At 43.4% G+C, this 51,938-nt stretch carries 47 protein-coding genes; 23 read left to right on the forward strand and 24 right to left on the reverse strand.

Annotated features, from left to right (window positions below; genetic code table 11):
* Positions 1-317 precede the first annotated feature (317 nt).
* From HMPREF1154_RS09870 to gltX, 3 genes are read right to left on the reverse strand one after another with little or no spacing between them, the layout of a single operon-like run.
* Positions 318-3,548: a UvrD-helicase domain-containing protein gene (locus tag HMPREF1154_RS09870; RefSeq protein ID WP_009642447.1), complete on the reverse strand. Its 3,231-nt coding sequence runs from the start codon at positions 3,546-3,548 to the stop codon at positions 318-320.
* A 7-nt stretch (positions 3,549-3,555) separates the two neighbouring features.
* On the reverse strand, positions 3,556-4,122 hold the full coding sequence (gene pth, locus HMPREF1154_RS13390) for an aminoacyl-tRNA hydrolase (RefSeq protein WP_009642484.1): 567 nt from the start codon (positions 4,120-4,122) through the stop codon (positions 3,556-3,558).
* A gap of 6 nt (positions 4,123-4,128) precedes the next feature.
* Complete coding sequence (gltX, locus tag HMPREF1154_RS09880; RefSeq protein ID WP_009642455.1) at positions 4,129-5,655, reverse strand: glutamate--tRNA ligase; 1,527 nt, start codon at positions 5,653-5,655, stop codon at positions 4,129-4,131.
* Between the two features lie 103 nt (positions 5,656-5,758).
* Between gltX and HMPREF1154_RS09885 the strand changes: the two genes are divergently transcribed.
* From HMPREF1154_RS09885 to HMPREF1154_RS09895, 3 genes are read left to right on the forward strand one after another with little or no spacing between them, the layout of a single operon-like run.
* The gene (locus HMPREF1154_RS09885; RefSeq protein ID WP_009642446.1) at positions 5,759-6,184 is read left to right on the forward strand and encodes a hypothetical protein; all 426 of its coding nucleotides are present in this window, start codon (positions 5,759-5,761) and stop codon (positions 6,182-6,184) included.
* Positions 6,165-6,497 (forward strand): type II toxin-antitoxin system PemK/MazF family toxin, encoded by a 333-nt coding sequence (locus tag HMPREF1154_RS09890; protein ID WP_009642462.1) that lies wholly within the window; start codon positions 6,165-6,167, stop codon positions 6,495-6,497. The genes HMPREF1154_RS09885 and HMPREF1154_RS09890 overlap by 20 nt, the downstream gene beginning before the upstream one ends.
* A 30-nt stretch (positions 6,498-6,527) precedes the next feature.
* Positions 6,528-7,061: a tyrosine-protein phosphatase gene (locus HMPREF1154_RS09895; RefSeq protein ID WP_009642456.1), complete on the forward strand. Its 534-nt coding sequence runs from the start codon at positions 6,528-6,530 to the stop codon at positions 7,059-7,061.
* A 101-nt stretch (positions 7,062-7,162) separates the two neighbouring features.
* Here the strand turns inward: HMPREF1154_RS09895 and HMPREF1154_RS09900 are convergent, their stop codons facing one another.
* The 6 genes from HMPREF1154_RS09900 to obgE all read right to left on the reverse strand — a co-directional run bounded on the left by HMPREF1154_RS09900 (position 7,163) and on the right by obgE (position 12,402).
* Positions 7,163-7,612 (reverse strand): PIN domain-containing protein, encoded by a 450-nt coding sequence (locus HMPREF1154_RS09900; RefSeq protein WP_009642459.1) that lies wholly within the window; start codon positions 7,610-7,612, stop codon positions 7,163-7,165.
* Between the two features lie 12 nt (positions 7,613-7,624).
* Positions 7,625-7,897, reverse strand: coding sequence for a hypothetical protein (locus HMPREF1154_RS09905; protein ID WP_009642466.1), 273 nt, complete (start codon positions 7,895-7,897; stop codon positions 7,625-7,627).
* Positions 7,898-8,072: 175 nt separating this feature from the next.
* Positions 8,073-10,289: a polyribonucleotide nucleotidyltransferase gene (locus HMPREF1154_RS09910; RefSeq protein WP_009642483.1), complete on the reverse strand. Its 2,217-nt coding sequence runs from the start codon at positions 10,287-10,289 to the stop codon at positions 8,073-8,075.
* Positions 10,290-10,420: 131 nt separating this feature from the next.
* A complete protein-coding gene (gene rpsO / locus HMPREF1154_RS09915; RefSeq protein WP_009642492.1) occupies positions 10,421-10,690 on the reverse strand; it encodes a 30S ribosomal protein S15 in 270 nt (89 codons plus the stop codon).
* A 92-nt stretch (positions 10,691-10,782) separates the two neighbouring features.
* A complete protein-coding gene (locus HMPREF1154_RS09920) occupies positions 10,783-11,250 on the reverse strand; it encodes a hypothetical protein (protein WP_009642453.1) in 468 nt (155 codons plus the stop codon).
* 153 nt (positions 11,251-11,403) lie between these two features.
* On the reverse strand, positions 11,404-12,402 hold the full coding sequence (gene obgE / locus HMPREF1154_RS09925; RefSeq protein ID WP_009642472.1) for a GTPase ObgE: 999 nt from the start codon (positions 12,400-12,402) through the stop codon (positions 11,404-11,406).
* Between the two features lie 249 nt (positions 12,403-12,651).
* Here obgE and purE point away from each other — a divergent pair, with 249 nt between their 5' ends.
* Complete coding sequence (gene purE / locus HMPREF1154_RS09930) at positions 12,652-13,143, forward strand: 5-(carboxyamino)imidazole ribonucleotide mutase (RefSeq protein WP_009642449.1); 492 nt, start codon at positions 12,652-12,654, stop codon at positions 13,141-13,143.
* 3 nt (positions 13,144-13,146) lie between these two features.
* Here purE and HMPREF1154_RS09935 read toward each other — a convergent pair whose 3' ends face one another.
* From HMPREF1154_RS09935 to HMPREF1154_RS09955, 5 genes are all read right to left on the reverse strand, one after another.
* Positions 13,147-13,506, reverse strand: coding sequence for a diacylglycerol kinase (locus HMPREF1154_RS09935; RefSeq protein WP_009642463.1), 360 nt, complete (start codon positions 13,504-13,506; stop codon positions 13,147-13,149).
* Between the two features lie 20 nt (positions 13,507-13,526).
* Positions 13,527-13,847, reverse strand: coding sequence for a translation initiation factor (locus tag HMPREF1154_RS09940; RefSeq protein WP_009642488.1), 321 nt, complete (start codon positions 13,845-13,847; stop codon positions 13,527-13,529).
* A gap of 1 nt (position 13,848) precedes the next feature.
* On the reverse strand, positions 13,849-14,802 hold the full coding sequence (locus tag HMPREF1154_RS09945; protein WP_009642465.1) for a transketolase family protein: 954 nt from the start codon (positions 14,800-14,802) through the stop codon (positions 13,849-13,851).
* Between the two features lie 6 nt (positions 14,803-14,808).
* Positions 14,809-15,630 (reverse strand): hypothetical protein, encoded by an 822-nt coding sequence (locus HMPREF1154_RS09950; protein WP_034567309.1) that lies wholly within the window; start codon positions 15,628-15,630, stop codon positions 14,809-14,811.
* A gap of 110 nt (positions 15,631-15,740) precedes the next feature.
* Complete coding sequence (locus HMPREF1154_RS09955; protein ID WP_009642493.1) at positions 15,741-18,278, reverse strand: TonB-dependent receptor; 2,538 nt, start codon at positions 18,276-18,278, stop codon at positions 15,741-15,743.
* 303 nt (positions 18,279-18,581) lie between these two features.
* On the opposite strand from HMPREF1154_RS09955, the gene HMPREF1154_RS09960 reads away from it, so the two are divergent.
* Entirely contained in the window at positions 18,582-19,832 is a 1,251-nt protein-coding gene (locus HMPREF1154_RS09960; RefSeq protein ID WP_034567321.1) for a dihydroorotase, read from the forward strand.
* Between the two features lie 139 nt (positions 19,833-19,971).
* Entirely contained in the window at positions 19,972-20,625 is a 654-nt protein-coding gene (locus tag HMPREF1154_RS09965; RefSeq protein WP_034567312.1) for an alpha/beta hydrolase, read from the forward strand.
* 4 nt (positions 20,626-20,629) lie between these two features.
* Here HMPREF1154_RS09965 and HMPREF1154_RS09970 read toward each other — a convergent pair whose 3' ends face one another.
* Entirely contained in the window at positions 20,630-21,334 is a 705-nt protein-coding gene (locus tag HMPREF1154_RS09970; RefSeq protein WP_009642481.1) for a phosphoadenylyl-sulfate reductase, read from the reverse strand.
* Positions 21,335-21,587: 253 nt separating this feature from the next.
* Between HMPREF1154_RS09970 and HMPREF1154_RS09975 the strand changes: the two genes are divergently transcribed.
* From HMPREF1154_RS09975 to HMPREF1154_RS10060, 17 genes are all read left to right on the forward strand, one after another.
* Positions 21,588-21,863 carry a Sec-independent protein translocase subunit TatA/TatB gene (locus HMPREF1154_RS09975; RefSeq protein WP_009642460.1) on the forward strand — a complete coding sequence of 92 codons (276 nt, stop codon included), beginning with the start codon at positions 21,588-21,590 and terminating at the stop codon, positions 21,861-21,863.
* 3 nt (positions 21,864-21,866) lie between these two features.
* Positions 21,867-24,464, forward strand: a complete 2,598-nt coding sequence (gene mutS / locus HMPREF1154_RS09980) for a DNA mismatch repair protein MutS (RefSeq protein WP_034567313.1) — start codon at positions 21,867-21,869, stop codon at positions 24,462-24,464.
* A gap of 209 nt (positions 24,465-24,673) precedes the next feature.
* Positions 24,674-25,483: an enoyl-ACP reductase FabI gene (locus tag HMPREF1154_RS09985; protein WP_009642454.1), complete on the forward strand. Its 810-nt coding sequence runs from the start codon at positions 24,674-24,676 to the stop codon at positions 25,481-25,483.
* Between the two features lie 106 nt (positions 25,484-25,589).
* Complete coding sequence (locus tag HMPREF1154_RS09990; protein WP_009642491.1) at positions 25,590-29,579, forward strand: AAA domain-containing protein; 3,990 nt, start codon at positions 25,590-25,592, stop codon at positions 29,577-29,579.
* Entirely contained in the window at positions 29,576-30,238 is a 663-nt protein-coding gene (mnmD, locus tag HMPREF1154_RS09995; protein WP_009642477.1) for a tRNA (5-methylaminomethyl-2-thiouridine)(34)-methyltransferase MnmD, read from the forward strand. The genes HMPREF1154_RS09990 and mnmD overlap by 4 nt, the downstream gene beginning before the upstream one ends.
* A gap of 133 nt (positions 30,239-30,371) precedes the next feature.
* Complete coding sequence (gene rimP, locus HMPREF1154_RS10000; protein ID WP_009642479.1) at positions 30,372-30,836, forward strand: ribosome assembly cofactor RimP; 465 nt, start codon at positions 30,372-30,374, stop codon at positions 30,834-30,836.
* 8 nt (positions 30,837-30,844) lie between these two features.
* The gene (gene nusA, locus HMPREF1154_RS10005) at positions 30,845-32,080 is read left to right on the forward strand and encodes a transcription termination factor NusA (RefSeq protein ID WP_016419785.1); all 1,236 of its coding nucleotides are present in this window, start codon (positions 30,845-30,847) and stop codon (positions 32,078-32,080) included.
* Between the two features lie 68 nt (positions 32,081-32,148).
* The gene (gene infB / locus HMPREF1154_RS10010) at positions 32,149-35,022 is read left to right on the forward strand and encodes a translation initiation factor IF-2 (RefSeq protein ID WP_009642475.1); all 2,874 of its coding nucleotides are present in this window, start codon (positions 32,149-32,151) and stop codon (positions 35,020-35,022) included.
* 5 nt (positions 35,023-35,027) lie between these two features.
* A complete protein-coding gene (pyrE, locus tag HMPREF1154_RS10015; RefSeq protein ID WP_009642473.1) occupies positions 35,028-35,666 on the forward strand; it encodes an orotate phosphoribosyltransferase in 639 nt (212 codons plus the stop codon).
* A gap of 11 nt (positions 35,667-35,677) precedes the next feature.
* Positions 35,678-36,073, forward strand: coding sequence for an orotate phosphoribosyltransferase (locus HMPREF1154_RS10020; RefSeq protein ID WP_009642467.1), 396 nt, complete (start codon positions 35,678-35,680; stop codon positions 36,071-36,073).
* Positions 36,070-36,576, forward strand: a complete 507-nt coding sequence (locus tag HMPREF1154_RS10025) for a DUF4199 domain-containing protein (protein ID WP_009642478.1) — start codon at positions 36,070-36,072, stop codon at positions 36,574-36,576. The genes HMPREF1154_RS10020 and HMPREF1154_RS10025 overlap by 4 nt, the downstream gene beginning before the upstream one ends.
* A gap of 9 nt (positions 36,577-36,585) precedes the next feature.
* Entirely contained in the window at positions 36,586-37,530 is a 945-nt protein-coding gene (locus HMPREF1154_RS10030) for a glycosyltransferase family 2 protein (protein WP_009642490.1), read from the forward strand.
* Between the two features lie 16 nt (positions 37,531-37,546).
* Entirely contained in the window at positions 37,547-37,966 is a 420-nt protein-coding gene (locus HMPREF1154_RS10035) for a copper resistance protein NlpE N-terminal domain-containing protein (protein WP_009642480.1), read from the forward strand.
* Between the two features lie 2 nt (positions 37,967-37,968).
* Positions 37,969-38,619, forward strand: coding sequence for an alpha/beta fold hydrolase (locus tag HMPREF1154_RS10040; protein WP_009642464.1), 651 nt, complete (start codon positions 37,969-37,971; stop codon positions 38,617-38,619).
* Positions 38,620-38,733: 114 nt separating this feature from the next.
* On the forward strand, positions 38,734-38,961 hold the full coding sequence (gene ccoS / locus HMPREF1154_RS10045) for a cbb3-type cytochrome oxidase assembly protein CcoS (protein ID WP_009642468.1): 228 nt from the start codon (positions 38,734-38,736) through the stop codon (positions 38,959-38,961).
* Positions 38,962-38,982: 21 nt separating this feature from the next.
* Positions 38,983-41,178, forward strand: coding sequence for a cytochrome-c oxidase, cbb3-type subunit I (ccoN, locus tag HMPREF1154_RS10050; protein ID WP_009642450.1), 2,196 nt, complete (start codon positions 38,983-38,985; stop codon positions 41,176-41,178).
* Positions 41,179-41,372: 194 nt separating this feature from the next.
* Positions 41,373-42,236: a cbb3-type cytochrome c oxidase N-terminal domain-containing protein gene (locus HMPREF1154_RS10060; RefSeq protein ID WP_009642482.1), complete on the forward strand. Its 864-nt coding sequence runs from the start codon at positions 41,373-41,375 to the stop codon at positions 42,234-42,236.
* Positions 42,237-42,332: 96 nt separating this feature from the next.
* Here HMPREF1154_RS10060 and HMPREF1154_RS10065 read toward each other — a convergent pair whose 3' ends face one another.
* The 9 genes from HMPREF1154_RS10065 to trpC all read right to left on the reverse strand — a co-directional run bounded on the left by HMPREF1154_RS10065 (position 42,333) and on the right by trpC (position 51,819).
* Positions 42,333-42,923, reverse strand: coding sequence for a Uma2 family endonuclease (locus HMPREF1154_RS10065; protein WP_009642448.1), 591 nt, complete (start codon positions 42,921-42,923; stop codon positions 42,333-42,335).
* Between the two features lie 72 nt (positions 42,924-42,995).
* Positions 42,996-44,357, reverse strand: a complete 1,362-nt coding sequence (locus HMPREF1154_RS10070; protein ID WP_009642487.1) for an ATP-binding protein — start codon at positions 44,355-44,357, stop codon at positions 42,996-42,998.
* 131 nt (positions 44,358-44,488) lie between these two features.
* Positions 44,489-44,863, reverse strand: coding sequence for a fluoride efflux transporter CrcB (gene crcB, locus HMPREF1154_RS10075; RefSeq protein ID WP_009642476.1), 375 nt, complete (start codon positions 44,861-44,863; stop codon positions 44,489-44,491).
* A 114-nt stretch (positions 44,864-44,977) separates the two neighbouring features.
* The gene (locus HMPREF1154_RS10080; RefSeq protein ID WP_009642452.1) at positions 44,978-45,424 is read right to left on the reverse strand and encodes a hypothetical protein; all 447 of its coding nucleotides are present in this window, start codon (positions 45,422-45,424) and stop codon (positions 44,978-44,980) included.
* 10 nt (positions 45,425-45,434) lie between these two features.
* Complete coding sequence (locus HMPREF1154_RS10085; RefSeq protein ID WP_009642486.1) at positions 45,435-48,341, reverse strand: glycoside hydrolase family 3 N-terminal domain-containing protein; 2,907 nt, start codon at positions 48,339-48,341, stop codon at positions 45,435-45,437.
* 175 nt (positions 48,342-48,516) lie between these two features.
* Positions 48,517-49,278, reverse strand: a complete 762-nt coding sequence (gene trpA / locus HMPREF1154_RS10090) for a tryptophan synthase subunit alpha (RefSeq protein WP_009642461.1) — start codon at positions 49,276-49,278, stop codon at positions 48,517-48,519.
* Complete coding sequence (gene trpB, locus HMPREF1154_RS10095) at positions 49,271-50,458, reverse strand: tryptophan synthase subunit beta (RefSeq protein WP_009642474.1); 1,188 nt, start codon at positions 50,456-50,458, stop codon at positions 49,271-49,273. The genes trpA and trpB overlap by 8 nt, the downstream gene beginning before the upstream one ends.
* Before the next feature lie 9 nt (positions 50,459-50,467).
* On the reverse strand, positions 50,468-51,091 hold the full coding sequence (locus HMPREF1154_RS10100) for a phosphoribosylanthranilate isomerase (RefSeq protein WP_034567320.1): 624 nt from the start codon (positions 51,089-51,091) through the stop codon (positions 50,468-50,470).
* Entirely contained in the window at positions 51,091-51,819 is a 729-nt protein-coding gene (gene trpC / locus HMPREF1154_RS10105) for an indole-3-glycerol phosphate synthase TrpC (RefSeq protein ID WP_009642451.1), read from the reverse strand. The genes HMPREF1154_RS10100 and trpC overlap by 1 nt, the downstream gene beginning before the upstream one ends.
* Positions 51,820-51,938: the final 119 nt, after the last annotated feature.

Below are 51,938 nucleotides of genomic sequence, written 5' to 3' on the forward strand. Positions count from 1 at the left end.
ATTATACAGATATTTTTAACTATTGATTCGCATTAAAAGTTCTCTTTTATTGTGGGCACGAGCTAAAAGCTCACACCAGCGGAGTTCTCTTTCAAGGGCTAATTGCCATTAGCCCCTACACCTGCTCATGCTAATTTTTCGTAAACCATTTCTGTTTGACTATAAGAGCTAAAAGCTCTCTTTTATTGTAGGCACGAGCTAAAAGCTCGCGCCAGCGGAGGGGTTTCAAGGGCTAATTACCATTAGCCCCTACACCTGCCCATGCTAATTTTTCGTGAACCATTTCTGATTGACTATAAAAAAAGCTCCCACGGATTTTACGGATTTTTATGTAATAATTTCTTCACCGTAATCTGCTGATTGATAAACACTAAGAATGATTGTGTTACCTTCCAGCCTGTTTGCTCAAGGGTTTGGGCATAGCGCTTGAGTTGGGTTTCGTACTGAGGGTGATCGTCCCCTGTCTTGTAATCAATAATTACAGCCGTCCCCCCTTTAGAGTCATAGACTACACGGTCAGGGCGGAGGTACTCTCCTGAGACATCTAACCATTCACGTTCGTTATAAACCACATATCCCCCTGTATAATAATCTTTTAGCAAAGGGTGTGAGGTAAGCTGCTGTAGTTGCTGCTCAAGGATTGGGCGTTGCTGCTCAGTGATACGCCCCTCTGTAAAGAACTGTTGTAACACTTGGGGTATATCGGCCTGTGTGGTAAGCTGCCCCAATAGCTCATGTAGGAGTGTCCCTCGTGCTATAGCATCCTCCCTATGGGTATTCCACATAGACCCTGCACGGGTTACAATGGTATAAGAAGGTGCCAATACCGCTCTTTGTTTGAATGGGATATAATCCGCCGCTTTAAGAGGTTGTTCCTTGATAGGAGCTAAGTTTCCAAAAGTATAACGCGATTGCCCTTCATTCCATAGCCTTTTTTCCTCCAAATAAATCTTTACAATCTCGGACAAGGTACTGATTTTATCCTCTTTCTCTCCTTTGGGAGGATCGCAGAGTATATAAAGCAAGTCTTTGGGGCGTGTCATGGCCACATACATGGTATTGATGGTATCCAAAAGCTCCATTTGGCTCTGCTGGAGTACAATATCGGCGTCTATCTTTTCCAGACCACTATAATCATCTATCAACAGATGTTCGAAGCCATGATATTGTTCTTTAGGGACACGTATCCACAATGTGTCTTTAGCCGAACGCAACTTGTCATTGACTTTTGTATAGATGACCACAGGAAATTCTAAGCCTTTACTCTTATGAATGGTCATGATAGAAATCGCATTGACCCCTTCGGGAGCACTTATGGCCAACTTATCCTTCTTTTCTTCCCAGTAAGTAAGGAAATCAGTAATGTTGCCTCCGCGTACGCTCTTATATTCGTATATGACATTGAGGAATTGTGCTAAATACGCATCGGAAGGCTTGGCTAAACCAAATACCTTTATCGCATAGCCTATGCCTTCATAAAAAGAATACAAATGGAAGTGCGATAAAGAGAATCCCATAGCTGCGAAGAATGTATCCACAGGCTTATGGGCATATTGGCTCATAAAATCATGTATCTCGGTAATATGCTTGACCTTGGTATAAGAAAAGAGTAATTCTATCTTCTCCTTTTCATTATTTTGATAGAGCGAAATGGAGATTAGATGTATGAGAAATTGTATTTCAGGTATATTTTTAAGCAATAAGGCCTCTGAGGAAATCACATTATACCCCTTTTCAGACAATTTTTCAGCTATTTCAATACAGTCTGCGTTCCTGCGAGAGAGTATACAAATATCTTTGTCCAAATAACCGTTATTTTTAGCCTCTTCTATATACCCTTCGATAGTTTCTATATAAATATCTTCGTCTTTTAGTACATTTTCATCATCTATAGCTTCCTCATCGGAGATTTGCTGAACTTCATTATCTTTTGCTTGTACAAATTCTATACTTACAAAGCCTTTTTCCTTTTCTTTATCGGGAATATTTTGCTTAGCATTGCGATATAGTTCATCGTACCTATACTTTCCACTATTGTTAAATAGCAAAGGGTGTCCAGCTACAAAGAGAAAGAAATCATTATTGAAGTCAATCACCCCCCTACGGCTACGGAAGTTATAAGCGAGGTTCTCTACTTGTTGTTCTATGTGGAAGGGAATTTTTTCCTTGTTATACAACTCCATAAACTGTTCTGCCCTACCTCCCCGCCAGCGGTAAATGGATTGCTTGGCATCACCCACTATAAGCAAAGACCCTTGTTGCTTGCTGAGGTTCTCACTATGTACCGCATCAGCGATTAAGGGCAACATATTCTCCCATTGCAAAGTGGAAGTATCCTGAAATTCGTCAATAAAATAATGCTGGTAGCGAGTGCCTATTTTCTCGTAGATAAAGGGCGAAGGTTCCTCCATAATCGTTTGGTGAATAATGCTATTAAACTCAGAAATTGGCAATATATTCTCCTCTTCCTTAATAGCCACAATCTCCTCTTGCAAGCTCTTTAGCACCGCCAAGAGGGTAACATTCTTTATCAAATGTCTGTAAAACTGTTCCCACCAATAGCTTTTCTCTATAGAATGAAGCAAATCGGCTATCCACGCCTGTTTCTCGTCCAATAATTGTGCCATGGCAGGCTCACTCTTAAGGAGTGTCTTGGGGTACAGCGGTTTATTGTCCACATCTACAAACCAATTGCGAGTAAAAGCTGCTTTATCTACGGCAGCCATTCCTGTATTTCTGATTTTCTCAAAGAAATTGTACAAAGAACCCCGCGTGAAGTGAGCAGAGGTGAGTGCCTCCTTTTGGGTAAAGGTAAAGAAATCCTTTACGGCGGCTCCCACAGCTGTATATAAGTCCTTACGTTGTTGCTTTAGGTCGTCTTTAAGAAGTTGAAAATCTGTTAGTTGCTTTCCTTCTAACTCTCGTATATAGGCATAATGATTCTCATTGGTCAGTAGTTTAGAAATTTCAAAGAGTTCAGCCTCAATATCCCAATCCTTGTCCTCTTCTATCTTATCGCGGGAAAACTCCAAGAGGAGCTTGGTTAGTAGCTGGTCTTCATTGGTTTTCTTGAACAAGTTCTCTATGGCCAAACGCAGCAGGTCATCGGTCTCCAAAAACACCTCAAAGTTAGGATTGAGCTTTAGATCAAAGGCAAAGGAGCGTATCAGTCGCTGGTTGAACCCATCAATAGTTGTTATGGTAAAGCCTGCATAGTTATGCAATATATGCTTAAGCACTTTCTGCGAGCGCTCTTGTAACTCCTTGTGTGTAAGGTGTAACTGCTCGGCCAACTGGAGAAACATCGCATCATCGGACGCCTTTTTCTCGCCTTGTTTCACCTGACTATCGGGCGTGGCGAAAAGGAGCAACTGGCCTATGACCCGCTCCTTCATCTCGTTGACCGCCTTGTTGGTAAAGGTAATTGCCAAGAGCGTTTTGTAAGCCTCCACGTTCTTGGTCGCCAAAATAAGCTGTAGAAAAGACTTTACCAAAGTAAAGGTCTTCCCACTACCTGCCGACGCATTATAGATTTGAACATTGGCCATAGACTTTTTACTTATTGTTATACAAATTCATGGTAGTATCGGCGCCCGCTAAACCAAAAGAGAGGATCGCCTCACTTATTTTCTCCAATCGCTCAGGGAGCAAGGCCACTTCTTCCTCGCTCCAGCGGCCTAAGACATAGTCTATTTGGGCACCCTTGGCATAGTTGGCACTGATACCAAAGCGCAAGCGAGCGTAAGAGGTCGTTTGGAGTTCCTCTTGGATATTTTTAAAGCCATTATGTCCCCCATCGGAACCTTTTTTCTTGATTCGGATACTCCCAAAAGGCAAATTCAGGTCATCGGCAATCACCAAGAGGTTTTCTATAGGCACTTTTTCCTTATCCAACCAATACTTAATTGCCTTTCCACTTAGATTCATAAAGGTAGAAGGCTTCAAGAGGATAAAGGTACGCCCTTTGTGAGAGAAAGTAGCCATATCACCCAAGCGTACCGTGGTAAATTCTACCTGCTTTTGCTCGGCCAAATGCTCTACCGCTAAAAAACCAATGTTATGGCGGGTATAGCGGTATTCCTCTCCTATATTTCCCAGACCTACGATAAGGTATTTTTTCATAACATACTATGCTTTAGGGTATTGTGCCAAATGTAACAAGCGACGTGCGGTCTCTTCACGCCCTAAGATAGCGATGATAGAAAACACATCAGGCCCCTTCATCTCCCCTACCAAGGCAAGGCGAATGAGTGGCATCACTTGGCCAAGACCTAAGTTCTGTTGGCCAATGAAATCCTTGATCTGTGCCTCTATATGATGAGCAGTAAGGTCGGTTAGGTTTTCTATTACAGTGATTAGCTGAGTTACTATCTCGGCTGAGTTGTCTTTCCACTGTTTTTTAAGCGCTTTGGCGTCGTACTGAGTAGGCGCTTCAAAGAAGAAATGTGCCAAGTCCCAAAGGTCAGTTAGGAATGTGGCTCGTTCGCGGATAAGAGAAACTATCTCAGTGAGTTTGTCCTTGGATATTTTAACACCTTTTTCAGCCACTATAGGAGCGAAATCCTCCACAAGGGTAGCTACAGGTATTTTTTGCAAATATTGGTGATTGAACCACTTGATTTTTTCTATATCAAAGTGAGCACCCGCCTTATTGACCTTTTCTAAGTCAAAGAGCGCAATCAGCTCCTCTACTGAGAAGAGTTCTTGCTCTACCCCTGGGTTCCAGCCCAATAGCGCGAGGAAGTTCACCAAGGCTTCAGGCAAGTAGCCGCCTTCTCGGTAGCCCTTAGAGATATTTTTGGTTATAGGATCCACCCATTCCAAAGGGAATACAGGGAAGCCCATCTTGTCACCGTCACGCTTGCTGAGCTTGCCATTGCCCATACCCGCAGGCTTAAGGATCAATGGCAAATGGGCAAACTGAGGAGCCTGCCAGCCAAAAGCCCTATACATAAGCACATGCAGCGCCATGGAAGGTAGCCACTCCTCCCCACGGATCACATGGGTAATCTCCATAAGGTGATCATCTACGATATTGGCCAAGTGATAAGTAGGCATACCATCGGACTTGAAGAGCACCTTGTCGTCCAAGAGCTTGGTATCCACCACTACCTCTCCACGAATCAGGTCATGCAGGGTAAGGGTTTCCTGTGGCATCTTAAAGCGTACTACATAAGGCATGCCTTCTGCTATACGTTTTTTCACTTCTTCGGGGGAAAGAGAAAAGGAGTTATTGAGCTTTTCGCGGTTATGCCAATTGTAGATAAAGGTCTCCCCGCGTGCTTCATAGTCTTTGCGCTGCGCATCCAATTCTTCCGCTGTATCAAAGGCATAGTACGCCTCACCCTTGTCCAAAAGCAGCTGGGCATACTCGGCATATATTGCCTTGCGTTCGCTCTGGCGATAAGGGGCATGAGGGCCACCCTCCTTGCCCACGCCTTCGTCATAGGTGATGCCGCACCACTGAAGGGCTTCCATGATATAGGCTTCCGCCCCCTCTACATAACGCACTTGGTCAGTATCCTCAATGCGCAAGAGGAAATCCCCACCATGTTTTTTAGCAAATAAATAGTTAAAGAGGGCAGTACGTAGCCCTCCTATATGTAACGGTCCTGTAGGACTGGGTGCAAAGCGCACCCGTACGTTCTTAGTCATAATGATGTTTGTTTATCTGCGTGCAAAAATACGAATTAATTAGCAATTTTGCTAATTTGTCAATTAGCAAATTAATTCGTACTTTTGCAGGAAAATAGATACTATGACAGCTACAGCCCTACAAAACAGTTTGTACCCCTCTTTTGGTGTGATTAACTCTTTCTCTATATACGAGTATAAGGACACTGAATATGAGGAGTATGCCCTCTCTGTACTTCGCCTTGCCAACGATAATCTCAGCCAAAGTATTGCTCATTTTTGGAAACTTCCTTTTACTGAAAAAGAGATCAATTATCACCTTTTGAGTAAGTTAGAACCTTTGCTAAAGGTATTACAGAAGATTACCTTAGAGGAAGAAGTCTCTCAAGAGATACAGAGAGAAGCCTTGTTGTTTATAGACAATGCCTTAACCTACAAGGACTTACTGACAGACTATTTTGAGGAAAGAGAACTCCTATTGAGCAATTCCAAACGAATGATTACTCCTATTCTAATTAAAAATTTAGATGATGAAATACAGACAAGGTGATATCATTGAGATTAATTTTCATTTCCCTGATGTAGGATTTAAGCCTCATTTTGCTATTATTGTTTCTAATGATGAGCTTCAAGAATTAGAAGGCTATTTGTATGTAGTGCTTATTTCTTCTAAAAAACAGAATCCAGAATATGCTTACACATTAACTCCTGAAATGGTTTCCTATTCCTTTGACAAACAGAGTTATGTAAAGTGTCATATATTAGAACTAAGTACTAATAGAGATATCATACGAAAAGTAGGTACAATCAAACGCACTTATTTGTTAGAAATACAAGAAAAAATCAAGGAAGCAATCTTCTGAAACAGAATTACATTCTATAAAAACTAACCTTTGAGAACATTCCTATTACTTTTTTTACCTTTATTACCCTTATGGGGGCAGACCCCTGCTACTGTCGTGCATTCTCAGGCAAATCTATATCAAGTGGATAGTTTGCTGTATCGCAGCGAACAGTTGGTTAAGGCTGACAAGGAAGTCATTAAGCGTACACCTATCAAGACCATTATCAACCTGCGATATTTCACTCGTTCCAAGGACAGAAAGGTATTCCTCCCCACCGATGGGATTACCCTTATTAACCACCCATTACTTACTTGGCGTATCACCCCCAAGGATATCGCCCAAGTGCTCCAACGTATTCGTAAGGCACAACAACAAGGGGCGGTACTTATCCATTGCTACCATGGTGCTGATCGCACGGGGATTATGGTTGCTATGTACCGTATTATCTACCACGGCTGGAGTATCGCCGCAGCTAAAAAGGAAATGCTCCAAGGCCCCTATGGCTATCATAGTATTTGGAAAAACTTGGAAGCCCTATTTACTGAAGAAACAGTAAGGGAAGTAAGGGAACTTTTAAAGTGAAAAGTGAAGAATGAAAAGTGAAAAACTCTAATCCTTTAAGACGCAATAAATTGCGTCTCTACCCTAACGCTGGCTAAGATAATTTCTAACAAGACTGATTTTTAACATCTCTTTTTGTAAAGGTGTTTTCTTACTTCATCGGTAGAAATAAAGAAATGTCCGTAACCTTTTTCCGTGAGACCCTTTATAAGTGCTTCATCTCTTGACCAAATTTTGTGCTTAAATTGCAAATGTACAGCAACAAAGGCATAATCATCTTTATCTACATCTTTTACAATTTCAAAGGCATCTTGTAGATTCTTTTTAGTAATTTCATCTAAAGGAATTATTGTGATTTTTTCTAACAGCTGTTTTAGCTCGGCTAATATTTTCTTTTCTGCTTTATCTTTTCTCCGACCTGCTTTTATAACATCCAAATGTTCCTTTACCTCCTCTATTATGAAATCGGGAGCTATGAACTGCATATTTCTATCTTTTAAAATGGTTGCTATTTCGCCATTAGGAGCTATTAGCGCACTATAGAAAATATTACTATCTGCTATGACGATCATTTTTATTAGCTCTTAAAGAGGAAGATTTAAGTTTTTTATTTTGTTTATTTTATGAGCAATGGCTCTATTCGTTTCTTTAGAAAGTGCCATTATCATTTCGTATTGCTCTTGAGTTTCTTCCTCAAAAATAGGCTCCGCAGGGGCAGGTGTTACCTTTGCTTTGGTAGCTGTCTTTTTCTTTGTTTCCTTGGTTTTTGTAACCTTTACAAAATCAAGGGTTTCAGCCTCCTTTACATAGGCTAAGGCCTGAGGGCTGTCATTGAGTACGGTAATTATATATGGCATAAGTGTTAGTTTTGAGTTTTGAGTACAAAGGTACAAATTATTTTTTATTAGTAAGTGCAAAAATTATACTAGATTAGTAGTTAGTTATTAGTGGTTAGTAGTTAGAATAATGAAAAAGTGAAGAATCACGCGGGGTAATTCTTCACTTTTCACTATTAATTATTCACTTAAAAGGCTATTTTTTGTCTTTTTTGAAGTGGGGTTTGTCCTTTCTTTCCTTGTCGGAAGATTTTTCTTTATCGCGAGATTTTTCCTTGTCATGAGGTCTTTCACGTTTTTCAAGGTTTTCAGGACGTGGAAGGAGTGCCTTGCGAGAGACACGGGTCTTCTTGGTCTTAGGGTCTATACCGAGGTATTTTACCTCTATTATATCCCCTTCCTTGAGTACATCGGCAGGGTTCTCTACGCGTTCCCATGCGATTTCTGAAACGTGTAGGAGAGAGTCCTTGCCTGGGACAAACTCTACAAAAGCACCGAAATCCACCAAGCGGGCTACACGTACCTTGTATATCTCGCCCTCTACAGGTTCAAAAGATACATGATATACGGCATCTACCGCTTCTTGGATACCATCGGCATCGGTACCGAGGATTTCTACAATACCTAATTCGCCTACTTCTTCTACCACAATGGTAGTCTTGGTTCGGGCTTGTAGGTCTTGGATATTCTTACCACCTGTACCAATGAAAGCACCGATGTATTCCTTAGGCATTTCAAGACGTACAATCTTAGGCGCATGCGGCTTCACGGTTGGGTTTGGTACGGCTATAGTCTCAGTTATTTTTCCAAGGATATGCATACGACCTTCGCGGGCTTGCTCCAAGGCTTTTTCAAGGATTTCATAGGTAAGTCCTTTGATCTTGATATCCATTTGGCAAGCAGTAATACCGTCCTTAGTACCTGTTACCTTAAAGTCCATATCACCCAAGTGGTCTTCGTCGCCCAAGATGTCGGAGAGTACGGCATACTTATCTCCGTCGGTGATGAGTCCCATGGCAATTCCTGAAACAGGCTTTTTCATCTGGATACCTGCATCCATAAGGGCTAAGGTACCTGCACATACAGTGGCCATAGATGAGGAACCGTTGGACTCCAATATCTCAGACACCACACGTACTGTATAAGGGCAATCCTCTGGAATCATGCGCTTGAGGGCACGCTGAGCGAGGTTTCCATGTCCTACCTCACGGCGAGAAGTCCCTCTAAGCGGACGTGCTTCGCCAGTGGAGAAAGGAGGGAAGTTATAATGTAGGTAGAAGCGTTCTTCTCCTTGCTCGGAAGGAATATCTATCACATTGGCCTCACGAGAAGTACCCAAGGTAACGGTAGTGAGAGATTGTGTTTCTCCACGGGTGAAGATAGCCGACCCATGAGGAGAAGGCAAATAGCCTACTTCGCACCATATAGGGCGTATTTGTTTGGTATTTCTACCATCCAAACGGAGGTCTTCGTTGAGAATCAAGTTGCGTACTGCTTCTTTTTGAGCTTTTGAGAAGTACTTGCTTACCAAAGGCTCATATTCCTCTAATTCCTCTTCGGTAAAGAGCGCTTTGCAGGCCTCTTTTACAGCGTCAAACTTATCACTACGCTCATGTTTGGTCGTATTTTCCTTAGCTATTTCATAGCATTTGTCATAGCAGAAGTCATATATTTTCTTAGCGACTTCTTCGTTTTCTTGAGGCACTTCGTAGGCGCGTATGGTTTTGCCTACCTGAGCGCGGAGACGTTCTTGGGCTTCTATCTGTACCTTGATCGCTTCATGGGCAAAGTGGATAGCGTCGGCCATATCCTTTTCAGAGACTTCGTCCATCTCCCCTTCTACCATAGCCACAAACTCCTTAGAAGCTCCTACCATGATATCCATATCGGACTCTGCCAATTGCTGTGCACTAGGGTTGATGATGAACGCTCCGTTGATACGTCCTACACGCACCTCAGAAATAGGCCCATCAAAAGGAATATCCGATACTGCCAAACAAGCCGAAGCAGCCAATCCAGCCAAGGCATCGGGCATTACATTCTCATCATGAGACATCAGCTGAATCATCACCTGTACCTCACAATAATATTCCTTAGGGAAGAGCGGACGCAATACCCTATCTACCAAACGCATAGTGAGGATTTCCTGATCACTTGGGCGTGCTTCACGCTTGAAGAAGCCACCGGGGAAGCGTCCAGCAGCGGCAAATTTTTCACGGTAATCCACTGTTAGAGGAAGGAAATCCACGCCTTCGCCTGCTTCTTTGTTGGCCACGACGGTAGCCAGGAGCATAGCGTTGCCCATTTGTACCACCACAGCACCATCTGCCTGCTTGGCGAGTTTGCCCGTTTCTATGGAAATAGTACGTCCATCACCAAGAGCAATAATTTCTTTTTTTACTTCTGGAATCATAAAAGTTTTTTATTAAAAATGAAACAAATAGTGTTGTGTGTTTTGTGTTTATTTCCAATGAAAAACTACTATCTTATGGCCTTTTATATAGAAGAAAAGGGGCATAAAGCCCCTTTTGTTTGATAACAAAATTATTTTCGGATGCCTAATTCCTTAATAATAGCACGGTATCTCTCAATATCTTTTTCTTTGAGATAGTCCAGTAGGCTTCTGCGCTTACCTACGAGTCTTACAAGAGAGCGCTCTGTATTGTAATCTTTTCGATTAGCACGCAAGTGCTCTGTTAAGTGATTGATACGAAAGGTGAAAAGGGCTATTTGTCCCTCAGCTGAGCCAGTATTTTTCTCGCTGCCACCGTGTTGTTTAAAAATTTCTGCTTTGGTTTCTTTTGTTAGATACATTCCAATATTATTTAATGATTATTATGTATTTTAAAATCGGGGGCAAAGATACTATAAATATTTTTCACACACAACTTTTTTTAAAAAAATATTTAATCTTCGTCCTCATCGTCATCATCCTCGTCTTCGTCTTCATCATCTTCATCCTCGTTATCATCCTCGTCCTCATCGTCATCATCATAATCATCATCCTCGTCATCCTCATAATCATCGTCGTCATCTTCTTCTACGCGAGAAGAAGTCTTGGAAATATCCTTTTTGCGCTTAAGGGCGAGTTCGTCCTCTTTGGTCATTTCCAAGGTGTCTGCCTGTATACCCTCTCCATAGTAATAGTCATCATCATCTTCGTCATAACGTTCCATGGTAGAGGCCAAACGGGTACTTACCTTCACCAAGTAAATAGTGTCTTCAGTACGCACCTCAAGGGCTTCTACTGTCTCGTTTTTAGCATTCTTGAATCGGATAACATCTCGATCCTGATAGCCCTCTGGATACTTCTCTACCAGCAGGGCTAAGATGTCTTTAGTTAGTTTTTTGTAGTCAACTATGGCTCGTTTCATTTAGCCTATTATATTTAAGATTTAAGTGGTGCAAAATTAAAGGAAAAAAATAAGTTGGCTATATTTTAACACGTTAATTAAATGTTATTTTTATTTTTATATTTAAGTATTTATATAGAATAAACGATTATTTTATAATATAATTTATATTAATTATTGGAGTGCTTGCCATAATCTATCTTTGAGAGCGGAAATTCCTTGTTCTGCGACGGAGGAAATAAAGCAATAAGGCAGGTGTAAATTGGCTGTTTTAAGCTCGGTGTCGATCATCTCTTTGAGTTCTTCATCTAGGAGGTCTGTCTTGGAAATGGCTAGGATTCGTTGCTTATCCAATAGCTCAGGGTTATAGCGTTCCAACTCTCGCAGAAGGACGTGGTATTCCTCCACTATATTAGGACTATCGGCAGGAACGAGGAAGAGGAGCACTGAATTGCGCTCTATATGGCGTAAGAAATAGTGGCCTAGGCCTTTCCCCTCGGAGGCACCCTCTATAATCCCTGGAATATCAGCTATAACAAAAGACTGGAAATCACGATATTGAACGATACCTAAGTTAGGTTTTAGGGTCGTAAAAGGATAGTCAGCTATTTTGGGTTTGGCCGAGGTAAGCACAGAAAGCAGGGTAGACTTGCCCGCATTGGGGAAGCCTACAAGCCCCACATCGGCCAAGACTTTCAGTTCTAAGAGCAGTTCTCTCTCCTCCCCTTGTATACCAGGTTGGGCATAGCGAGGGGTCTGGTTGGTTGCTGTACGGAAGTGCCAGTTCCCCAGTCCGCCCTTGCCCCCCTTGAGAGCTACTTTTTCCTCTTTGTCCTGAGTAATTTCAAAAAGTACTTCATCGGTGAGGGCATCCTTGACGATAGTTCCTAAGGGCACTTCCAAGTAGACACTCTTTCCGTCCGCCCCTGTACTGCGATTGGCACCGCCATCGCCCCCATGCTCGGCACGGAAGTGCTGCTGGAACTTAAAGTTGATGAGTGTCCATAGGTTTTTATTACCACGGATAATAATGTCGCCTCCGCGACCTCCATCGCCCCCATCAGGGCCGCCCTTCTCTACGAATTTTTCCCTATGTAAGTGAGTGGAGCCTTTGCCCCCATTACCTGAACGGACATATACTTTTACGTAATCGGTGAAATTTCCTTCTGTCATAAATTTAATTGATTTAAGTTTCGCAAGTTGTTTTTAGGTTGTTATTCTAATTGCAAGTGACTGATAAACAATTATTTGTACCTACCTCCAAAGGATAGCCAGCGAGTGCCCACAGCTGGGTATGTGAGGGGATGTTTTGAAAGTCAATAAGTTACAGAGCTTACGAAACTTGAGTTAATTAATCATTAATCATTATCTTATTAATCATTAATTTTGTATCTTTGCTTTCTGTTTTAATTCTTCATAGTAATGAAAGTAGCTGTAGTTATGGGAAGTCAGAGCGACCTTCCCGTTATGCAAGAAGCCATAGACTTCTTAAAAGAGATGCAAATCCCTGTGTTAGTGGATATAGTCTCAGCCCATCGCACCCCTGAGAAGCTGATTTCCTTTGGAAAAAATGCTCATTTGCAGGGGATAGATGTGATTATTGCAGGAGCAGGAGGCGCAGCACACCTCCCTGGTATGCTTGCGGCTGTAAGTCCGCTGCCTGTGATTGGGGTACCTATCAAGAGCCGCAACTCCATAGATGGTTGGGATTCTGTGCTTTCTATCCTACAGATGCCTGCGGGAGTACCTGTGGCTACTGTTGCCCTGAACGGGGCTAAGAATGCAGGGATTCTCGCCGCCCAGATCTTGGGGGTTGCTCACAAAGAGATACAAGAGGGAATCTCCCAATACAAAAAATCATTGGAAGCAGCCGTACTAGTGACTAGTGACAAATTACAAGTGACTAATCATTAATCATTATATCAGGTATGGTATATAAATAAACGCTAATACTGCTGCCACAGCGAGGAATATCATGGTAACGGCTCCTGCGGCTATGTCCTTAATCTCGCCTATTTTTTTATGGAAGTCGGGATGGACAAAGTCGCAGAGCTTTTCTAGGCCTGTATTAAGCCCTTCTACAGCCAAGAGCGTTCCAAAAGCTAAGAGCTGGAACATCCATTGGTCGGGGGTAATCTGAAAATACAGTCCCAATCCTGCAAATAACAAACAACCTATACTATGGGTAATAATGGCGTCTTCGGTGCGAATGAGCAGCCAAAACCCTTGTAGGGCATAGCCCATACTCTTGAGCCTGCCAATTACAAATTTCTTCATTCTTATCTATTTTTGAGACTTTACCCCCCTACTCTTTTTACCTTAAACCCTTTTTCCTTGAGAAATTCCATAATCTTATCACGGTAATCCCCTTGGATGATGATCTTTTCCTCTTTCACGGTTCCTCCTACCCCTAAGCGGGTTTTGAGTTCCTTGGCCAATACTTTGAAGTCCGTATCGGCACCTGTATAGCCCTCTATCAGGGTGATAGGCTTACCATTGCGTTTTTCATATTTGCACAAGAGAGGTTCGTCCTGTAGCCAAATATTAGAAGTAGGTTCTTCGGGGAGTACTTCCTCCTTATGGTCAGGAAAGAGTTTTTGGAGTTGTTCTCTGAGCATCTTATTTTCTTTTAAGCACCTTTTCTACTGCTTTAAGTATACCGTCCTTGTCTAGCCCGTACTTCTGCATGAGCTGGGCTGGGGTACCACTTTCTCCGAAGGTATCATCAACCGCTACGAACTCTTGTGGTACAGGGTAGTGCTGTGCCAATACACGTGCTACGCTCTCACCTAAGCCGCCGTAATAGTTATGTTCCTCACAGGTTACCACTGCTTTGGTCTTGCGAGCAGAAGCAAGTATCATCTCTTCGTCCAAAGGCTTAATCGTGTGAATATCAATCACCTCGGCCGAGATACCTCTTTGTTCTAAGACCTCGCAAGCTAGGAGGGCTTCCCATACAAGGTGACCTGTGGCGATGAGGGTCACATCGGTACCTTCGTTGAGCAAAATCCCTTTACCTATCTCAAAGGTTTGGTTTTCTGGAGTAAAATTAGGCACCGCAGGGCGGCCAAAACGCAAGTACACAGGCCCTACATAGTCAGCTATGGCAAGGGTAGCTGCCTTGGTTTGGTTATAATCACAAGGGTTGATGACCACCATATTGGGCAACATCTTCATCAGCCCTATGTCCTCTAATATTTGGTGAGTAGCACCATCCTCACCAAGGGTCAATCCCGCGTGGGAGGCACACACCTTTACATTCTTATTGGAATACGCGATAGACTGGCGTATTTGGTCATATACACGTCCTGTGGAGAAAGCGGCAAAAGTACCTGTAAAAGGAATCTTTCCCCCTATGGTAAGGCCAGCGGCGATACCCATCATATTGGCTTCGGCGATGCCCACTTGGAAAAAGCGGGTAGGGTTTTCCTCTTGGAATTTCTCCATTTTGAGTGAGCCAATGAGGTCGGCACAAAGCGCCACTACATTAGGATTCTTACGTCCCAGTTCGGCAAGTCCTGCACCGAAACCACTTCGGGTGTCCTTTTTGCCTGTATCGGTATATTTTTTCATCAGATGTTATTTTTTAACGTTTTTACTTTTAAATCTATCTTTGAGTTCCACAAAAAAAAGACTCAATAACATAAAAGGAACGATGATCACCCTAAGCAGTGGGCAAATGATTTTCCCTATAAAAGTCTCTTTTACTTTAAACTCTCCACGGTACAACTCCCCTCGCCTGTAATAGGCAGCAAATCGCCTTGTCTTAAGCAATTCTGCTATCAAAGGTTTGGCTGGCTCATACTGATGGGTAATGCCTAACACATCTATAGCATAAGCTATCACTGACATATCTTCTTTAAGAGCAAATTCTTTTTGTATGAAGGGCAATAAAGCATCTAACTGGGAAGGCGGGGTGAGACAAATGGCCATGATTTGTATCGTCTCCTTTTGTACATCGGAGGTAAAATCATTGGCTTTTATATGCTGCCAACAGTCCTGCCATATAGCTGGCTCCGCCTGCTTTTCCTCTGTTATAGGATAGTCATAGTCATATACTTCTATATCCTCCCAATCGTAGAAGTCGGCCTGCATAGCTGCCTTTTCGTAAGCCTTTAGGAACGAGTCCAAACTCCTAAACTGAGGTGCAAATACTGCCTCATCGTGCCTTACAATTACCACTTTACCCTTTAGAAAGCCCGTAGTATAGATAGCCACACAATCACTCTCTTGGTTGGAGAACAAGGGCAGTAGCTCAAAGCCAAGGTTACATTGTGTTATCCACTCAAGGATTACCTCACGCTCGTTGTAGTCCATGAGAATAACGCCCCCATGAGGTTTGAAATCCTGTAGAGGCTGCGGGTCTATCCCTTTTGTTTCCAACAGAGTAGTCAGTTTCATAATGCTTACTATCGGCGTGCAAAGATACTATTTTTAATTCTATTAGACAAAAAAACTTTGCCAGCGTTTTTGCGCTGACAAAGTTCTATGAAAGATGTGAAAAAGAACCACTACCAAGTAAAGGAGAGACCGCCTATGATGTTTCTTCCTACCCCAGGGATAAAGTTGGTTTTATCATCGGGAGTAGCCGCAGGGTTAAGGCGCATAGGTGGTGCGGTAACTTCTGCTTGTACCAAATAGCTGGAGGCATACACCTTATCAGCTAAGTTGTTGCCTTGCAAGAAGAAAGTCCATTGTCCTTTTTTGTAACCCAAGCGTGCCCCTACAAGGCTGTAAGGGTCTTGGTATAGCGTATTTTTATGGTCAATAGGGGTCTTTACTGGAAGTGATTCGAGGTTTACTTCAGCAAAGATTCCTATAGGGTGCTTATAGGTGAGGGCTGTAAAGAGGTAATGGGTAGGAATACCCGCAATTTGGTTGCCCTTAAGCTCTCCTCCATCAAAGTAAAAGTCACTATAATTATAATTAACAGAAAGGGTGAAAGTATCTTCCTTGGCAGAGAATATATGAGTAAGGAAAGTAGATTGCAAACCAGCCTCCAACCCTCTGTGGATAGTCGCATAAGGCGTATTGACGGTATTACCTCCTACCCCTACACTACCGTCGGCTATGGTGAAGATTTCATCTTTTACCCAAGAGTGGTAAGCACTTACATTCCATACAAAAGCCCGTCCTAAATTTCCTTTGGTACCGAGCTCCACAGTGGAGGCCTGTTGAGCCTTAAGGTCGGAGATGGTAATGGTGGTAGGCCCTGAATTGACATTGGAGCTATTGCTATAGACAATGGGCGGTACTGGAGGGCGATTAGAGTTAGGTGTAGCACTTCCTGTTAGACGTACAATTTCTAAGAAAGTAGGTGGTTCATAGCTACGAGAGAAGTTGGCAAAAACTTGTGCTCGGTCAGTAAACTTATAGATCACCCCTACTTTAGGATTGATTGCATTGTAAGAGAAATCACCTGTTACAGGAGTAGCTGCATTGGGGTTAGGCAAGGCACGAGCTTGCAAGCCATTAGGTGTCACAAAGAGGAATGGACGCTTAGCCCCAGTGAACTTGTCCTCTACCTTACGGGTATCGTAGCTACCTTGTACGCTTACATTGGCCAAGAGAGAAGGGGTAATCTTGTATGTATCAGATACATAAGCTATGGCATGGTTGGCTGTAAGATCTTGTTTGGCAAAGAGGGCACCGAAATTACCGCGATCGTTGTGGAAACGGGATTGGTGCATAAGGCCTTGGCTGTATTGTAAGCCAAGAGTAAAATCGTTTTTCTCGGTTGTATTGGTATAAGAGAGGCGTACCCCATAGTCATTATTGAAGTCCTGACGTACCCCGTTGGCGATAGGATAGGTAAAGGCATCATCGGCATATTGGTAATAAAGGGTAGCTAAGATAAGGTTATTGGCATTGATCTGATAAGCCAACTTGGTACCAAAGCGAGCGATTTTACTGCTTCGGTTAGGCTTGTCGCGTACCACATTAGGGCCAAAGGCATAGGGGAAAGTTGTCTTAGGTGCTTTGTTGATTTGCTTGCGATCACTCTCCATTTGGTAGCGGGTAAGAGGGCCTGGGATATCAAAATAAAGGTCAGTGAAGGACGCATAGAGACGTGCCTCGAACTTATCGGTAAACTTGCGCCCTACGTTAAGCAAAGCATTGAAGCGCTTAGAGCTATTATAGGTACGGTAGCCATCGCTATGGTTATAGGACGAAGCTACAAAGAGATCATTGCGACCAGCGGAGAAGCCAGAGGAAATCGTACTATTGAAGTAGTTAAAGCTACCAGCTTCCATTTTCACACTTAGGGGAGAAGCGTTATAGCCATTCTTGGTAACAAAGTTCATAGCCCCACCGAGGGTAGCGCCTCCATGTTCGAGCGCATTGGCACCACGATAGATTTCCACGAGGTTGCTCACTTGGGGTTCTAATACACCTATTATATAAGAACCATCGGCAAAGTTGATCGGAATACCATCTTGGGAGAGCGCTACCCCACGTGATTGTGGATTACTTTGGATACCTGAACCGCGGATATTAAGGCGTGGTTGGTCATTACCCCCGAAGAAATCTTGGATAATAATCCCAGGTTCGCGCTGAAGGGCGTCCTTGAGGGTTTGGGAACGCTGTATGTTTAGGTTTCTTAGGTCGGCCAAGTTGGTACCTCCTGCCACTTTGTCAAGTTTTACCTTAGCCAATCCCACCGAGTTGGCTACAAGACTTGGGTTGTCTGAGATCACCACAGGCTGTAACTCTACAACCCCCGCGAGTGTCTCTTCCGCATTGCGACGAAGGGTTGTCTCCACATAGGTAACCCTATTTTCATTGTCCTGTAAGACTACAGGGAACTCCAAAAGCGCGTAGCCCTCCTTGCTTACTTGCAGTGAAGGATGCTCATCGGAGGTGGTAAGAGTGTAGTTTCCCTTGTCATCGGTAAGGGTGCTTTCCCCTGTAGCTACCGATTTGACAGTCGCTTGGGTGATAGGTAACTTGTTTTCATCAAGGATCTTACCCTTGATCTTATATTGTGCCTGAAGGCTCACGCTCAACAAAAGCACAATAAATAGTAAGAGATTTTTGTGTAAAATCATTTGTTAAATACTTTTTATTTAGACTGGGACAAAATTACGAGTTTTTTCCGATATAACAAATAGTTGCGAAATAAATTTATTTTTAACTATTTTACTTTATTTCTAATAAATAAAATCAATTATAGCATCTATCTACAAGATATTTTAACATTCCTATCTAATAATTAATATTAATAAAAAAGACTCATTTCTCCTATAAGATAGCTTTCTCGTTACTTCTGAAACTTTAACACAAAAAAAACGGGAAAAATGTTTGCTATTTAAAATTTAATGATTATCTTTGTGGTGAAGATGAAGGGAATTATGAAAACTTTGTTAAGACATGTAACTATCATAGACACGGACAGTTCCTACCATGGACAAACCCAGGATGTCTTGATAGAAGATGGAAACATCAAACAAATTAGCTCTGAAATCACTTGCCAAGATGCCAATGAAGTGTTAGAGAATTGTTACATTTCACAAGGATGGGCTGATAGCAGTGTAAGTTTTGGAGAACCAGGGTACGAGGAGCGAGAGACTTTAGCCCATGGCGCAAAGGTAGCTTGTGAGAGTGGCTTTACGCAGGTGATGCTCAATCCCAACACACACCCTATTACAGAGAGCCGAAGCCAAGTAGGCTTTCTAAAACGTGCTACCCAAGGAGCCATTACAGAGATTTTCCCTATAGGTGCTCTCACCACTGAGAGCAAGGGAGAATACCTAGCCGAGTTGTACGATATGCAAAGTGCAGGGGCAGTGGCTTTTGGAGATTATAAGCGGTATATTCCGCAGGCCAATCTGCTAAAGATTGCCTTGCAATACACAGCGCCTTTTAGTGGTATGGTGATTTCTTTTCCTTGCGACCGCTCTATCATGGGCAAGGGAGTAGTGAATGAACATATAGCTTCTACCCGATTGGGACTAAAGGGAATACCCGCACTTGCTGAAGAAATTATTGTGGAGAGAGACCTCTCCATCCTCGAATATGCTGGTGGACGATTACACATTCCGACAATCTCTACTGAAAAATCTGTCGCTCTGATAGCCGCAGCCAAAGCTAAAGGCCTAGATGTGAGCTGTAGTGTGGCAGTGAGTAATCTACACCTTACAGATGAAGTCTTAGGCAACTTCAATACTGACTACAAATTACTTCCCCCATTGCGTGATACGCGGCATGTAGAAGCCCTTCGCAAAGGAGTGGAAAGCGGGGTTATAGATATGGTAACTTCTGACCATTGCCCCCTTGATATAGAATGCAAAGCTAAGGAGTTCGACCTTGCAGAGTTCGGAAGCATAGGTCTTGAGGCTACCTTAGGAATCATGCTAAGACACTTCTCAGTGGAAAAAACTGTGGAGATGCTTACCGCTGCTAAAAAACGTTTCTCCCTACCTGTATCGCCTATTGCAGTAGGCCAGAAAGCAGATATAACCCTCTTTACCGACAAGGGAGAGCGGGTATTTGACAAAGATTCGATCAAATCTTCTTCTAAAAATTGTGCCTTTGTCTCAGAGACAGTCAAAGGAAAAGTCTTGGGGGTGATCTCCCCTAGGGGTCACTGGTTCTCAAGATAAGCTACTCCAACTTCTACAAAAAGTATATATATATTATTGTTTAACTTCAGGAAAAAAAACTCTAACAAAAATTAGAAACACTTCCCTATATGCTCCAAACATATAGGTGCACCAACATTTTACCATTTTCTACCAAAAGATGAAAGGTTTTTCTTTAAACTATTTGGTAAGACCTGCTATTATAGAGCAGGAGAATGGCAAGTCTCCCGCCATTTTCATGCTACATGGTTATGGACAAAACAAAGAAGAATTCTTCTCCATAGCCAATGAACTCCCTCAGGAGTATATTGTAATCTCCCTACAAGCTCCCTACAAGCTATCAGATATTGAGTTTTTTTGGTATGCTATAGAGTTTGGGGCCTCCAAATGGTGCGATATAGTGCAAGCACAAGCCGCACAGCACAAACTCCTAACTTTTTTAGGACAGGCTTGTGATCGGTTCAATATTGACACAGAACAGATCACCCTTATAGGATTTGACCAAGGAGGTATTCTTAGCCTTTCCTTAGCGCTTTCCTATCCTGAGAAAATCCAAAGAGTTGTGGCTATCAATAGTTACATAGACAAAAAATTATTGAGCTTTAACTATCAAAAGAACAATTTTGAGAACTTGAAAATCTGTCTATTACACGGATATTCTAATGAAATTGTCTCCTTGGATTGGGCAGAAGAAACCATAGAGTTATTCAAGAAGCTACACATCGATTATTCTTATCAGACGTTTGCTTCGGGACATGTGTTCTCAGCCGAGATGTTCTACGCCATGAAGAATTGGATTGAGCAGCAAAAATAAGCGGCTACTGATGTACATGCAACCCACATTCCTTATTGGTCTTGTGCTCCCACCACCAGCGGCCTGCACGGAAGTCTTCGCCTTCCTTGACAGCACGTGTACAGGGGGCACAGCCAATACTGGGGTAACCCTTGTCATGCAATGGGTTATAGGGGATACCATGGCTACGAAGGAAGGATAACACTTGCTCTGTTTTCCAGTGTAGGAGCAAATGCACTTTAATAATTTGGTTACTTTCGTCCCATTCCACCATGGGCATCTGCTCCCGATGGGGTGATTGTTCGGCACGGAGTCCTGTGATCCATACTTTATTCCCCTGCAAAGCACGCTTGAGCGGTTCTACCTTGCGGATATGACAACACGCATGTCGCAAGGGAACGGACTGGTAAAAGGCATTGATACCATTGTCCTGTACATACTCCTCTATCGCTTTTGCATCGGGATAGTAAGGGGTAATCTTGGTATGGTAATACTCATTGGTAAGCTCCCAAGTGGTATAAGTCTCATAGAAAAGGCGCCCTGTATCTAGAGTAAAGATCTTGATAGGGAAGTGTCCTTTCATGATAAAATCGGTAATGACCTGATCCTCCATACCAAAGCTAGTGGAGAAAACCACCTTATCGGGATAGCGCTCGGTAAGGAGGGCGAGTATTTCTGTCTCTGTAAGAGAGGCCGTTGCTGTGAGCAACGAATCTATATCGGGATGCATTATTTTTAGGTTTGGAAATGCAAAAATACGAAAAATAATGATTAATGGTTAATGATTAATGATTAATTACTCAAAGAGCTTTTATATATGGTTTTAGATTATATCCAAATAAGTGTAATAGATTGATACTGTGTAGTATATAGATGCTGACTAAGATGATTCTTGATTAGTGTTTATATTTACAAACTCCTTTGATGTATTTTTTGTTGTTTAGTACATTTTTTGTACATTTGCAGAAAATTTTCATGGCTCAATGATACCTTTATTTATAAGTACTCCTGAACTATTATTTGTACTCTTTGTGGCGGTGCTGCTCTTTGGCACCAACAAAATTCCTGAAATCGCTCGTACCTTGGGCAAAGGCATGCGACAACTCAGGGATGCCACCTCAGAGATTAAGGAGGAAATCAACAAAAGCGTAGAGAAATCAGGTATAGATACCTCCCTGATTGATGAAGTAAAACAAGAGGTAGAGAAAGCCAAAGAAGGCTTAGAAGACCCACTGGGAAGTATCAAACGAAACCGATAACACATGGCAAAGACGAGCAAAGAAACCCCCTTGATGAAACAATATAACCAGATTAAGGCAAAGTATCCCGATGCCTTATTGCTCTTCAGGGTAGGCGATTTCTATGAGACATTCAAGGAGGACGCCGTCAAGACCTCACAAGTGTTGGGTATAGTACTGACTTCTCGCAATAATGGCAGTGAGGATACTTCCTTAGCTGGCTTTCCTTATCATGCTCTGAACAATTATCTACCGAAGCTCGTCAAGGCTGGTTACCGCGTGGCTATCTGCGACCAATTAGAAGATCCAAAGCTTACCAAAACCATCGTCAAGCGTGGTGTTACGGAGCTAGTAACCCCTGGGGTTGCCCTCAGTGACGACATACTACAGACGCGTAAGAACAATTTCTTAGCCTCTGTTTGGCTACATACCCCCTTGTGTGGGGTATCTTTCTTGGACATCTCCACTGGTGAGTACTACTTAGCTGAAGGGGATATCCCTTGTATAGACAAGCTCCTACAGAATTTTCAGCCCAATGAGGTACTCATTGCCAAAAAACAGCGCAAGGAGATAGAAGACGCCTTTGGAAATGGCTGGCACTACTTCGGTTTGGAAGACTGGGTCTATAAAGAAGATTTTGCCTATGAGGCACTAACCAAGCAGTTCCAGACCAATTCTCTAAAGGGCTTTGCCGTAGAACAGCTGCGCCAAGGCTGGATCAGTGCAGGGGCTATACTACACTACCTATCCGAGACACAGCACCACCAGCTACAGCATATCACCAGTATTCGCCCTATCATAAACGACGAATATGTATGGATGGACAAGTTCACCATACGAAACTTGGAACTATATGGCGGAGGACAATCAGGCAGTGTAGGCCTCTTGGAAGTCATTGATAAGACCCTGACCCCTATGGGTAGCCGTATGCTTAGGCGTTGGCTTGCCCTACCACTAACAAACCTTAGTCAGATACAAGAGCGCCACCAAGTGGTACAAGCCTTAGTCGCCCACACCGAACTTAGAGAACAAGTAAGGGATCACCTGCACAAGGTGAGCGATATAGAGCGCTTGCTTTCCAAGATAGCCACAGGAAAAATCACTCCACGAGAGCTTATCTATCTGAAAAACTCCTTATTTGCTGTACTTCCCTTAAGAGCAATTACTCTCCCGAATGAAGAAGTTGCCCTCAAGAGACTTTTTGAGCGTATCTGTGACCTAGAGGAATTATGTGAGAGAATTGGCCATACCCTTGAAGAGGATGCCCCCGTGAATATCCTAAAAGGCAATACCATCCGAGCGGGCTTCTCGGCCGAACTGGACGAGCTACGCAACCTCTCCCATTCTGGTAAGGAGTACCTTAACCAGCTATTAGAGAGAGAGATTGCCCAGACCCATATCTCTTCCTTGAAGATAGATAGCAATAATGTCTTTGGTTACTATTTTGAGGTGCGCAATGTCCATAAGGACAAGGTGCCTGCTCACTGGGTTCGCAAACAGACCTTGGTGAATGCCGAACGCTACATCAGTGAAGAACTCAAGGAATATGAGGAGAAAATCCTTCATGCTCAGGAGCGTATCGCTACCTTAGAACAGGAATATTTTGCCTCGCTCATCCAAGAGGTCATCGCCTATATCTCTCCTATACAGCAGACAGCCATTGCCATAGGAGAGATAGACACCCTCTGTGGGTTTGCTCTTTTGGCTACAGAGCGCCAATATACGCTCCCACAGCTGGACGATTCCTTAGTTATCAACCTAAAGGAAGCACGCCATCCTGTGATAGAGCAGCAACTCCCCCCTACCCAACCCTATATAGCCAATGATATCTATTTGGACAATGAGCGCCAACAGATTATGATGATCACAGGGCCTAACATGAGTGGTAAGTCTGCCCTCCTGAGACAGACTGCCCTAATCGTCCTATTGGCTCAGATAGGTAGTTTTGTCCCTGCCAAGCAAGCACAGATAGGTATTGTAGATAAGATATTCACCCGTGTAGGTGCCAGTGATAATATCTCACAAGGGGAATCTACTTTCATGGTAGAGATGAATGAGGCCGCTCTGATTCTCAATAACCTCTCCCAGCGAAGCCTTATCCTCTTGGACGAGATTGGTCGTGGTACCAGTACCTATGATGGTATCTCTATTGCATGGGCTATAGCCGAGTACCTACATGAGCACCCTACCCATGCCAAGACCCTTTTTGCCACTCACTATCACGAACTCAATGAGATGCAAAACGAGTTTGCCCGTATCAAGAATTTTTCTGTCTCGGTCAAGGAAGTCAAGGGAAGTATTCTCTTTTTGCGCAAGCTCGTGGAGGGCGGTAGCGAACACAGTTTCGGTATTCATGTAGCCAAAATGGCAGGAATGCCCCCTTATGTGATAGAAAAAGCAGAAAAAGTGCTTGAGAAATTGGAGAAAACACATCAGCTAGAAGACAACAAGGAGCAACTCAGTAAAAAGAACAAAGAAGGTATGCAGCTGAGTTTCTTTCAATTGGACGATCCCCTCTTGGAAAGTATCAAGGAACAGCTCATTCATACCGATATAGACAACCTCACCCCCATAGAGGCACTGATGAAACTCAATAGTATTAAGAAAATGCTCAAAAAATAGTGAGTAATGACTAACGACTAGTGACAAGTGACTAACAACTAGTGACAAGTGACCAACGACTAGTGACAAGTGACCAATTGTTATTTACGAGAAAAAATTGTATCTTTGCAGAAACTTTTCATTATTCATTTTTCACTTTTCACTCATTTCCGCTTGTTATTTCAAATAAAATCCTTACTTTTGTGCGATAGAATTAAATACAATATATTATGTATAACTTATTAAAAGGAAAAAGAGGCATCATCTTTGGTGCTTTATATGAGAACTCCATAGCATGGAAAACCGCTGAGCGCGTACATGAAGAAGGAGGCCAGTTTGTCCTTACCAATGCGCCTATTGCGATGCGCATGGGAAAAATCAATGAATTAGCTGAAAAAACAGGTACTCAAGTAATCCCTGCTGATGCTACCAATATGGACGACTTACAGAATTTGGTTACCAAAGCGGTAGAAATCCTCGGTGGTAAGCTGGATTTTGTACTACACTCCATAGGTATGTCGGTCAATGTACGTAAAAATATCCCTTATACTGAGTCTAACTATGACTTTTATGCCAAGGGCTGGGACGTTTCGGCGCTTTCTTTCCATAAGGTGTGCCAAGCCCTCCATAAGAATGATGCAATGAACGAATGGGGTAGTATCGTAGCACTTACTTATATCGCTGCCCAACGTACTTTCCCTGACTATAACGATATGGCCGACAACAAGGCTTACTTGGAGTCTATCGCGCGTAGTTTTGGGTACTTCTATGGTAAGGATAAGCATGTGCGTATCAATACCATCTCCCAGTCCCCTACTCCTACCACTGCTGGACAAGGTGTGAAGGGCTTCGATGGTTTTATCACCTACGCTGAGCTAATGTCTCCACTGGGCAATGCCACTGCTGATGACTGTGCCAACTATGTTGTTACCCTCTTCAGCGACCTTACCCGTAAGGTTACTATGCAGAACCTCTATCACGATGGCGGCTTCTCCAATGTAGGGGTCACTCCTGAGGTAATCGCTCATATGAGTAAATAATTTTTTCATTTTATATAATTCAAAAAACTATCATTGCTATTAATGATAGTTTTTTGTTATCTGTCATTCATTACTTGTCATTAGTCATTAATCATTAGTCATTATTATGGAGCCTTTTAGCAAAGAAGTATTTGATCTTTTTGGGCAGAAATTAAAAATAGGAAATCGCCGAGGGGTACACCTCAATGCGGTAGTGAGCAACTCGCGCTATAAGTTCGATTTAGCGCGACTTTCAGCTATATTCAAGAGCCTACCAGAGCGGTTTGTCTTGGACTTACTGACCGTGAAAAACCTCAAATTCACCTTCTCCCTGCACGATACACCCTCTACAGCTATTGATGAGCGCGATTATACCATAGTAGAAACCGCTGAAGCAGCAAGAGCAAAAAAGCAAACAACCGAAAAAGACGAGAACAAAGAGCGAGCAGAGCTTTTGGAAAAACTCTCCGATGGGGTAGATAATCTCATTTTCCAGAGTGAGGCCATCTTTCAGGAAAAAGGTGTCAATGCTTTGGGGTTTGGTTTTCCTATCTTAGCCAGACGCGATTTGACAGATGGGCAGATCACAGTGGCTCCTATACTTATTTGGTCGGTGAGAATACGTCCTACCTCCCAGCTCAACACTTGGGAAATTAGCCGTAGCGAGGACGATCCTATCTATATCAATGAAGTGCTTATCAATCACTTGCAGAACGACTCCCATGTTACCATTGCCCCTATCCCTGACCAAATGCTCGAAGACGGCAAGATAGACAAAGCGGAACTCTACCAGATATGTACCGACCTACTTAGTCAGTTAAAAATCAAACAGAACCTTGATTTCTTAGAGAACAACTATGCAGAGATAAGCCCTATCAAAACCAAGTCCGCCTACGAGGCACTCCTGCCTGAAAAGGGCAATGCGCTGATTGAGAAGGCTGGACTCTTTTCCCTTTTTGAGGTACAGAAACAAAACATCATCAATGATTATCAAAGTCTTAAGGAGCAGTTTTCCCCACGCGAGAGTACGCCTAAGGGGGATTTTCAAACCTTTACCAGTATTCCTACCGACCCTTCTCAGCAGGAAGTGCTAGAGCAACTCCGCACCCAATCGCACCTGCTCATACAAGGCCCCCCTGGTACGGGAAAAAGCCAGACCCTTACGGCTATCTTGGTCAATGCCTTAGAGAACCAACAGAAGGTCTTGGTAGTCTGTGAGAAGCAAACCGCCCTAGAGGTACTACACCACTCCTTAGAGAATCATGGCTTAGGCAAATACACCATTCTTATCAAGGACAGCATAGCCGATAGAAAATTGGTAGTGGATGCTGTGCGCAATATCTTGGACGACCCCGCTTTCAAAAAGGCAATTCCCCCCTACCCACAAGAGGCCAAAGACACACAAATTGGAGGATTAAAGCAGCTAAAAGAAGCCATCAACCTACACCACAAAGAGCTATTCACTCCCCTAATCTCTGGGGAAAACTGGACGGAACTTATGGGACAACTGCTCAAGTATGCCCCACAGCGCACTGCTCTCTCCCTACAAGGACTCTCCTTAAGCTTTACCGATGAGGAACATGAGGCGCTCAGGGAAACTCTCGCCCGAGCCCAGCGACTATACACCCCTTTTGCCCCCTACAAAGAGGGCTATCTATACAACCCTAAGACACTCATAGCCAAGCCTTATCAACAAACAGCACATCATACAGAAGCCACTTTTAACAGCTATAAAGAACAATGGGCACAGATTCTTTCCCTATATGAGCAGTATAGGGGGGAATATCTATATAAGCGCAAGGAAGAACTCTCTGAGCAAATCCAGCTGCTCACTACCTATATAAATGAGACAGAAGCCCTTACCAGCCTGCTTCCTGCCGATGCCGACCAATACAATCGTAAGCGTACCGAAAGCTTTTTGTATAAGCTTAGCGCACTCTTCATGAGCCAACGCAAGGAGGCTATCACTCAGCAAAAACGCTTATTGTGGCTTTGTCAAGAAATTAAGAAGATTAGCCTGCACCCCAATTTTGCCCCGCTTTCCCTTTCCGATAACCTCTTTTCCAATAAGGAGCAGATTCTTCGCTATCGAGAGGAACTTGGCCGAGCCAGCGCCCACTTCGAGGAAAAAGTAGCTGCTGACTTTGCCTCTTTGGATGTGGCCAACTTCTACGAGCCTAAGTTTGCCAGCGATACCCTACATGCGCTCACCAGAGCTTTAAGCCAACTAAAAGAACAAATAAAGGAGCATGCTTATATAGCCGCTACCCCTCAGGGGCTGACTTTCTTTGATTTCAAGCGTTATATAGAGAGTGCTTTGGAGCAACACAACCAATACCAAAACGATCACAACAATCCCTTAGAGGTAGGTTATCAATGGTTTGCCTTCGAAGCAGAACTTTCTGCTTTGCTTAAGCAATGTTTGCTACTCTTGGAACAAGCCCAAGCACTCCACTGGGAAGCCTCTTTCCTATACGCCTATTATGAGGCTTTCTTGCTCAAAAAATCGGAGACACTCAGCGCCTTTTCGGCCAATACCTATGAGGATTTTAGAGAAAAACTCCACCGCTTTGCCGCTTCACAACAGCAGATGATTACCCAATATTGGGATCAAGCTCAAATAGCAGCCGTCAAGGACTTTGAAACCAACCACAAGGAGCTGACAGTGGCCAACCTATATAACAAGCGCCGAAGTGAAAAGCACAGCCGCCTATCTCTCAGGCAGATAGCCAGCAAAGATACAGACCTATTCACCACCTTTTTCCCTATAGTACTCACCACCCCCGATAGCTGTTGTAACCTTTTCCAAGGAAAGAACTTCTACTTTGACTATGTCGTTTTTGATGAAGCCAGTCAGCTGAAATTGGAAGACAACCTCCCTGCTATTCTCAAGGGAAAAACTGTTATCATCGCAGGAGACGAACACCAGATGCCTCCGAGCAACTACTTCAGTAAGATCTTTGACGGCGGCTACCAAGATGAGGAAGAGATAGACGAGGAAGACCAAGCCCTCCAGAAAAACTCCCTGCTCTCGGTAGAGTCGCTGCTTGACTTTGCCCTTGAGTACAAGTACGATAAGCATCATCTGGACTTCCATTACCGTTCCAAACACCCTTACTTGATAGATTTTTCCAATGTAGCTTTCTACAACGGGAAACTACGCCCCTTGCCTCGTTTTGAGAGTGAAAACCCTATCAACTTCTACCAAGTAGATGGCACTTTTCACGAATATACCAACGAAGCCGAGGCACTCAAGGTCATTGAGATTCTCAGAGAAATCACCCCCAGAGAGGACGGCAGTTACCCCTCTGTAGGGGTAGCCACTTTCAACATCACCCAGCGCAACCTTATCCGAAAGAAGCTATTGTGGCTCAGGAACCAGCCTACCGAACAAGAATTTGCCGAGAAACTCACCGCACTAGAACAAGCAGGACTCTTTATCAAGAACTTAGAAAATATACAGGGAGACGAACGAGATATCATTATCCTTTCGGTAACTTATGGAAAGAAGAAAGATGGCAAGTTTGTCCAGAGTTTTGGCCCTCTAAACCAACAAAAAGGCTATAAGTTACTCAATGTGATTATCACCCGTGCCAAAGAAAAAATCTATGTATGCAATTCCATACCTGAGGCGGTATTCCTCAATTATGCCGATGCCTTAGCCCAAGAGCAGGCCAACAATCGCAAGGCCGTACTCTATGCTTATTTGGCTTATACCAAAGCGGTAAGTGAGGGAAATAATCAAGCTATGGGGGAAGTATTACAAAGTCTCGCCCTCTATGGCAACCTGAGGAAAGAAGCCACTACTCAAGGACAATTGCTATTCAAAGAAGAAGTTTTTGCGCTACTTTCTACACAATTTCCTACCCTTAGTCTTAGCAAGGATAAGCCTTTCGGAGGTTATATGATCGATATACTACTGACGCCCCCTTCAGGCAAGCCCATCGCCATAGAGTGTCTGAGCAAGCCCATCTACCAGCAGTCTATGGGCTATTTGGAAGACCTACACAAGGAACAGATTCTCCGTGATGCAGGCCTTGATTATATGCGTATCCATGCCGATAAGCCCATCAAAAGCGCCCTTTCCGCTCTTGAAAAAACACTCGCTACCCGATGAAAAGAAAGATCATATACACCCAAGACGGCTCCACTACCTTAGAAATAGAAGCATGGGGCGAACACTATCACTCCATGCGAGGCGCTATAGGCGAGGCCTACCATGTTTTCATTCACCAAGGTTTAGAACTCTTCGCCGGAAAAAAGATTTTTTTGCTTGAAATAGGCCTTGGAACAGGCCTGAATGCCTTTATTACGTTCTTAGAACATGAGCGGCTACAACAGACTATTCATTACGAAGGTGTGGAGGCCTATCCCCTAACGGCTGAGGAAGTCGCCTGCTTGAACTATCCTGAACTATTGGACGCTGGAGATAAGAAGTCCGTCTTCGAGCTACTACACAGCGCCCCATGGGACGAGACAGTTTCGCTCTCCCCCACTTTTACCCTTAAAAAGCGCCTACAATCCTTTGAGCAAATCTGCGACCAAGAGCGTTTTGACCTTATCTACTTTGATGCTTTTTCGGCCAGTGTACAACCAGAGCTATGGACAGAGACCCTTTTTGAACGTATGTACCAAGCACTCAAAACAGGCGGCATCTTGGTTACCTACGCCTCCAAAGGGAGTGCTCGCCGAGCCATGCAAGCCGTTGGTTTCAAAGTAGAAAAGCTCCCTGGTGCTTTAGGGAAACGAGATATGCTCCGAGCTAAAAAAGAATAAAAATGAGCCTTGGGTGCAAAAAAAATTATTTTTTTAATAAACATTTGTTTTTTAATAAAATAGTTGTATTTTTGCACTCGGAATTGGTAATTAAGAGGTAGAGGGCGGATAAGTCCTCTTTTTTTATAATTATATGAACTTAAAAGAACGTGTAAAAGAACTGATTGACAAGGGGTTAGAGGAGAATCCTTCACTCTTTCTCATTGACTATTCAGTAGGTGGGGACAACCTCATCAAGGTAATTATTGATGGCGATAATGGAGTCGGTATAGAAGATTGTGTAGCCTTAAGCCGTGCTATTGAGCATAATTTGGACAGAGAAGAGGAGGATTTTTCCTTAGAAGTAAGCTCTTGTGGTATCTCCGCTCCTCTTGTTTTAGAGCGCCAATATACCAAAAACATAGGTCGCGAGGTAGAGGTCAAGACCGCTACAGCAAGCCATACAGGGGTAATTAAAGGAGTAAGTAATGCAGTGGTAACCCTTGAGGTCACCTCGCGCCAGCCCAAACCACAAGGAAAAGGGAAAATTACCGTTACCGAGGAAATTCTTCTGCCTATAGAAGAGATAAAAGAAGCAAAATTAAAATTAAAATTTTAGATACTCTCATGGAAAATAATCTCGATTTGATAGAATCCTTTTCAGAATTTAGAGACGACAAGCTCATAGATCGCGAGGCACTGATGTCCATCTTGGACGAAGTGTTCAAGACTGCTTTGAAGAAAAAATACGGTTCGGATGAGAACTTTGATATCATCATCAACCCCGATAAGGGTGACATAGAGATATGGCGCAACCGTATTATTGTAGATGACGGTATGGTGGAGAATCCCAATGCAGAGATACCACTGAGCGAGGCACTCAAAATAGAATCGGACTTTGAGGTAGGGGAAGAGGTTTCCGAAGAGGTGAAAATCAGTCAGCTCGGCCGTCGTGCGATCTTGGCCTTGCGACAGAATCTCATCTCCAAGGTACATGAGTATGACAACAATACCGTTTATAAGAAATTCAAAGAACTCATCGGAACTATATACACCGCTGAGATACACCATATTAAGGGAAAAACAGTAATCTTGCTTGATGATGAAGGCAATGAGATCCTCTTGCCTAGAGACAAGCAAATCCCATCGGACTTCTTCAAGAAAGGAGAAACCACTAAGGGGATTATAGAGTCGGTAGATTTCAAAGGAAATAAGCCCTCTATCATTCTTTCCCGCACCTCACCTGTATTCTTGGAACGCCTTTTTGAGCAAGAGATTCCAGAGATTGCCGATGGGCTTATCACCATCCAAAAGGTAGCCCGTATTCCAGGGGAGAAAGCTAAAATTGCGGTAGATACTTATGACGATCGCATAGACCCTGTAGGGGCTTGCGTGGGCGTGAATGGTGCTCGTATCCGTAGCATCGTACGCGAGTTAGGCAATGAGAATATAGATGTTATCAGCTATTCAAGCAATATCAACCTATTCATTAGCAAGGCTTTAGCTCCTGCTAAAATCACCTCTATCACAGTGAATGAGGAAACCAAGCGCGCTGAGATTCTCTTGGCCTCCGAGGAAGTTTCCAAAGCTATCGGTAAGGGAGGAAGCAATATACGCTTGGCGAGCCTGCTTACAGGTTATGAGATAGATGTATTCCGTGAAGGCGCCGAAGAAGACGTAGAACTCTCCGAATTTGAAGACGATATAGAACCATGGGTAATAGAAGAGTTCCGCCGCATAGGCCTTGATACTGCCAAGAGTGTCTTGGAATACAGTGCTGAAGAATTAGAAAAACGCGTAGATTTGGAAGCTGAAACAATCCAAGAAGTATTGCGTATTCTCAAGGAAGAATTTGAAAATTAGCCTAAAAACCAAATAATACACAACCAACACACATCAGACAAAATAAAAAAACGAGCTTAGAAAAATTTATGGCCGAGGATAAAAGATTAAATAAAGCAGCAAAAGAATACAACATCTCTACCGATAGAGTAGTTGAATTTCTCAAATCAAAAGGGCATACTATAGATCCCAAACCCAACACCAAAATCCCAGCAGAACTAATTGCTCTCCTTGAAAAAGAGTTTGGTTCTGACAAGAAAAGTCGTGAGACCTCTAAAGAAATCACTCAGGAGCAACGTAGGGAAAAAGAGGCTATCCGTCAGGAGCTTTTAGAAAAAGAAAGACAGGAAAAGGCACAGAAAGAACAAGAAATTATTCGTGCCAAAGCCACTATTGCAGGCGCCAAAGTCGTTGGAAAAATTGACTTGGATCAGCCTAAAAAAGCTACGCCCCAAGAGGTAGCCCCCCAGCAGGAGACTACCCCTAAGGAGAAAACTGCCCCTGAAACACCTGCTGTAGTAGAAAAAGAAGTCCACAAAGAACCCGCTCTGGAGGAAAACCATTCCGACAAGCACAAGGATAAAGACAAAAATAAGCATAAGGACAAGGATAAAGACAAGAAAGATGTCAAAAGCCCCCTTAGCAAACAAGAAAAAGACCTTAAGAACAAGAGTAGAGAACTACTCTCTGGCAAGCCCATCCTCTCTTCCAAAGATGCTGCTAAAAAAGAAGAGAAAAAGCCTCAAATAGAACCCGAACCTGGTGTAATAGAAACCAAATACACCAAACTAACAGGGCCTAAGCTCGTAGGTGAAAAAATAGACTTGTCACAGTTCGAACGGCCTAAAAAGAAAAAGAACGGCAAGGACAAGGATAAAAACAAAGATGCTGCCTCCGGCGATAAGCAAGGAAAGCGCAAGCGCAAACGTATCTCTTCTGAAAAAGAAAATACGGCCAATCCTAATGCACCAAAAGGAGGAAACAGCAACAACAAAGATAACAAAGACAAAAACAAAAATAAGAAGAAAGACGGAAAAATCTTTGTAAAAACAGAGCCTACCGAGGAAGAAGTACAAAAACAAGTACGCGAAACCTTGGAGAAACTACAAGGAAAATCTGTCAAATCCAAGGGTGCTAAGTATCGTAAAGAAAAACGCGACAGCCATCGCCATAAGAGCGAGGAGGAAATAGCACAACAAGAAAGAGAAAGCACCATCTTACGCGTAACAGAGTTCGTTACAGTCAATGAGCTTTCTACCATGATGGACGTGCCTGTCAATAAAGTGATTGGAGCTTGTATGTCCTTGGGTATTTTCGTTACGATGAACCAGCGCTTGGATGCGGAGACCCTCGCTATTGTTGCCGATGAGTTTGGCTTCCAGATAGAGTTCTCCACTGCAGGTATTGATGAGGCTATCCCTACCGAGGAAGATCGTCCAGAGGACTTAGTTCCTCGTGCGCCTATAGTAACCGTTATGGGGCACGTGGATCACGGGAAAACCTCCTTGCTTGACCATATCCGTAATGAGAATGTAATTGCCGGTGAGAGTGGTGGTATCACCCAGCACATAGGTGCCTACTCGGTAACCCTCAAGCGTAGCAAGCAACGTATTACCTTCCTTGACACCCCAGGACACGAGGCCTTTACCGCCATGCGTGCCCGTGGTGCCCAGATTACCGATATTGCTATTATCGTAATTGCGGCCGATGACGACATCATGCCACAGACCAAGGAAGCCATCAGCCATGCACAAGCGGCAGGCGTACCTATTATCTTTGCTATCAACAAGATAGATAAGCCTGCGGCCAATCCAGAAAGAATCAAAGAACACTTGGCCAATATGAACCTCTTGGTTGAGGAATGGGGTGGTAAGATCCAGTCCCAAGACATCTCTGCCAAGAAAGGTATAGGCGTGAGTGACCTCTTGGACAAAGTTCTCTTGGAGGCTGAAATCTTAGAGCTTCGCGCCAATCCGAATAAGCGTGCTGTAGGTACCATAGTGGAAGCTGCCTTGGACAAAGGTCGTGGCTATGTCTCCACTGTATTGGTACAAGAAGGTACCTTGAAGATAGGAGATTATGTACTGGCAGGTACCCATTCTGGGAAAATACGCGCTATGCAAGATGAGCGTGGAAGAAATGTAAAAGAAGCCATTCCTTCTACCCCTGTGACCATATTGGGACTTGATGGGGCGCCTCAGGCAGGTGATAAATTCTATGTCTTTGAAGACGAGAAAGAAGCCAAGCAAATAGCTGCTAAGCGTACCCAACTCCTTCGCGAGCAGTCTGTACGTACACAGCGCCATATCACTCTGGACGAAATTGGCCGCCGTATTGCCTTGGGAGACTTCAAAGAACTCAATATTATCCTCAAAGGGGACGTAGATGGTTCTGTAGAAGCCCTTACCGACTCCTTCCAGAAACTCTCTACCGAAGAGATTCAAATCTCTATCATTCACAAGGGAGTGGGTGCAATCACCGAGTCCGATGTCCTATTGGCTTCTGCCTCCAATGCCATTATCGTGGGCTTCAACGTACGTCCTATGGCCAATGCACGTGCCTTGGCCGAGAAGGAAGAAATAGATATCCGTACCTACTCTATCATCTACGATGCAATCAACGATCTGAAGGATGCGATGGAAGGTATGCTTTCACCTGAAATGCGTGAAGAGGTCACAGGTACGGTAGAAATCCGCGAACTCTTCAAGATCTCCAAGGTGGGTACTATTGCAGGTTGTATGGTTACCGATGGAAAAATATATCGTAACTCCAAGATACGCCTCTTACGTGAGAATGTGGTCATCTATACTGGCGAACTCTCTTCGCTCAAGCGCTTTAAGGACGATGTGAAAGAGGTGAGCAAGGGCTATGACTGTGGTCTGCAAATCAAGAATTACAATGACATCAAGGAAGGAGATATCATAGAAGCCTTCCAAGAAGTAGCTGTTAAGAAAAAATTATAATCATCATGGAAATAACTGCTTCCATTGCTAAAGATATTGCAAGCACTTTGCTTGACATTGAGGCTATTAAGCTCAGTCCTGAAGTTCCTTTCACTTGGGCTTCAGGCTGGAAATCGCCTATCTATTGTGATAACCGTATGCTGCTCTCTTTCCCTGCTGCAAGGGAGAAAGTCGCCCTTACCATGAGCCAATTTATCAAAGAAAAATATCCTAATGTACAGCTCATAGCAGGGGTAGCCACAGGAGCCATAGGTATGGGAATGCTCGTGGCTGACCGCTTAGGCCTTCCCTTTGTCTATGTACGTCCAGAGCCTAAAAAGCACGGGCGTGGTAACCAGATAGAAGGCAGTTTCACCGAAGGGGAAAAAACTGTGGTGATAGAAGACCTCATCAGTACAGGTATGAGTAGTATAGGAGCGGTCAAAGCCCTGAGAGAAAACCACTTGGATGTACTAGGTATGGTCGCTATCTTCTCCTATTTATTCGAGGTAGCTCAGCATAATTTCTCTTCAGCGGCTATAGGCTTAGATACCCTCAGCCAATATAACGCCCTACTGGAAGAGGCCAAAGAGAGAAATTATATCTCTCAAGCCCAGCTAGAAACCTTGGCTAAGTGGCGCTTAGCCCCTGACAAATGGACATAAAATAATCTAATATGAAAATCACCTCCCCTATCGTATCCGTCGGTCTACCTATTACAAGAGTCTATGAAAAATTGGAGAATGTTGCTCTTTTCAAGGAACTCATGCCGGAGAACTTGTCACACTTTGCCTCTTCGGAGGACAATGCCTCTTTCTCTTTTTCCCTAAAGGGTATGCCTGAAATTTTCTTGGAAAAGAAAAAGCTCACTCCAGTGAGTGAACTCATCTATGGAGCGCCAGAGGGCAAGCTCCCTTTTACGCTTCGCATCGGCCTTGACCCCAAATCGGAGGCACAGACGGAGGTTTCCTACACCTTCGAAGGAGAGTTCAACCCTATGCTGGCCATGGTTGTGAAAAGTCCTATTACCAAGCTACTAGAGACTATGGCTGAAAAAACAAAGACCTTATGAAAAAGCACCAAAGACTGATGCTAACTTACGGGAATATCATAGCAGGGGTTAGCATTGCCCTAACAATGCTACAATACACCTTAAATGCCTACAATGGTAAGCCACTTACGGTGTTTCTCTTTGGTATTCTACCTATCTTAGTCCTTGCTTTATGTATATTTTTAGGAATTTATCAGAGCAAAGAGCGCAGTTTTAGACAGATGATAAAGGTAGGGCTGGGTATTTCTATACTTTTTGCGGTGATAGCAGCTATTTTTTGGGTTATTTTTATCAAATATATAGCACCAACCCACTTGGAGACTCTCAACAGCCTACAATTGGAAGCCTATAAGGGAGAACACCCAGAGGTAGATGCTCAGACTATCGAACAGATGCGCACTGCTATGGAAGGCAATACCGCCCCATGGATACAATTCAACTTATCGCTGGTGTCCAACTTGTTTTTTGGTCTGATCCTCTCCCTTTTGGCGAGTTCCTTTTTTAAAATTTTCAACAGAAATTAATCCTTGTCCATGCAAATATCGGTTGTTATTCCCTTATTCAACGAAGAAGAATCTCTTCCTGAACTCCATCAATGGATCCAAAAGGTCATGGAGCGAGAGGATTTCTCTTATGAAATTCTCTTTGTAGATGACGGCTCTACGGATCATTCTTGGGAAGTCATACAACAGATTTGTACCAAGGATAGCCATGTAAAGGGAATTCGTTTTCTAAGGAATTATGGCAAGTCCCAAGCACTCAATGCAGGTTTTGCAAAGGCTGAGGGTGAGGTAGTCATCACTATGGATGCCGACTTGCAGGACAGTCCAGAGGAGATCCCAGCTCTCTATCACATGATTGTAGCAGAAGGCTATGACTTGGTATCAGGCTGGAAGAAAAAGCGCTATGATCACAAGCTCACCAAGAACCTCCCTTCCAAGCTTTTTAACTGGGCAGCACGGAAGGTCTCAGGCCTTACCCTACACGACTTTAACTGTGGCTTGAAAGCCTACCGCAAGGACGTAGTCAAAACGATAGATGTTCGTGGAGAGATGCACCGCTATATACCCGTACTGGCCAAAAGTGCTGGTTTCTCACATATTACTGAAAAAGTAGTGATCCATCAAGCACGCAAGTATGGAAAAACAAAGTTCGGTATAGAGCGCTTTATCAACGGCTTCTTAGACCTACTCACCATAGGCTTTCTCTCTAAGTTTGGCAAGCGCCCCATGCACTTATTCGGAGCCTTGGGGGTACTGGTATTCTTCATAGGCTTTTGCTTTGCTTTTTACTTAGGGATAGATAAGCTCTTTATAGACCCTACAGGACGTCTTATCACTAATCGCCCGCAGTTTTTCTTGGCACTCACTTCCATGATTATAGGAACTCAGTTCTTTCTGGCAGGCTTCTTAGCCGAATTGGTACTTAGAAGTAGGGAGACAGAGCCAAGGTACCATATCCGAGAAACTATTCATTAAATAACTAATTATAATTATGTATCGCTTTAGCATTCTTTTTCTACTGCTTGTAGCTGCTTGCAACAATACTCCTCAAACCTCCGAAAATACTCCTTCCACGCAGGAAGCCTCCCAAGAAAAGGCCCCTGCCCAAGAAGGAATTCACTATGAAGGGGTACTCCCTACCGAGGATGGTGACCTGCTCTCAACTACCATTATCTTAGGAGAAAATAACACCTATTCCCTCTTACAACGCTCACAGAATAAGGAAACTAACCGAGAGGAAAAAGGAAAATTTGGCTGGGACGAAGAGAATAAGACTATTTTCCTCATCAGCAAAGATGGTCAAAAGAGCTATTACAAGGTAGATGCCCAAGTGCTAATCTACTTGGCTGATCCCAATAAGAAGCTAACTACAGAAGAAGAAGCAAGGGTTACCCTACACCAAAAACAATAAAAATGGCTATTCCTGTCTATTGTATGCCTGGTATGGCGGCCAGTTCTCGTATCTTTCAGCACCTAGAGTGGCCTGAGGAGTACGAGGTACATCTGCTTGACTGGGACGAGCCGCATGCTAAGGAGTCTTTTGCTGCCTACGCCTCTCGTATAGCCCAGAGAATCACCGCCCCCAATCCTATCCTTATAGGGGTCTCTTTGGGCGGGGTATTGGTACAACAGATAGCTACTTTGCTACCTGCCTATAGGGGGGTAGTGCTTATTTCCTCGATAAAATCGGCCGAGGAACTCCCCCGCTGGATGCGCTGCTGTAAGAGGCTAAGACTACAGAACCTACTACCCCTAGAGTGGCTAGCTAGCTTTGAGTTTTGGAAGCGTACCAAGCGATATAGGAAGTTGTACTACAAGTATATAGGTCTTGCCTCACCCCACTACTTAGCTTGGTGTGCCCGTGAGTTGCTCAACTGGCAATTCCCTGCGCTCCCCCCAGAGAAACTCATTCATATACAAGGAGATAAGGACATAGTCTTCCCTATCAAGAACATTAAGGATTGTATCCGTATCCACAATGGCACCCATATTATGATCATCAGTCGCTTTCGCTGGTTCAGGGAACACTTTGTATCGCTCATAGAGCGGTTTAGTAACCAATGATTAGTGACTAATGACTAGTGACTAGTGACTAACGAAACAAAACGTGAAAAATAAGTAAAATTTTATTTTTGCTTTCAAGAAAAATCACTATATTTGCACCAAATTTGACAATCAATGAGTGTTATCTATATGCTCATATCCATAAGTACTGTAGTGGTAGGATTGTTCTTGTTTTTGTACCTGCGCGCTATCCATAGTGGCCAATACGAAGACGTAGAAAGTCCTGCTATTCGCATGCTTTTTGAAGATGAATTGGTAACCCCTACTTGTAAGGAAGAACAAGAGGACAAAGCACATATATCTTACCACAAAGACAAGAAAGAAAAGCAAACAACAACTTAAAACTTGCTAAATCATTTTTTTATGGAAATGGAACAATTTTATTACGACAACAAAATTGTTAAGAACTTCATTTATGCGACGCTCTTCTGGGGTGTTGTAGGAATGAGTGTGGGCTTGCTATTGGCCTACTATTTTCTGTTTCCTACGCTTACCGAAGGCGTATCGTGGTTGAGCTTTGGTCGCTTGCGTCCATTGCATACCAATGCGGTCATCTTCGCTTTCGTAGGGAATGCTATTTTTGCAGGGAGTTACTACTCTATGCAGCGTTTGCTTAAGGCACGTATGTACAGTGATTTCTTAAGCAAACTTAATTTTTGGGGCTGGCAGCTAATCATCTTAGGCGCTGCTATTACTTTCCCTATGGGCTTTAGCACTTCCAAGGAGTATGCAGAGCTGGAATGGCCTTTTGATATTGCCATTGCAATCGTGTGGGTGGCTTGGGGTGCCAATATGATTGGAACCCTCATCAAGAGAAGACAGCGCCACATCTATGTAGCCATTTGGTTCTACTTAGCTACTTTCGTAGCGGTGGCCTTGCTGCACATCTTCAACAACTTGGAGTTCCCTATCTCCCTTACCTCCATGAAGAGCTATTCTGTATATGCAGGGGTACAAGATGCCTTAGTGCAATGGTGGTATGGGCACAATGCGGTGGCTTTCTTTTTGACAACCCCTTTCTTGGGACTGATGTATTACTTCATTCCTAAGGCTGCCGAAAGACCCGTATATTCGTACCGACTCTCCATCATTCACTTTTGGAGCTTGATCTTTATCTATATGTGGGCTGGGCCTCACCACTTACTCTATACTGCCCTTCCTGAATGGGCACAGAACCTTGGGGTGGTATTCTCCGTAATGCTCGTAGCGCCTTCTTGGGGAGGTATGATCAACGGACTGCTTACCCTACGTGGTGCTTGGGACAAGGTACGTACCGACCCTGTGCTTAAGTTCTTGGTAGTGGCTGTTACTGGCTATGGTATGGCTACTTTTGAAGGACCTACCTTAGCGTTAAAGAACGTAAATGCCATTGCCCACTTTACCGACTGGATCATCGCTCACGTACACGTAGGAGCACTCGCATGGAATGGATTCCTTACCTTTGGTATGATCTACTACCTCGTGCCTAAGATGTGGAAAACCAAGCTCTACTCTGTACGTATGGCTAATACCCACTTCTGGATAGGTACCTTAGGAATCGTGTTCTATACTATTCCACTCTATATCGCAGGCTTTACCCAAGCTACCATGTGGAAACAGTTCTCCCCCGACGGAAACTTAGTATATGGTAACTTCCTTGATACAGTCAATGCCATTATGCCTATGTACGCTATGCGTGCCATAGGAGGAACACTCTATATCACTGGAGCTATCTTGGCCGTTATCAATGTTATACAGACTATCCGCCAAGGACAAGCTGTAACCGATGAGCTTGCCGAGGCACCAGCCTTAGCACCTATCAGCAAGAGACGTGTGGCTGGTGAGACACTTCACCACTGGCTCGAAAGAAAACCTGTACAAATGACCATTTGGGCTACTATAGCTGTGGCCATAGGAGGTGCAGTACAGATTATCCCTACCCTATTGGTTAAAGAAAACATTCCTACCATAGCCGAAGTAAAACCTTATACCCCACTCGAATTGGAAGGTCGCGACCTATATATCCGTGAGGGTTGTGTGGGCTGTCATACCCAAATGGTACGTCCGTTCCGCAGCGAGGTAGAGCGCTATGGAGAGTACTCCAAGGCTGGAGAGTTCGTCTATGATCGTCCGTTCCTATGGGGAAGTAAGCGTACCGGACCTGACTTGCACCGCTTGGGTGGTAAGTACAACAACAACTGGCACTTCAACCACATGCTGGATCCAAGACAGACCTCTGCAGGAAGTATCATGCCTTCTTATCCTTGGCTGATTAAGAATGAGCTAAACACCGACAGACTCCTACAGAAGATGCGCACCCTTGCCAAATTAGGCGTACCTTACAACGAATCCGACTTCAAGTTTGCTCATGAAAACTTAGACGTACAAGCGCGTGCTATCGCTAATAGCTTGCAGAACGACCCTAACTTTGTGGCTGACTATGAGGCTTCTAAGAAAAATGCCGAGGTTCGTGGAGAGCAATTTATCCCCATCGAAAAACGTGAAATCGTGGCTATGATTGCCTACTTACAACGATTGGGTGTAGATATCAAAGCAAAAAAAGAAACCGCTGAAAAATAATTCGTTATGATGAAGTTTATCAAACACCACATGGCCTCCATCGAAGGTGTTTCACTTTACCCGATTATTTCTTTGATTATTTGCTTTACTTTTTTCATTGCCCTTTTCTGGTGGGTATTCTCCTACAAGAAAAAGGACTTGAATGAGATTAGTAACCTTCCTTTAAACGACGACGATCAAAACAACAACATTTTATGAGAAATTTATTAGCTTTAATACGTATTCTTATCATTGTAGGCTTCGCTGCCTTATTGTTAGAATATATATATGGGACAGAAGCAGCTTCGGCCATTACTTCTATCCCTTCCATTGGTGGCTTTCTGATCTTTCTGACTCTTATCCTTATCGGCATAGAGATGGTTGCCTATCGCAAAGAAGACCTTTTAGACCACTTGCTTTCTGATGAGCAAAAACGCCAAAGAGAGCTGGCCGAACAAAACAGCTGGTGGGGACGCTTTGTCGCCAAAATGCTTGACCAGAAGCCTTTGGAGAAAGAATCCGAGATTATCCTTGACCATAACTATGATGGAATTCAGGAGCTAGACAACAACCTCCCTCCTTGGTGGACATACCTTTTCTACGCATGTATCATCTTTGCTGTAGTGTATCTGTTCAAGTATGAAGTATTCGGTGGCCCTGACCAAAAAGCTGAGTACGAACAAGAACTTACCGATGCTAAGTTAGCCATTGAGGCTTTCAAAAAGGCCAATCCAGGTATGATTGATGCCGATAGCGTTACGGAACTCACCGATGCGGCTAGCCTACAAGAAGGGAAGAGCATCTTCCAAGCCAACTGTATCATGTGCCACGCTCCTGACGCTGGTGGAGGAATAGGCCCTAACCTTACCGATGACCACTGGATTCTAGGTGGTGGTATCAAGAATGTATTCCACACCATCTCCGAAGGAGGGCGTGAAGGTAAAGGAATGGTTGCCTGGAAAGCTACCCTTACCGCTAAGCAACGCCAACAGGTAGCCAGCTATGTACTCTCCCTACAAGGTAGCAGCCCAGCTAGCCCTAAAGCTCCTGAAGGAGATATCATTTGGAAAAAAGAATAATCATTATCAATTGTTAATTATCAATTGTTAATTGTTAATTGAAAAGTGCTTGTAGTTCTAAGTTCTACAAGCACTTTTTTTGTAAGATAATGCATACTATAGCCTAAAAATATCCTCTGTTGCTACTGTTAATTCTGGAAATTTAACGGAAGAAACTATATCTCCCTCTATGATAGGAGGAAGAGCGCGGTATTTGCCATTTTCAAGTACAAACTGGGTGATTTCCTTGTCAATAGGGCGTACTACCCAATATTCGTATACACCTGCTTCTTCATAGAGTTCATATTTGTAGCGCATCTCCTTCTTAGTATTGCCTGGTGATAGTATCTCAATAATCAGATCAGGCGCGCCTAAACAACGCTTATCGTTCTCTAACTTTTTAGAGTCGCACACCACACAGATATCAGGCTGTACAACACTATCTTCTACGCCCTTTTTGTTCTTGAGTACTACATCAAAAGGAGCTGCAAAAAGTTTGCAGGATTTTCCTTTGAAATAATGATACATCTCGCCATACAAATTCCCAGATATTTTTTGATGAGAAATAGCAGGAGCTGGACTCATCTTAAAGATTTTACCTTTGAGGATTTCCAACCTATCTTTTATTTTCCAAAGCACATAATCAGCATAGGTATATACACCATTGATAAGGTCTAGTTGTTCAATATTGGTAATAACGTCACTCATAGTAAGTATTTTTAGATTATCAGAGACAAAGATAGTGATAAATCACCAAATTGCCAAATCATTTTTCAGAACTTACTGCCCCATTTGCGATAAAGCAAACAGTGGACATACTCTCACTGTACGTTCTGACTTATCTTCTGTATCGGTATAGGTGAACACTCCGAAATTCTCCAATGAGGCTCTAACAGCATTCTTTAGCTTCTTTTCTCGCATAAACAGCCACAGACTCTTCATGCCTCCTTGTGTACCTGCTTTTACCTCTATAGGCAATACTGCCGACTGGTAGGGTACCAGATAATCTACCTCTGCTTGTGCATTTTTGGCTTTGCGCATCCAGTAGAACAGCTCATGTCGCATATTGGGGGTACGGTATCGTAACAATTCAAGCCCCGCAATCATCTCAGTAAGTGCCCCTTTGTTTACTAAGTCAGTAGGGTTTTGGGTGAGTATTTGAGCCGTAAGCGCTGAGATGTCGCCCGTCATATCAAGCCAACGCAGTAGTAACCCACTGTCAAGCAGTAGCATTTTTCTATAAGTAGGGTCGGCTTCACTGCCTAAGGGTAGTCCATTGGCATTGGTGTGTGTTACAGGGGTGATTATCCCTGCTAAAATAAGCATTTCCAACGCTTTTTTCACCTCATGGGCACTATATCCTCCCCCCACTTGTGAGTAGACAAACTTTCTACCTATTTGTAGGGCTACACTTTGCAGGGTAAGCCTGAGCAAGGTTGGGTCTACTCTCTTTCGGTATTTAGGAAAATCGTCCTGATAGGTAAGTACAATATCATCTTGCACTTCTTGACAAGCCAAATAATCGCGTGTGGCTACCCACTTGGCTACTACCTCTGGCATACCCCCTACCAACATATAAGAACGAAATAACCCTACTAACTTCTCATACAAGGGAAGTGGTAAAGGCGCTTCAGCTGTAGCACTATTGCGTGCTTCCAACAGCAAGGTTTCACCACAAGCCCTTAGGAACTCATCAAAGGTCATTGGGTAGACAAACATAGAGTGAATACGCCCCACCCCAAAGGTAGGCAGTGTTTCGAGGGCAAACTCCAAGAGCGAGCCTGCTGCTATTACATGCAAATCAGGCATATCTTCTTTAAAAAAACGCAATGCCATAATCGCCTCGGCGGAGGTCTGTATCTCGTCTATAAAAAGTAGTGTTTGCCCAGCAACAATAGGCTTGCCCACCATAGCTGAAAGCTGGGGTACTATACGCTTTACATCGAGGTCTCCCTGAAAGAGGGATATAAACGAGGGTTGTTTTTCTAAGTTTATTTCTACGAAATTCTCAAACTGCTTGCCCAACTCTCTTACGGCTGTTGATTTACCCACCTGACGGGCACCCCTTAACAATAAAGGTTTGCGAATAGGGCGTAAAGCCCATTCTTTTAAGTAGTTGTCTATTAGCCTTGGATAATACATCTTATAAGTAGTTATATATCAGAGGGCAAAGATACAAAAATTAAATTATCCAAAGAAATAAATCGTCGTTTTTTACAAAAATCTAAAGAAATAATTCGCTGTTTTCTGAGAAAATCCAAAGAAATAATTGTCTAATTACCCAACAGTCTCATTCCTCCAAAGCACGCTCCTACTCCCAGTCCTACACTGCCTACCACGTAAAGAGTAGCTTTTAGATATTCATGCTGCTCTAATAGCTGTACAGTTTCGAGTGAGAAAGTGGAGAAGGTAGTAAAACCACCCAAAACGCCTGTCATCAGTAATAAAGGCAGAAGAGACTCCCCTACCCTATTTTTAAAGTAGCTATACAGCAGCCCTATCAAAAAGCAGCCTAAGACATTCACCAACATAATACCTATGGGAAATGCCCATTCTCGTCCTACCTTACTAAAAACTCCTGAGAGTATATAGCGTAAGGCTCCACCTACAAAGCTACCCAATCCTACAAATAGTATTTCTTTTGTCATTTTCTTGATTTTTAATACCCTCTTGGTATGAGTTTGTCATAAACAAACTATATTTTCTCCTACATACTCTGCTGTTGTATTCACTGGCTTTGTGGGAGAAAAAATATAATTTGCTTACATATAACTCTCTTTATTTATCAACGCAAATTCTGCACAATCTTCATATGATATATACAGAATCCACTTCATATCTTGAGATAGAAAGTAATGATGTTCAGGTATATTATCTAATATATCTACAATGACTTTATCTAAATATTCAAATGAGAATATATAGGTTAGGTTCGATACATTATCTCCCATATAAACCACTTTTTCATCTGGTTTTATACCTACCTTAGTTGCAATATCCCTTATAAAAGGAACAAGTGTTTCATAATCATCAAAAAATATTCTTTGATACTCTTCTAATTGCTCAAAATTAACTCTACTCCCTTTAAAAGGCAGGTTAGCATTCACCTTATCAACATAGATATTAGATTCTATTATTTGAAAATCTCCATTTTCTATATGTTCTTCTAATATTTTGATAAGCTCTAAGTCATAAAAATTCTTTTCCATATACTCAGAACTACATGATAGATTCCTGTACTACCTTTTGGATTTTGGCACGGATATTCTCGGTAATCAACTTTTTGTTCTCGGCGGTAGGAAAAGTACGGTTGGAGAGGAAGACATAAATGGTCTGAGTGGCAGGGTCTGCCCAAGCCAAGGTACCTGTAAAGCCTGTATGACCAAAGCTCTCAGGCGATACACAGCCACAGGTATAGCCTCCCTGTCCAGGAAGTTGCGGTTTGTCAAAGCCCAAGGCACGGCGATTGCGTTCAGAGATAAAATAGCTCTTATTGAAAGCATCAAAAGCATTGGCGGAGAAGTAGCGTATCCCTCCGTAATAGCCTTTCTGCAAGTAGAGCTGCATCATCTTAGCCACATCATTGGCTGTACCAAAAAGTCCTGCATGACCTGCTACTCCACCAAGCATAGCTGCTCCTTGATCATTTACATAACCACGGAGAAGCTGTTGGCGGAAGCTCTTATCCTCCTCTGAAGGGGCTATTTGCTCCTTAGGAAAGCGGTCTAAAGGGCGGTAAGTGAGCTGATAAGCCCCCATACTCTTATAGAAATCTTTCTCTACCACCTCATTCAGCGGTTTGCCCTTGGTATTCTCTATATATTTTTGAAATAGATAATAAGAAAGGTCGCTATAAAGGTATTTTTTTTGCTTGATAAGGTCACTTTTCGCAATAGATTGTAGGATAGTATCACGATAATGATCTGTGATAAATATATTTTCGGCCACTTGAGTTGGATATTTGGGTGTAAGTGTGGAGTTATAGATATCAGAAGAGAGTACTTTGGTCTTTGTATCCATGGTTCTACGATAGAAAGGCAGCCAAGCCTGTAATTGTCCATAGTGAGAGAGTGCCTCCTTGACAGTGATATCGGCTTTATTGGTACCACTGAGCATAGGAAGCAGCGTAGAGAGGGAGGCATTGAGCTTTATTTTCTGTTTGTCATATAGGTCAATTAGCTCAGGCAGGGTAGAGAGAATCTTGGTCAGTGAAGCCAAGTCGTATAAGGTATTATTGGTTACCTGTTCGGCGTTCTTATCATAGGTACAGCGGCCAAAACTCTTCTGATAGACCACTACCCCATTACGTGCTACTAATACTTGAGCCGACGGGGTCATTTGCTTTTGAATAGCTTCGGTTACTATAGAGTCTATCTTGTAAAAATTTTTCGAGTTCAACCCCGCATTCTCAGGCAAACCGTAGGCCAAGCGATTGAGGGATTTGGTAGGTAGGTTACGACCAAAGAGGATACTCTTATGAGCAGTTACCGGCAAGACACCCTCAAAAGGAATCGCCCCATAGATGAGTTGGGCTGCTTTCTGCTGCGCAAAAGGTACATTCTGGTAGGCCACTACTACAGCCGCAAAATGGCTGAGGTCTGGCAAGTCCAAAAGGGCATAAGGTTTGGTAAAGATAGAGAGTATCACTTCCTTTTTCTCCTTGACTATATTTTGGAGAAGTGCCAACTCCTGAGCATTGAACTTATATTCTGCCCAAGGAGAGGCGCCAGAGCGGTGCAAACCAATGATAATACAGTCGTAGGGTGCCATTTCTTTCTTGAGTGCCTCCCATGAACCACTCTTGAGCTGTACTACGTCCTGATAATAGCGTAAATTCTTGAAAAACTCCCACCCTGAATCATCACCAAACTTGATATATGCAGTCTTCTTAGTATCTAAGTTCTTTAGTGGCAGTACATTTTTAGGGTTTTGGGCTAAGGTAATGGCCTTCTCATAGATTTTTTCTACAAGTAGGTCGTCCTCCTTGGTATTAAGGTCTTGGGTAAGGTTGGTTAGTGACACAGGTTTGTACTTATTAAGTCCTGCCCAGTACTTAGCTTTAAGTATCTTTTTCACCGAATGTGCCAAGCGGTATTCGTTGATCTCTCCTTTCTCGTAAGCCTTCTTGAGTGCTTCTATCCCTTTGATAGGGTCGGAGGACATCAAAAGGATATCATTACCCGCCAAGAAAGCCTGTAGATCCACTTGGGAAGACTCGGCATAGTCGGCCACGCCCTTCATCCCCAAGGCATCGGAGAAGATGAGTCCTTGGAATCCCATTTGCTGCTTGATCAGTCCAGAGACCACTTTGTAGGAGATAGAGGTAGGCTTGCCCTCATCTAAGGCAGGTACATTCAGGTGACCTACCATAAGGGAGGCCACTCCTGCACTGATAAGCTGTTGGAAGGGGTAGAACTCGGTACTCTCCAAGCGTTCGCGAGAGAAAGAGACAGTAGGGAGGGTCTTATGAGAATCCTTTTCGGTATCCCCATGACCAGGGAAGTGCTTGCCACAAGCCAATACCCCTACACTCTGCATGCCCTTGGTGAGAGCTACGCCTTTCTGGGCAACATTGAACTTGCTTTCGCCAAAGGAGCGGTTGCCTATGATAGGATTTTTTGGATTGGTATTGATGTCTATATCAGGAGCAAAATCAATATGCACTCCTAAGCGCTTGCAGTGTTGGGCGATACGTTTGCCTGTTTGCTCCACCAAGGCATTGTCCTTGAGGGCACCCAAAGTCATATTCCACGGAAAGGCATAAACGGAATCAAGGCGCATAGCCAATCCCCACTCAGCATCCATAGCCACCAAGAGCGGTGTTTTGGCCATAGACTGGAACTCATTGGTAAGTTTTGCCTGAGCCACAGGGGAACCTTTGGAGAAGATAATCCCTCCGATATGATATTTCTTAATCAAATCCTTGATAGGTTTCTGCTGCTTGGCTGTATGCGAACTAAAAGCCTGAACCATAAATAGTTGTCCTATTTTTTGATCCAAGTTCATGGAGTTATACAGGCTATCCACCCAGCGTGTTTGTGCTTGTTCGTCTTTGGTACGAAGTGGGTCTATCTGCTGAGAGAAAGCTACCAAAGAGGAGAAAAACAGTAAGAAAAAGAATCTCATTTTGCTTTTTATTTTAAAGGGCAAAAATAAGGAAAAATACCCCCCATAGCAAAAACTACTTTTAAACAAAACGAAAGGGAGAATTGCTAATAATAAAAGGATAATTTGCCAACAATAAAAGGGCGAATTGTCATTCGCCCCTACAAATTAACAATTAACCATTAACAATTAATCATTATTTAAAGAGTTCATTTATTTGAGTAATCGCCTCTTCGAGGTTGTTGGAGCTAGTAAGTGCCACAATACTAGTACCTACGATGACCCCATCGGCATATTGGCGCATCTGCGCTACATCGGCATGGGTCTTGATACCAAAACCTAAGGATACAGGTAAGGAAGTCTGGGATCTCACTCGCGCAATAAACTCCTGAAGACGTGGCAGATCCACTTGTTTGCTTCCTGTAACCCCCAGAGAGCCAATTGCATATACAAAACCATCACCTAAGGAAGCAATAGAGGCGATACGCCCCTCGGAAGTTACACTCACTAGTGGAATAAAAGCAATATGGCGCGCTCTAAGCTTTTCTACCAGCTCTTGCGCTTCTTCATAGGGAAGGTCGGGGATAATCAGCCCGCTGATACCTACCTCTGCACATTTCTGCAAAAAGGCATCTACCCCATAAGCAAAGACAAGATTGTAATAGACCAAGAACACTAAGGGTTTATGTATGGTGCCTTTTACCGAAGCGAGCAGGTCAAAGACTGTATCGGTAGTTACTCCTGCTTGGGAGGCAGCAAAAGAAGCCTGAGAGATGAGCTTGCCATCGGCCAAAGGGTCAGAGTAAGGAATACCTATCTCCAAGATGTCTATGGCTGTTCTATCCAAATTGGAGAGGAACGATTTGGTAAAATCCACAGAGGGATAACCTGCCACAATGTAACCTATATTAACCTTTTCTTTTTCACTGAAAACAGTAGCAATGGTATTCTTATTCATATTTTTCTCCTTTTAATACTGAAAAAACGGTGTGCATATCCTTGTCACCCCTACCTGATACATTTACCACAATGGTTTGCTTTTTATCCTTAGGAAGCGTTGGACACAATTTGTCTAAATAGGCCAAGGCATGCGCACTCTCAATAGCTGGAATAATACCTTCCTTACGAGTGGTCAGTAGCAGCGCATTCATAGCCTCCTCATCGGTAATAGGAACATAGTGAGCTCTTTTAGTTTGGAACAAATAAGCATGTTCGGGGCCTATTCCTGGGTAGTCCAATCCTGCTGAGATAGAATGTACAGGACTTATCTGTCCGTACTTGTCTTGCAGAACATAGGTTTTCATTCCATGAATAATTCCCTCGCGCCCTAGGGTAAGAGTAGCCGCATGTCTCTCGGTATCTATACCCTCGCCCCCTGCTTCAGCTCCATAGAGCTCGGTAGAGGTATCGTCCAAAAAGCCTGAGAAAATGCCTATCGCATTGCTTCCGCCACCTACACAAGCTATGATGTGGTCGGCATGCTTGCCCAAAGCGGTGAGCTGCTCACGTGCTTCACGACCTATCACTGACTGGAAGTCTCTTACGATCGTCGGATAAGGGTGTGGCCCCACGGCAGAACCTATCACATAGAAGACTGTTTCTATCTCAGCCACCCAAGACTGTATCGCTGCTGTGGTAGCCTCCTTGAGCGTTTTGAGGCCGTCCTCTATGGCAACCACCTTAGCCCCCAAAAGCTCCATACGGAAGACATTCAGTTGTTGGCGCTGCATATCCACGGCTCCCATATACACCTCACACTCAAGCCCTAAGAGTGCCGCCGCGGTAGCGGTAGCCACTCCATGTTGGCCTGCTCCTGTCTCGGCAATTACTTTTTTCTTACCCATACGTTTGGCCAAAAGTACTTGACCTAAGGCATTATTGATCTTATGTGCCCCTGTGTGGTTGAGATCTTCTCGCTTAAGGAAGATATCATGTCCGTAGTGCGCACTGAGGTTCTTGGCATAATATAAGGGTGTAGGACGACCTACATAATTCTTGAGCAAATCCTCCAATTCTGATTGGAACTGAGGGTCACCTTTAGCTTTCTCGTATTCTTTTTCCAACTCTATTAGGGCAAACATGGCCGTTTCGGGTACATATTGCCCTCCAAAGTTTCCAAAGTAGGCTTTTTTTGTCATATTATTAGGCTATTTATTGTATTTATGTATCTTTTTTATTAGTTTTTCTATCAGGGAGCGGCTTTTTCTGTCACCTTGCTCCACTTTGCTATTGACATCTATAATTGTAGGCTTATAGCGGAGCGCTTCTCGTACATTCTCCTCTGAGACGCCACCGGCCAAGATAAAGCTATAGGAAGGAAGCCCCTCCAATAGTTGCCAATTGAAAGCAAAGCCATTACCCCCTTCGGCGGCTCCCTTGGTATCTAATAGGGGAAAGGTAATATTGGGTAGATAATCACCCAACTCAGGCAACTCTCCCCATACAGGAAAGGCTTTCCACACCTCTATTCCCTTAGCAGCCAGCGTCTTGCAAAAGTCGGCAGACTCCTCTCCATGCAGTTGTACCACATCTATCCCTGTAAGGCGTATCGTATCCATTATTTGTTCAAGAGGTGCATTGACAAAGACCCCTACCGTCCGCTTCCCTTCGCTATGGGCTACTTCGGTGATCTCTTTGGCCAATGTCATAGAAACACAACGAGGACTTTTGGGAGCAAAGATACACCCAAAATAATCAATAGGCAAGTCCTTCAAGTCCTGTATCTCCTCCAAACTACGAATGCCACATATCTTCAAAGCTGTTTTTTCCATTAGAATAAAAGTCCTTTCATGAGTGCTTCCCCTATAAGGAGTGCATCTACTCCCAAGGTCTTGGCATAACGTACATCGTCCTTTGACAGATAACCGCTTTCGCTGACCACCAAGAGTGAAGAGCGTTGTCCTTCTGGAATTTGGGATAGCAGTCGCTCGGTAGTTTGCAAGGAAACCTCAAAGGTATTGAGGTTGCGGTTGTTGATTCCCAATAGCTTCAACTGAGGGATACGCAATGCTCTTTGCAGTTCAGCCTCATCATGTACCTCCACCAGCACGTCCATTTGTAAGTCGTAGGCCAAGGCATGGAGTGCCTGTAACTGCTCATCGGAAAGCATTCTCACTATCAGCAAGATAGCCGAAGCCCCTAAGAACTTAGCCTGTGCTACCTGAAAAGGGGTATAAATAAAGTCCTTTCTTAGTATAGGTATTTGAGGGAAAGCCGTTACTACCTGAGGGATAAAGGTGTTATCTCCTTTGAAATAAGCCTCTTCGGTCAATATAGAGAAAGCCGCCACCCCATGCTCCACATAGTGAGCCGCTTGCTTTAAGAGGTCAAAATCCTCAAGGGCTATCTGTCCCTTGGAAGGAGAAGCCCGCTTGATCTCTCCTATGATACGTATGCCTTCTTGTGCCAGCGCCTTAAAAAAAGAGGGGCGCTCCACAGAAGTGAACTCTCGCTGGAGTTGTAGGTCTCTTTGCTGTTTTATTTGTAATAATATATCCAAAGTAATTGTTAATTATCAATTGTTAATTGTTAATGCAATTCTATCGTTAAGATACAAATTTGCTAACTTTCTAAGACGCAATAAATTGCGTCTTAACGAATTAGATTATACAGATATTT

The sequence above is a fragment of the Capnocytophaga sp. CM59 genome (genome assembly GCF_000293175.1).
Taxonomy (GTDB): domain Bacteria; phylum Bacteroidota; class Bacteroidia; order Flavobacteriales; family Flavobacteriaceae; genus Capnocytophaga; species Capnocytophaga granulosa.

Excerpts from the sequence above, each read along its gene's own strand:
- purE (WP_009642449.1), top strand. The coding sequence starts at position 12,652 with ATGAAAGTAGCTGTAGTTATGGGAAGTCAGAGCGACCTTCCCGTTATG.
- HMPREF1154_RS10085 (WP_009642486.1), bottom strand. The coding sequence starts at position 48,341 with ATGAGATTCTTTTTCTTACTGTTTTTCTCCTCTTTGGTAGCTTTCTCT.
- HMPREF1154_RS10065 (WP_009642448.1), bottom strand. The coding sequence starts at position 42,923 with ATGAGTGACGTTATTACCAATATTGAACAACTAGACCTTATCAATGGT.
- obgE (WP_009642472.1), bottom strand. The coding sequence starts at position 12,402 with ATGACAGAAGGAAATTTCACCGATTACGTAAAAGTATATGTCCGTTCA.
- HMPREF1154_RS09905 (WP_009642466.1), bottom strand. The coding sequence starts at position 7,897 with ATGCCATATATAATTACCGTACTCAATGACAGCCCTCAGGCCTTAGCC.
- HMPREF1154_RS10035 (WP_009642480.1), top strand. The coding sequence starts at position 37,547 with ATGTATCGCTTTAGCATTCTTTTTCTACTGCTTGTAGCTGCTTGCAAC.
- HMPREF1154_RS09945 (WP_009642465.1), bottom strand. The coding sequence starts at position 14,802 with ATGAAAAAATATACCGATACAGGCAAAAAGGACACCCGAAGTGGTTTC.
- crcB (WP_009642476.1), bottom strand. The coding sequence starts at position 44,863 with ATGACAAAAGAAATACTATTTGTAGGATTGGGTAGCTTTGTAGGTGGA.
- HMPREF1154_RS09885 (WP_009642446.1), top strand. The coding sequence starts at position 5,759 with ATGACAGCTACAGCCCTACAAAACAGTTTGTACCCCTCTTTTGGTGTG.
- HMPREF1154_RS09975 (WP_009642460.1), top strand. The coding sequence starts at position 21,588 with ATGATACCTTTATTTATAAGTACTCCTGAACTATTATTTGTACTCTTT.
- mnmD (WP_009642477.1), top strand. The coding sequence starts at position 29,576 with ATGAAAAGAAAGATCATATACACCCAAGACGGCTCCACTACCTTAGAA.
- HMPREF1154_RS10030 (WP_009642490.1), top strand. The coding sequence starts at position 36,586 with ATGCAAATATCGGTTGTTATTCCCTTATTCAACGAAGAAGAATCTCTT.
- HMPREF1154_RS09890 (WP_009642462.1), top strand. The coding sequence starts at position 6,165 with ATGAAATACAGACAAGGTGATATCATTGAGATTAATTTTCATTTCCCT.
- HMPREF1154_RS09935 (WP_009642463.1), bottom strand. The coding sequence starts at position 13,506 with ATGAAGAAATTTGTAATTGGCAGGCTCAAGAGTATGGGCTATGCCCTA.
- nusA (WP_016419785.1), top strand. The coding sequence starts at position 30,845 with ATGGAAAATAATCTCGATTTGATAGAATCCTTTTCAGAATTTAGAGAC.
- pth (WP_009642484.1), bottom strand. The coding sequence starts at position 4,122 with ATGAAAAAATACCTTATCGTAGGTCTGGGAAATATAGGAGAGGAATAC.
- HMPREF1154_RS09920 (WP_009642453.1), bottom strand. The coding sequence starts at position 11,250 with ATGAAACGAGCCATAGTTGACTACAAAAAACTAACTAAAGACATCTTA.
- ccoS (WP_009642468.1), top strand. The coding sequence starts at position 38,734 with ATGAGTGTTATCTATATGCTCATATCCATAAGTACTGTAGTGGTAGGA.
- HMPREF1154_RS10070 (WP_009642487.1), bottom strand. The coding sequence starts at position 44,357 with ATGTATTATCCAAGGCTAATAGACAACTACTTAAAAGAATGGGCTTTA.
- HMPREF1154_RS09950 (WP_034567309.1), bottom strand. The coding sequence starts at position 15,630 with ATGAAACTGACTACTCTGTTGGAAACAAAAGGGATAGACCCGCAGCCT.
- HMPREF1154_RS09960 (WP_034567321.1), top strand. The coding sequence starts at position 18,582 with ATGAAAACTTTGTTAAGACATGTAACTATCATAGACACGGACAGTTCC.
- HMPREF1154_RS09900 (WP_009642459.1), bottom strand. The coding sequence starts at position 7,612 with ATGATCGTCATAGCAGATAGTAATATTTTCTATAGTGCGCTAATAGCT.
- infB (WP_009642475.1), top strand. The coding sequence starts at position 32,149 with ATGGCCGAGGATAAAAGATTAAATAAAGCAGCAAAAGAATACAACATC.
- trpB (WP_009642474.1), bottom strand. The coding sequence starts at position 50,458 with ATGACAAAAAAAGCCTACTTTGGAAACTTTGGAGGGCAATATGTACCC.
- HMPREF1154_RS09985 (WP_009642454.1), top strand. The coding sequence starts at position 24,674 with ATGTATAACTTATTAAAAGGAAAAAGAGGCATCATCTTTGGTGCTTTA.
- rimP (WP_009642479.1), top strand. The coding sequence starts at position 30,372 with ATGAACTTAAAAGAACGTGTAAAAGAACTGATTGACAAGGGGTTAGAG.
- HMPREF1154_RS10025 (WP_009642478.1), top strand. The coding sequence starts at position 36,070 with ATGAAAAAGCACCAAAGACTGATGCTAACTTACGGGAATATCATAGCA.
- mutS (WP_034567313.1), top strand. The coding sequence starts at position 21,867 with ATGGCAAAGACGAGCAAAGAAACCCCCTTGATGAAACAATATAACCAG.
- HMPREF1154_RS09970 (WP_009642481.1), bottom strand. The coding sequence starts at position 21,334 with ATGCATCCCGATATAGATTCGTTGCTCACAGCAACGGCCTCTCTTACA.
- gltX (WP_009642455.1), bottom strand. The coding sequence starts at position 5,655 with ATGACTAAGAACGTACGGGTGCGCTTTGCACCCAGTCCTACAGGACCG.
- HMPREF1154_RS10040 (WP_009642464.1), top strand. The coding sequence starts at position 37,969 with ATGGCTATTCCTGTCTATTGTATGCCTGGTATGGCGGCCAGTTCTCGT.
- HMPREF1154_RS09955 (WP_009642493.1), bottom strand. The coding sequence starts at position 18,278 with ATGATTTTACACAAAAATCTCTTACTATTTATTGTGCTTTTGTTGAGC.
- HMPREF1154_RS10100 (WP_034567320.1), bottom strand. The coding sequence starts at position 51,091 with ATGGAAAAAACAGCTTTGAAGATATGTGGCATTCGTAGTTTGGAGGAG.
- HMPREF1154_RS09870 (WP_009642447.1), bottom strand. The coding sequence starts at position 3,548 with ATGGCCAATGTTCAAATCTATAATGCGTCGGCAGGTAGTGGGAAGACC.
- trpA (WP_009642461.1), bottom strand. The coding sequence starts at position 49,278 with ATGAATAAGAATACCATTGCTACTGTTTTCAGTGAAAAAGAAAAGGTT.
- pyrE (WP_009642473.1), top strand. The coding sequence starts at position 35,028 with ATGGAAATAACTGCTTCCATTGCTAAAGATATTGCAAGCACTTTGCTT.
- HMPREF1154_RS09940 (WP_009642488.1), bottom strand. The coding sequence starts at position 13,847 with ATGCTCAGAGAACAACTCCAAAAACTCTTTCCTGACCATAAGGAGGAA.
- HMPREF1154_RS10080 (WP_009642452.1), bottom strand. The coding sequence starts at position 45,424 with ATGGAAAAGAATTTTTATGACTTAGAGCTTATCAAAATATTAGAAGAA.
- HMPREF1154_RS10060 (WP_009642482.1), top strand. The coding sequence starts at position 41,373 with ATGAGAAATTTATTAGCTTTAATACGTATTCTTATCATTGTAGGCTTC.
- rpsO (WP_009642492.1), bottom strand. The coding sequence starts at position 10,690 with ATGTATCTAACAAAAGAAACCAAAGCAGAAATTTTTAAACAACACGGT.
- HMPREF1154_RS09990 (WP_009642491.1), top strand. The coding sequence starts at position 25,590 with ATGGAGCCTTTTAGCAAAGAAGTATTTGATCTTTTTGGGCAGAAATTA.
- HMPREF1154_RS10020 (WP_009642467.1), top strand. The coding sequence starts at position 35,678 with ATGAAAATCACCTCCCCTATCGTATCCGTCGGTCTACCTATTACAAGA.
- HMPREF1154_RS09910 (WP_009642483.1), bottom strand. The coding sequence starts at position 10,289 with ATGATTCCAGAAGTAAAAAAAGAAATTATTGCTCTTGGTGATGGACGT.
- ccoN (WP_009642450.1), top strand. The coding sequence starts at position 38,983 with ATGGAAATGGAACAATTTTATTACGACAACAAAATTGTTAAGAACTTC.
- HMPREF1154_RS09965 (WP_034567312.1), top strand. The coding sequence starts at position 19,972 with ATGAAAGGTTTTTCTTTAAACTATTTGGTAAGACCTGCTATTATAGAG.